Annotated in this window: 43 protein-coding genes (1 of these 43 running past the window's edge); 14 read left to right on the forward strand and 29 right to left on the reverse strand. The window is 58.7% G+C overall.

The window, feature by feature from the left end; all coding sequences use genetic code 11:
• Positions 1 to 642 precede the first annotated feature (642 nt).
• A complete protein-coding gene (locus tag JFC13_RS18325) occupies positions 643 to 1,179 on the reverse strand; it encodes a hypothetical protein (protein ID WP_198398470.1) in 537 nt (178 codons plus the stop codon).
• A gap of 439 nt (positions 1,180 to 1,618) precedes the next feature.
• Complete coding sequence (locus tag JFC13_RS18330; RefSeq protein WP_269770077.1) at positions 1,619 to 2,257, reverse strand: phosphotransferase; 639 nt, start codon at positions 2,255 to 2,257, stop codon at positions 1,619 to 1,621.
• On the opposite strand from JFC13_RS18330, the gene JFC13_RS18335 reads away from it, so the two are divergent.
• Positions 2,225 to 3,577: an aspartate aminotransferase family protein gene (locus tag JFC13_RS18335; protein ID WP_232488791.1), complete on the forward strand. Its 1,353-nt coding sequence runs from the start codon at positions 2,225 to 2,227 to the stop codon at positions 3,575 to 3,577. The two genes, JFC13_RS18330 and JFC13_RS18335, sit on opposite strands and share 33 nt — an antisense overlap.
• Before the next feature lie 190 nt (positions 3,578 to 3,767).
• Here the strand turns inward: JFC13_RS18335 and JFC13_RS18340 are convergent, their stop codons facing one another.
• Positions 3,768 to 4,280, reverse strand: coding sequence for an Lrp/AsnC family transcriptional regulator (locus JFC13_RS18340; RefSeq protein WP_198398472.1), 513 nt, complete (start codon positions 4,278 to 4,280; stop codon positions 3,768 to 3,770).
• A gap of 66 nt (positions 4,281 to 4,346) precedes the next feature.
• Here JFC13_RS18340 and JFC13_RS18345 point away from each other — a divergent pair, with 66 nt between their 5' ends.
• The 5 genes from JFC13_RS18345 to JFC13_RS18360 all read left to right on the forward strand — a co-directional run bounded on the left by JFC13_RS18345 (position 4,347) and on the right by JFC13_RS18360 (position 7,581).
• Positions 4,347 to 4,985 carry a LysE family translocator gene (locus JFC13_RS18345; protein ID WP_198398473.1) on the forward strand — a complete coding sequence of 213 codons (639 nt, stop codon included), beginning with the start codon at positions 4,347 to 4,349 and terminating at the stop codon, positions 4,983 to 4,985.
• Between the two features lie 63 nt (positions 4,986 to 5,048).
• On the forward strand, positions 5,049 to 5,456 hold the full coding sequence (locus JFC13_RS19965) for a ketopantoate reductase family protein (RefSeq protein WP_332839463.1): 408 nt from the start codon (positions 5,049 to 5,051) through the stop codon (positions 5,454 to 5,456).
• Positions 5,357 to 6,028, forward strand: a complete 672-nt coding sequence (locus tag JFC13_RS19555; RefSeq protein ID WP_332839464.1) for a ketopantoate reductase family protein — start codon at positions 5,357 to 5,359, stop codon at positions 6,026 to 6,028. Before JFC13_RS19965 ends, JFC13_RS19555 begins: the two co-directional genes overlap by 100 nt.
• On the forward strand, positions 6,025 to 6,984 hold the full coding sequence (locus JFC13_RS18355; RefSeq protein WP_198398474.1) for a PLP-dependent cysteine synthase family protein: 960 nt from the start codon (positions 6,025 to 6,027) through the stop codon (positions 6,982 to 6,984). Before JFC13_RS19555 ends, JFC13_RS18355 begins: the two co-directional genes overlap by 4 nt.
• Positions 6,985 to 7,050: 66 nt before the next feature.
• On the forward strand, positions 7,051 to 7,581 hold the full coding sequence (locus tag JFC13_RS18360; protein ID WP_198398475.1) for a GNAT family N-acetyltransferase: 531 nt from the start codon (positions 7,051 to 7,053) through the stop codon (positions 7,579 to 7,581).
• 295 nt (positions 7,582 to 7,876) lie between these two features.
• Here the strand turns inward: JFC13_RS18360 and JFC13_RS18365 are convergent, their stop codons facing one another.
• Positions 7,877 to 8,614 (reverse strand): Lrp/AsnC ligand binding domain-containing protein, encoded by a 738-nt coding sequence (locus tag JFC13_RS18365; RefSeq protein WP_198398476.1) that lies wholly within the window; start codon positions 8,612 to 8,614, stop codon positions 7,877 to 7,879.
• Between the two features lie 385 nt (positions 8,615 to 8,999).
• On the opposite strand from JFC13_RS18365, the gene JFC13_RS18370 reads away from it, so the two are divergent.
• From JFC13_RS18370 to speB, 3 genes are all read left to right on the forward strand, one after another.
• On the forward strand, positions 9,000 to 10,298 hold the full coding sequence (locus JFC13_RS18370; protein WP_198398477.1) for an MFS transporter: 1,299 nt from the start codon (positions 9,000 to 9,002) through the stop codon (positions 10,296 to 10,298).
• A 94-nt stretch (positions 10,299 to 10,392) separates the two neighbouring features.
• The gene (locus JFC13_RS18375; RefSeq protein ID WP_198398478.1) at positions 10,393 to 11,997 is read left to right on the forward strand and encodes a thiamine pyrophosphate-binding protein; all 1,605 of its coding nucleotides are present in this window, start codon (positions 10,393 to 10,395) and stop codon (positions 11,995 to 11,997) included.
• Between the two features lie 11 nt (positions 11,998 to 12,008).
• Complete coding sequence (gene speB / locus JFC13_RS18380; protein ID WP_198398479.1) at positions 12,009 to 12,992, forward strand: agmatinase; 984 nt, start codon at positions 12,009 to 12,011, stop codon at positions 12,990 to 12,992.
• A 1,015-nt stretch (positions 12,993 to 14,007) separates the two neighbouring features.
• Here the strand turns inward: speB and JFC13_RS18385 are convergent.
• The 6 genes from JFC13_RS18385 to JFC13_RS18410 form a co-directional block, all read right to left on the reverse strand.
• Complete coding sequence (locus tag JFC13_RS18385) at positions 14,008 to 14,946, reverse strand: carbon-nitrogen hydrolase family protein (protein WP_269770078.1); 939 nt, start codon at positions 14,944 to 14,946, stop codon at positions 14,008 to 14,010.
• Positions 14,947 to 15,157: 211 nt separating this feature from the next.
• A complete protein-coding gene (locus JFC13_RS18390) occupies positions 15,158 to 15,928 on the reverse strand; it encodes an amino acid ABC transporter ATP-binding protein (RefSeq protein ID WP_198398480.1) in 771 nt (256 codons plus the stop codon).
• Complete coding sequence (locus JFC13_RS18395) at positions 15,925 to 16,866, reverse strand: amino acid ABC transporter permease (protein ID WP_198398481.1); 942 nt, start codon at positions 16,864 to 16,866, stop codon at positions 15,925 to 15,927. Before JFC13_RS18395 ends, JFC13_RS18390 begins: the two co-directional genes overlap by 4 nt.
• Before the next feature lie 43 nt (positions 16,867 to 16,909).
• Entirely contained in the window at positions 16,910 to 17,860 is a 951-nt protein-coding gene (locus JFC13_RS18400) for an ABC transporter substrate-binding protein (protein WP_198398482.1), read from the reverse strand.
• Between the two features lie 36 nt (positions 17,861 to 17,896).
• The gene (locus JFC13_RS18405) at positions 17,897 to 18,685 is read right to left on the reverse strand and encodes a carbon-nitrogen hydrolase family protein (RefSeq protein ID WP_198398483.1); all 789 of its coding nucleotides are present in this window, start codon (positions 18,683 to 18,685) and stop codon (positions 17,897 to 17,899) included.
• Between the two features lie 18 nt (positions 18,686 to 18,703).
• Entirely contained in the window at positions 18,704 to 19,669 is a 966-nt protein-coding gene (locus JFC13_RS18410; RefSeq protein WP_198398484.1) for a type 2 periplasmic-binding domain-containing protein, read from the reverse strand.
• Positions 19,670 to 19,776: 107 nt separating this feature from the next.
• On the opposite strand from JFC13_RS18410, the gene JFC13_RS18415 reads away from it, so the two are divergent.
• Positions 19,777 to 21,117 (forward strand): aminotransferase-like domain-containing protein, encoded by a 1,341-nt coding sequence (locus JFC13_RS18415; protein ID WP_198398485.1) that lies wholly within the window; start codon positions 19,777 to 19,779, stop codon positions 21,115 to 21,117.
• Between the two features lie 1,166 nt (positions 21,118 to 22,283).
• Here the strand turns inward: JFC13_RS18415 and JFC13_RS18420 are convergent.
• From JFC13_RS18420 to JFC13_RS18475, 13 genes are all read right to left on the reverse strand, one after another.
• Entirely contained in the window at positions 22,284 to 22,928 is a 645-nt protein-coding gene (locus tag JFC13_RS18420) for a hypothetical protein (RefSeq protein ID WP_198398486.1), read from the reverse strand.
• Positions 22,929 to 23,339: 411 nt separating this feature from the next.
• Positions 23,340 to 23,831 (reverse strand): hypothetical protein, encoded by a 492-nt coding sequence (locus tag JFC13_RS18425; RefSeq protein ID WP_198398487.1) that lies wholly within the window; start codon positions 23,829 to 23,831, stop codon positions 23,340 to 23,342.
• A 37-nt stretch (positions 23,832 to 23,868) separates the two neighbouring features.
• The gene (locus tag JFC13_RS18430; RefSeq protein ID WP_198398488.1) at positions 23,869 to 26,205 is read right to left on the reverse strand and encodes a hypothetical protein; all 2,337 of its coding nucleotides are present in this window, start codon (positions 26,203 to 26,205) and stop codon (positions 23,869 to 23,871) included.
• Positions 26,202 to 27,941 (reverse strand): cell division protein FtsK, encoded by a 1,740-nt coding sequence (locus JFC13_RS18435; RefSeq protein ID WP_198398489.1) that lies wholly within the window; start codon positions 27,939 to 27,941, stop codon positions 26,202 to 26,204. The genes JFC13_RS18430 and JFC13_RS18435 overlap by 4 nt, the downstream gene beginning before the upstream one ends.
• Positions 27,942 to 27,976: 35 nt before the next feature.
• A complete protein-coding gene (locus tag JFC13_RS18440; protein ID WP_198398490.1) occupies positions 27,977 to 29,035 on the reverse strand; it encodes a hypothetical protein in 1,059 nt (352 codons plus the stop codon).
• 345 nt (positions 29,036 to 29,380) lie between these two features.
• Positions 29,381 to 34,516 (reverse strand): LAGLIDADG family homing endonuclease, encoded by a 5,136-nt coding sequence (locus JFC13_RS18445; protein ID WP_198398491.1) that lies wholly within the window; start codon positions 34,514 to 34,516, stop codon positions 29,381 to 29,383.
• Between the two features lie 26 nt (positions 34,517 to 34,542).
• Positions 34,543 to 35,685 (reverse strand): hypothetical protein, encoded by a 1,143-nt coding sequence (locus tag JFC13_RS18450; protein ID WP_198398492.1) that lies wholly within the window; start codon positions 35,683 to 35,685, stop codon positions 34,543 to 34,545.
• 3 nt (positions 35,686 to 35,688) lie between these two features.
• A complete protein-coding gene (locus JFC13_RS19730; protein ID WP_269770079.1) occupies positions 35,689 to 35,817 on the reverse strand; it encodes a hypothetical protein in 129 nt (42 codons plus the stop codon).
• Positions 35,818 to 35,994: 177 nt separating this feature from the next.
• Positions 35,995 to 36,627 carry a hypothetical protein gene (locus tag JFC13_RS18455; RefSeq protein ID WP_198398493.1) on the reverse strand — a complete coding sequence of 211 codons (633 nt, stop codon included), beginning with the start codon at positions 36,625 to 36,627 and terminating at the stop codon, positions 35,995 to 35,997.
• Positions 36,628 to 36,743: 116 nt separating this feature from the next.
• Positions 36,744 to 37,259 carry a hypothetical protein gene (locus JFC13_RS18460; protein WP_198398494.1) on the reverse strand — a complete coding sequence of 172 codons (516 nt, stop codon included), beginning with the start codon at positions 37,257 to 37,259 and terminating at the stop codon, positions 36,744 to 36,746.
• 50 nt (positions 37,260 to 37,309) lie between these two features.
• Entirely contained in the window at positions 37,310 to 38,983 is a 1,674-nt protein-coding gene (locus JFC13_RS18465) for a PD-(D/E)XK nuclease family protein (protein ID WP_198398495.1), read from the reverse strand.
• Positions 38,984 to 39,139: 156 nt separating this feature from the next.
• Positions 39,140 to 43,405 (reverse strand): Hint domain-containing protein, encoded by a 4,266-nt coding sequence (locus JFC13_RS18470; RefSeq protein ID WP_198398496.1) that lies wholly within the window; start codon positions 43,403 to 43,405, stop codon positions 39,140 to 39,142.
• Positions 43,406 to 43,443: 38 nt separating this feature from the next.
• The gene (locus JFC13_RS18475) at positions 43,444 to 43,950 is read right to left on the reverse strand and encodes a hypothetical protein (RefSeq protein ID WP_198398497.1); all 507 of its coding nucleotides are present in this window, start codon (positions 43,948 to 43,950) and stop codon (positions 43,444 to 43,446) included.
• Positions 43,951 to 45,682: 1,732 nt separating this feature from the next.
• Between JFC13_RS18475 and JFC13_RS18480 the strand changes: the two genes are divergently transcribed.
• The 4 genes from JFC13_RS18480 to JFC13_RS18495 are packed head-to-tail and all read left to right on the forward strand — an operon-like array spanning position 45,683 to position 49,216.
• Complete coding sequence (locus tag JFC13_RS18480; RefSeq protein WP_198398498.1) at positions 45,683 to 46,783, forward strand: AAA family ATPase; 1,101 nt, start codon at positions 45,683 to 45,685, stop codon at positions 46,781 to 46,783.
• The gene (locus JFC13_RS18485; protein WP_198398499.1) at positions 46,776 to 47,867 is read left to right on the forward strand and encodes a hypothetical protein; all 1,092 of its coding nucleotides are present in this window, start codon (positions 46,776 to 46,778) and stop codon (positions 47,865 to 47,867) included. Before JFC13_RS18480 ends, JFC13_RS18485 begins: the two co-directional genes overlap by 8 nt.
• A gap of 28 nt (positions 47,868 to 47,895) precedes the next feature.
• On the forward strand, positions 47,896 to 48,366 hold the full coding sequence (locus JFC13_RS18490; RefSeq protein ID WP_198398500.1) for a hypothetical protein: 471 nt from the start codon (positions 47,896 to 47,898) through the stop codon (positions 48,364 to 48,366).
• Positions 48,359 to 49,216, forward strand: coding sequence for a hypothetical protein (locus JFC13_RS18495; protein ID WP_198398501.1), 858 nt, complete (start codon positions 48,359 to 48,361; stop codon positions 49,214 to 49,216). Before JFC13_RS18490 ends, JFC13_RS18495 begins: the two co-directional genes overlap by 8 nt.
• Before the next feature lie 216 nt (positions 49,217 to 49,432).
• Here the strand turns inward: JFC13_RS18495 and JFC13_RS18500 are convergent, their stop codons facing one another.
• The 6 genes in view from JFC13_RS18500 to JFC13_RS18525 are tightly spaced (at most 39 nt apart) and all read right to left on the reverse strand, a layout consistent with a single transcriptional unit that may run on beyond the window.
• Positions 49,433 to 50,167, reverse strand: coding sequence for a hypothetical protein (locus JFC13_RS18500; RefSeq protein ID WP_198398502.1), 735 nt, complete (start codon positions 50,165 to 50,167; stop codon positions 49,433 to 49,435).
• Positions 50,168 to 50,201: 34 nt separating this feature from the next.
• Positions 50,202 to 51,032 carry a metal-dependent hydrolase gene (locus JFC13_RS18505; RefSeq protein WP_198398503.1) on the reverse strand — a complete coding sequence of 277 codons (831 nt, stop codon included), beginning with the start codon at positions 51,030 to 51,032 and terminating at the stop codon, positions 50,202 to 50,204.
• Between the two features lie 23 nt (positions 51,033 to 51,055).
• A complete protein-coding gene (locus JFC13_RS18510) occupies positions 51,056 to 55,795 on the reverse strand; it encodes an FtsK/SpoIIIE domain-containing protein (protein WP_198398504.1) in 4,740 nt (1,579 codons plus the stop codon).
• Positions 55,792 to 56,544, reverse strand: coding sequence for a nuclease-related domain-containing protein (locus JFC13_RS18515; protein ID WP_198398505.1), 753 nt, complete (start codon positions 56,542 to 56,544; stop codon positions 55,792 to 55,794). The genes JFC13_RS18510 and JFC13_RS18515 overlap by 4 nt, the downstream gene beginning before the upstream one ends.
• Positions 56,545 to 56,554: 10 nt before the next feature.
• Complete coding sequence (locus JFC13_RS18520; RefSeq protein ID WP_198398506.1) at positions 56,555 to 56,725, reverse strand: hypothetical protein; 171 nt, start codon at positions 56,723 to 56,725, stop codon at positions 56,555 to 56,557.
• A gap of 39 nt (positions 56,726 to 56,764) precedes the next feature.
• Positions 56,765 to 57,671, reverse strand: the 3' portion of a protein-coding gene (locus JFC13_RS18525) for a hypothetical protein (RefSeq protein WP_198398507.1). Its footprint extends 494 nt past the window's final position; only the last 907 of its 1,401 coding nucleotides appear in the window; its start codon lies beyond the right edge, outside the window; it ends in the stop codon at positions 56,765 to 56,767.

Below are 57,671 nucleotides of genomic sequence, written 5' to 3' on the forward strand. Positions count from 1 at the left end.
TCCCGTCGTCTCGGAGCAGCAGCACGAAAAGGTCGTCGAAGCGATCAAGAAGGGCGAGGCACAGACTCAAGACGATATACGTCGAGTGATCAAAGAGACCGAAGCCGGAGTTGGCTCCGGATCGCCAGCCCAGAGATCGGCTGAATGAGCCGCTGCCTGACAACTACTCCACCGGGAGCTCTTGCTTTGTCAGCTGCCCGATAGTGATTCGTGCTTCCCTGCCCTGCAGTTCAAATGCATGGAGCCCATGGATTCTTCCAGTTCCAACTTAGTCATCGTCGTCGGTGACGGCTCTAACACCTCAATTGCTGCTCTACGCGAAGTTGTATCGCTGGCGGATTCGACGGACCGATGGTGTGGTCGGTCACTGCGTGGTCGGCCTCCGCCCCGACCACGCACGCTTCGAAAGCGCAGCTGGTCGGTGCGTAGACGGAACAATCACGGCGACTTTCAGCTCCTCGGTGTCCCTGTCTTCTGGCCGACGCGCCTCGGCTGCCCCATGCATGCCGGAGGACCAGCGATTTGAGTGTGCGCGGAACACCACCGTGAACCAAAGCTGCGGTGCGGACTGGCCCTCGATCATGGTGAGATGAATTCCACGTCATCTGCGACGGGGAGCCGCTCGTTTCATCAGCGTCGCTCTCAGTCTTGCCACTTTGTGCAAGTCATCGAGCCAGACAACACGGCGGACCCCACCTCGGTCCCATCGAATGACACGCTGTTCTCTCCATAGTGGATGCCGTTCGGTCCTTTCGACTTGTAGGGGCGGCCGTGGCCGGTCTTAACCATCACAAACTCCGTCTTTTCAACTTTGATCAGAGGGACCTCATTGTTTGTCTTGCCGATGATATGGCGAATGCTACCGGGTTCCCCGGAACAGTACACATCTGTGGGTTCGATGGCCACTTTTTCCGAATCAGTGCTGAGCGTTACCTTTGACCCCTTAGCTGCATCCGAGGGCTTGGAATCCGACGCCGATTCGGTCGGAACTTCTGTCCGCTCCGCCTCGGAGGAGTCGGAGTTCCCGCCAGCCTCCCCAGTCGGGGCCGGACTCTGAGCCTGTGTGCTCTCGGCTTCGGAGGTGGCCTTCTCGGCGGCCCGGTTGTTAGCGGAATCAGCGCATCCACTCATAGACAGAAGGCCAATGACTGCAAGTGTTGAGATCGATTTGAAATGCATACTGCAATTATCGTGCTGCCGCTCCTGGGCGAAGACCAAAAGGGGCCTCAACGGACGTGGCGTTGCGCACACGCCATGGGCTGCCGTCGCTGAGCCAGTGTGATGTCGTCGGCACCATCTAATCCGGATGCTCCGCCCTCAGAAGCTTGCCTCATTCAAATCTCTGTCAACAGTCTTGATCGAGTCGCAGAAGGGCTGAGCGCCGCGCCGACAATGTAAGACTGGCGGCAAACCGCACAATGTCAGCAGTTGCTGCGGAGGCCAAACGTCGAGCAAAGTGCCAAGACTGAGAGCTGCCTGATTCTGGCCGCCAACATTGCAATGCGCCCACAGGCCCAAATTCAACGTTATCTTGACTGCTCGTATGGCCGACTCGGTCACCTATCCCTGTCATGGCACAACGGCCAAGGCCTCACGCAACTGCGGGGAAGACTGTGACTTAGTGGCCTAGAATTCGCCTCAGTTCTCGGCGCAGCGCATCGGCGTCTACACAAAGAAATTCACGCAGGACCCGTTCCGTCCCTTTGGACCGCGACAGCGCATAGCCGCCGCGTTCACTCTGCCCACGCGCAGTCCATACGGCAAGGTTGACAGCCAGCCGACCGATTGCGGCTTCGAGCAGCAGGTCGATCTCCTCGGCCTGCAAGTCAATTGAGCTGCCCCAGCCTTCAGCAACCTGAATAAACGCCTCGACTGGTTGAGCTGCCCCCCTGCTTGCGTAGGCTGCCGGCACCGCCAGCTCGGCGATTCGTGGGCCCCAGACCATGTCTCCGAAGTCGAGGACTCCGGTCACTGCTTCTTCGCTAGCATCGACGAGGAGATTCGCGTCATGCAGATCGTGGTGGACGACACCATGAGGAAGTTCATCCATTCGACCGTCACAGGCGCAGAGAAAACGCGTCCTCGACTCGTCAAGTATTGACCACAACTGTGGGTCTTCAACGCGGCTCATTGCATTGCTGAGAGTATCGACGGTGCGCCTGAGTTCCCAGACATGAGACACAGCAATGGGCGGTTGCGGCCATACGAGTAAGGAGAAATGAGAATGAGCGATACACAACGCCCCGCTTCGGTTCATATGGCGAATGGCTTCGACCCAGCGAGTTCTGTCGATTTGGATCCTGATACTGCCTCATTGCTGCACCGTCGAGATCGCGTCCTCGGACCCTCTTACCGTCTCTTCTATCGCGAACCGGTCGCAATTGAGAGCGCAGAGGGTGTCTGGCTTCGTGGAATCGATGGACGCGAGTATCTCGACGCGTACAATAATGTTCCCGTTATCGGACACAGTCATCCTGCGGTGACCGCTGCCGTGTCTAAACAGCTAGCGACGCTCAACACCCATACCCGCTATCTCACCGAGCCGATCATCGACTATTCCGAGAGATTGTTGGCGAAATTCCCCGAGGAACTCGACCGTGTGACCTATGCCTGCACCGGTAGCGAAGCAATTGATTTGGCGATTCGTACCGCTCGTTATCAGACCGGCAATCAGGGACTGATCATTTCGGAACATGCTTATCACGGGACTACCGTCGCGGCAGCTGGGATCTCACCGTCGTTGGGCCCCAACAACCCTCTCGGAGAGCACGTCGTCACAATTCCATCAATCGATGCCGCTCGTACTCCGGAAGCCGAGATAGCCACCAAGTTTGCCGCTTCGGTTGAGTCAGCGATCGCCGAGCTCAATGGGCGCGGCGTGGGTGTTGCAGCAATCATCATGGACTCCATTTTATCGAGTGATGGAGTACAGCCTGACCCGCAAGGATTCCTGTCACCTGTCCTCGATATCGTCCACACAGCCGGAGGGATGTATATTGCGGATGAGGTGCAACCGAGCTTCGGCCGAACTGGTACCTGGTGGGGCTTTGAGAGGCACACCATCGTGCCGGATCTGGTCGTGCTTGGTAAACCAATGGGCAACGGCGTTCCGATTTCTGCACTCGTCGGCAACTCCACGACGCAGGAAAAATTCGGATCATCGGTCCGCTATTTCAACACGTTTGGAGGCAATCCCGTGAGCATCTCGGCAGCAGCCGCGGTCCTTGAGGTGATCGAACAGCAACAGCTCGTCTCTCACGCCGCACATATGGGAGAGGTCATGCTGTCAGGATTAGCTGAGATTGCTAAGCAGCATGATCGAGTGATCAGCGCCCGTGGCGCTGGGCTCTTCCTCGCGCTGGAGTTCGGTGCCGATGGCAGCGAGCGCACACCCGATGCCGATCTCGCGTCACGGGTTGTCAACAGTATGCGCGACAGAGGAATACTGATCAGTGCTTCCGGTCCGAGCGCGTCCGCACTCAAAATCCGGCCACCTCTGCCGTTCGACGCGAAAAACGCGGAATATCTCCTCGAAAATCTCGAAGGCGTACTCGCGTACGAGGTGAAGCAGTATTGAATCCACTGGGATGGGCAGCGAGTGCACTCGTGACTGGCTTGTATTGACTCGTGTGGTCAGTGACGTGGTTGGCCGGCTGGCGAATGCCCCTTGAGCGAATAGCCCACGAGGATTGCCTCACCCGTGGGGCGACGGGCCCTCATGCCAAGCTGCACATAGCCTCCTCAGGTATGCGTCCTGTGTCTGTGTCTCAGACGTCTGCGTTCACTTCGGGGTGGTGGCGCAACGGGGCAACCCAAGGTTCGCCGAAAATCAGCTGGGTACGGCAATGGGCGACCTGGGGCAGTGCGAGGAGCTTGTCGATGACGAGGGTCTGCAATTCGGAGCTGTTTGCCACGGCGACGTGAACGAGATAGTCCTCGCTGCCGCTGACGTTGTACAACGCGAGCGTTTCGGGCAGCGCGAGAGACTTCTGCACGAAGTCATTCGCGGTGTCGCGGGAATGCGGCCGAATCTGGATGCCGAGGAATGCCTGCTCTCCCTTGCCAAGCAGGCTGGGAAGGACGTGGGCCCGGGTTCCGACGATGGTGCCGTTGCGGCGCATCCGCCTGATTCTCTCCAGACATGTGCTCGCGGCTACGCCGACCTGAGCAGCTATGTTCTTGTTCGGCATAGTGGCATCGACCTGCAGTAATTCAAGAATAGCCCAGTCTACCGAATCCAGTTCGGGCAAATTGGAAGATTTTGTCAATGATGTGCTCATGACCACATTCTAACGAATCCAGAACATACTCTGGATCTAAAGCACAGTAGCGGATCGGAGGCACGAGTGGGAGCTGAGTCATGGGCGATGTTCGTCCTCGCGTTGTTGGTGGCGCTGGCGGTACCTGGCCCAGACCTGGTCCTGGTGGTGCACTCAGCCACCCGCGGCGTGCGGGAAGGCACCACGACGGCGGCAGGCATTGTGAGCGGGCTGCTGCTGCACGCGCTGCTCGCCGTAGCGGGAGCCACTGCACTGCTGGTCTCCGCTCCGGGCGCGCTCGTCGTGGTCCAGGTGATCGGAGCCTGCATCCTCCTGTGGTTGGGCGCGAACATGCTGTGGTCCGCCCGCAGCACCGATACTGACGCCACGCAGAGCACTGGCCATCGAACTCGGAGCGGATACATGCGCGGGTTCGTCACGAACGCGACCAATCCGAAGGCTCTGCTGTTCTTTGCCGCGATCCTGCCGCAGTTCATCGGACACGGCGACGACGCCAAGGCGTGGACGCTGATACTGTGCGCGACCGTCGTCGTCGGTGCCGGGGTGTGGTGGGCCGCTGCGATCGCCATAGTCAGGCTGTTCGGCTTCCACCGCTCTCAGACCGCAGACCGGATCATCACCCTCCTCGGTGGTACCGCGTTGATGCTCATCGGTGCTGGACTCTTGGTCGCCACCGTGTATGTGCGCACTGTTCCTGGTGCATGACCTAACTGTTTCCCCGCTTGTCAACGAGGCACCGGTACGGTGCCTACGAAAGGAAGAAAATAGATGACGAGTATCCTCATCGTCGGAGCCGGAGCAACTGGCGGAGCCCTCGGGGCACGGCTGACAGCCACGGGGCAGGAAGTGACATTCCTCGTCCGCGAGCGTCGTGCCGCTCAGCTCACCTCAGAGGGCCTTCGATTCCGAGCCCCCGACGCCGAAGCTGTGCACACGGTACGAGTAGTGACAAGCCTGGAGGGGACAGACCCGTTCGACCTCGTGGTCATCACCGTCAAGGCACCAGCCCTGGCAGCCATCATCCCACCGTCAAGGCACCAGCCCTGGCAGCCATCATCCCGACGCTCACGCCTGCGATCGGGCCGGCTACGCGTCTCCTACCGCTGCTCAACGGCATGGCCCACATCGACGCGCTGGAACAAGCGTTCCCCAGGCAGGTGCTCGGCGGGATCGTGAAGATCGTCGCGACTCTCGACGACGATGCGACCGTGGTGCAGATGACGCCGTTGTGCAGCCTCACCGTCGGAGGGATGCACAGCGGCGCGGTGCCTGAAGAGATCGCCCGGGCTCTCGATGTAGACGGCATTGCACTAGAGGTCACCGATAGCATCCCCTCACGCCTATGGGAGAAGTGGGCGTTCATCGCCGCTGCCGGTGTCATCACCTGCCTGTTTCGCGGCACCATCGGTGACATTCTCGCCGCCGGAGGTGAGGCGACGATCGTTGAGGCTATCGACGAATGTGAACGCATCGCGGCCGCCGCGGGCCACACGGTCACCGAGGCCGGGCACGCTCAGTCGCTGGCGCTACTGACCGAGGCAGGCTCGGCCTTCACCTCATCGCTCTACCGCGACCTCCACCACGGTGATCCTGTGGAGGCAGAACACATCATCGGCGACCTCGCCGCCAGAGCGGCAGACCTCCAGGTACCTACACCGCTGCTGGATGCTGCTCTGCTTCAGCTGCGCACTCACCACCAGGCGCGGCTCCGAACCCAGGAAGCATCCGAAGGAAAGGCCACCGCATGAGCGAGGGAATCCTCGACTCATCGCTGTCGACCATCGGCGACACACCTCTCCTGCGGCTGCGGCACGCAGTGCCGGAAGGGTCGGCGCAGGTGCTCGTGAAAATGGAGGCAGGCAATCCCACCGGCAGTTATAAGGACCGGATGGCATTGGCCATCATCGAAGAGGCCGAGCGCAGCGGAGCTCTCCGCCCAGGCCAACGCGTCGTGGAGTACTCCGGGGGAAGCACGGGCTCGTTTCTGGCCTATGTGTGCGCGGTCAAGGGATATCCGTGCACCATCGTCAGCTCGGACACCTTCTCCGAGGAGAAACTGGCGACTATGCGGGCATTCGGTGCTGAGGTTGTCATCGTACCGAGTGAAAATGGGCTGATCACGCCGGGCCTGTTTGACGAGATGCGCAAGGCGCTGCACAGAATCATGAGCGACCATGACGCTTACTGGACCGATCAGTTCCACAATGCTGATGCACTCATCGGATACGACGTCCTCGGCCGGGAGCTGCTTCGCCAAACTCAGCACGACAACGTCGAGATCGATGCCTTCTGCGCCGCCGTCGGAACCGCCGGCATGCTCGCAGGAGTGTCCCGAACCCTGAAAGAGCACCTCCCCGGCATCGATGTCACGGCCTTGGAACCGACGACGTCACCCATGCTCAGCACCGGCCGTGCCGGCCCGCACCACGTCGAGGGAATCGCCACGGGAATCGTCCCACCGCTGCTGCTTGCGGATCTGTACGACCGGGCGTTGACCGTCGATGAAGTCATCGCCAGAGAACTGGCCATCACCTTGGCCCGCACGGAGGGGATCTTCGCGGGGACGTCCAGCGCCGTCAACATCACGGGCGCGCTCGACCTGGCGAAGGAGCTCGGACCAGGTCATACAGTGGCAACCGTTGTTTGCGACACTGGATTGAAATATCTGACAGGTGACTTGTACGGGTTCGGTTCCGATCATTAGTCAAAGTGCACCGACCCGGGCACGCACTCCTCAACATTCCGACTGACCAACAGAAGGATATCCAGCATGGGCATGAGCTTCCGACGAGCCGAGCCACGCGACACTGCAGCGGCGCAGGCGGCCTACCGGAGAATCGTCGACCATCTCGCCGAGACCGTGGATTTTCCCCACTGGCATACCGAGGGCCATCCCACGCCGGCGGAAGTCACCGGGTGGGTTGAGGCTGGTGACCTGTACCTGGCGGTTGATCCCGACGGGACTATCGCCGGGGTCGTTGTGCTCAATCATGACGTTGTGGACGCGTATCAAGAGGCGGGCTGGGCGATCGTGGCGGAGCCGAATGAGGTGCTCGTCGTCCACGCGCTCGGTGTCACACCTGGTTATCTCGGGCGGGGCGTAGCCCGGTTCCTCGTCGACGCGTCAATTCAGGTAGCACGAGAACAGAACTGCCGTGCCGTGCGTCTGGACACCTACGTTGAGAACGTCCCCGCCCGAAAGCTCTACGAGCGCTGCGGATTTACCGATCTAGGCTGCCACGCGGTTTGCTACGAGGGCACCGACCTGAACGAGTTCCACCTGTTCGAGTACGTTCTTTAGGGCCCGTCTCCTTTGTTGACGATTCGATCCCAGACAGGCTGAATCGGTGACTACAGACGAAAGACTCGTTCTCACCGATGCTCGGTGGTCTCGTATCGTACCGCTGCTGCCGCGTCCGACTCGGTGTTGGTGGGTACACTGAGGTTTTTGTCGACCACGGCACGGGCCGGATTTGCCAGCACCACGTGTTCCTTGGCCTGGACGGACTTCCTGCGGTCGAAAGTTGCGTTTTTCCCTTTTCACAGAGGCATCGTATCGGTGGATTGATGCCACAAGAGGCACAGGGCAATTCAAGTCAGATCAGTCGTGAAAAGTCTTCCTTGACGGTATCGAGGTGGATCCAAGAATCGACCTGGCGGACATCGGACCGGGCACGCAGTTCTTCGACCAGGTCAAGCAGCCGACTTGGAGAATCGGCGACCAAAGTCGCGATGATGTCGAAACGACCGATGGTCTCGACTGCGAAGTCGACGTTCGGGCTTGATGCAAATAATGACATGACGGAGTCCGCCGAGGAACTCATCCGCAGTCCGACCCCCATAGCGAGTTGTCTTTCTGACGATCCACGGCTCTCGACCGTACCGAATCGAATGATGTTGGCGTCTGTGAGACGCCGAACCCGCGCCCGGACAGCTGACGGCGACAACAGCACCTCCTCGGCAATGGCTTGAAAAGGCAATCTGCCATCGTCGATCAGGAGCCGAATGATCTCCCGGTCGAGGTCGTCGATGGGTTTTGCGCCGGCAGCGCCGAGTGGGCCCCACGCGTGGTGCAGATAGATCGCAGAGTCGATTGAGAGGACATCGGGTCGTGCGCGCAGTTCGACGAGGCGAGATTGCAGGGCTCTGGTGCTCGATTCGCGGAGTTCTGCGACGAGATCGTATTCTCCGGCGACCAGTGAGGCAAAGACGACGTCAGGTAGCTGGCACAGCCATCTCGCTGTCCGCCTCGCGGGACCGCTGACTCGCAGCGAGACATTGCCAATGATCTCGTGACCCAGCAGGGACGGGTTCATCGCGGTGCTGACTCGCACGGATCGAGAATCCAACAGCTCGTGCAGCCGGTGCGACACCATTGACCTCGGCGTGTCAATCTCTTCAGCGATCGCCGAGATGCTGGCGCGGGGCCGACTCTTCAGAATCGAGATGATCATTCTGCCCAGATCAGGTGAGGATGACGAGAGAAAAACAGAATTCGGCATTCGACCCTTCCGATGAACAATTTCGCACCGATATTGATGCTACGGGAGTAGGAATCTACTGATTTGATCCAAACTGATCCCAGATAGTTCGGATTGAGCCACTATATCCTACGGAACTGTATTGCCCAGCTGTTGCGATCGCCCTAGCCTGAAATCACTCGGCAGAGTCGCCGAGGTCCGGCCGACGGCGGTCGTTTCTGCCAAGGAGAGGTCAGTCATGACAATCAGTCAGGGCACTGTTGAGTTCAGCCATCGACGAGCACTGCGCGCGGGGGTGGCGTCATTTGCGGGTACGACGATCGAGTTCTACGACTTCTATGTCTTCGCAACTGCTGCGGCGCTCGTGTTCGGGCCGCTCTTCTTCCCCGAATCCGATCCGATCATCGGAGTGATGTTCTCGTTCGCCACCTATGCCACCGGGTTCTTCGTGCGCCCCTTGGGCGGGATCATCTTCGGACACATCGGCGATCGCTACGGCCGTCGTCGATCCCTGATCATCACTCTGCTTCTCATGGGTGTGGGCACCGTATTGGTCGGATTGCTGCCCACCCATGAGCAGATCGGGATTCTGGCTCCGATCCTGCTGATCGTGCTACGCATTGCACAGGGGCTGGCCATCGGTGGTGAATGGGGAGGAGCCGTTCTCATGTCGGTTGAGAACGCTCCTGAGAAATTCAAATCTTTCTATGGGGCGTTTCCGCAGCTGGGCAATCCGATGGGGGCGCTGCTGTCGTCTGGAATATTCGCGTTGATCTCGGCTGTTCCTGATGATTTTATGATGAACGGCGGATGGCGGATCCCGTTCCTGCTCTCCGCGGTCCTCATCGCGGTCGGATTCTGGATACGCGCCAAAGTCGAAGAGACGCCCGTCTTCGAACAGACTTCCGCAAAGGACGTGACGATCGAACTGCCTCTCCTCTCTGCGATTCGGCACGGTCGCATAGCCATGCTCGTCGGCATCGGGCTCATCCCCGTATCCACCGGCGGCTACTACATCCTCACCACATTCGCCACGGCTTATGGCGTCTCGTCCGACGTGAGCCTCGACGAGACGCTAATCCTCAATGTTCTGACTTTTGCAGCGTTCACCGATTTGGTGGTCACGCTCCTCGTCGGTTGGGGTTCAGACCGCATGGGCAGGAAACGGATGTTCGCTCTCTCGCTTGTTTCGACAGCGGTTCTCGTTGCGCCTATGTTTCTGCTCATGGGCCGCACACCGGATTGGGTGCTGTTCCCTCTGTTCGCTCTCGTGCGTTTGACGCTGATGGGCACGTGGGCACCCCTGTCGACACTGATGGCTCAAATGTTCGAGCCTTCCTATCGGCAGACAAGTCTCTCACTGTCCTATGGGATCGGAAATGCAATCTGGGCCGGTCTGTCGCCCGTCGTGGCTACGGGTCTCTATGCGGCGACGAACTCCATCTGGAGCGTGATCGCCCTCTTTGGTTTCATGACCGTGGTCAGTCTCATCAGCCTGTACTTCGCTCGCCAGATCAAGGACACGGCAATTGGCTGAGGTGGCCGACACGGCCGAATCCTCAGCCACTGAAAATCGACTCGCATCACTGACAGTAAGAAGACTGTCTCTGCCAAACGAGTAAGGAGCAACAATGAAATTCGGGGAAGCAGTCACAGCACTGCTGGGTCACTTCGACACTCGCTGCGTATTCGGTATTCCCGGAGTCCATACGATCGAGCTCTATCGTGGCCTGGACGATTACGGCATACGACTTTTCACGCCTCGGCATGAACAGGGAGCCGGATTCATGGCCGATGCCTACGCCCGTGCCACGGGGCGTCCAGGCACCTGCCTTCTGGTCACAGGACCAGGAGTCCTCAACGCGCTGACCCCGATCGCTCAAGCCTGGCACGACTCGGTGCCTGTGCTCGTCATCGCCTCAACAGCCGGGGACGCGGAAGGAAGACGGAGCCCGGGCGGGCTTCACGACACTCCGGACATCGCGAGAACGCTTGAACCATACACAATGTTCAGCCGTACAGTGACTTCGATCGATGAATTCGCCGATTTCCTCATGGAGGCCCACTCTCGGTGGAACTCCGAACGCCCACGTCCAGTCTTCATCGGAATCCCCTACCAGCTGCTCTCCACCGAGGTCGATTTACCGGAGGCACGAGACTTGCCTGATGAGCCGGAGCCCACAACTTCTACCGAAGTGGTCTCTGAGTTCCTGGACATGGTGAGTCGATCGGAGACGCCTTTACTCATCGCCGGCGGTGGATGCAACGGGCACGCGGACAGGCTGATCGCATTCGCTGAGAGGCTCGATGCCCCGATCGTGCTGACAGGCAATGCCAAACATCTCGTCGCCGCGGATCATCCCCTCAACCTCGGCGTTTCACTGCCTTTCGCCCCCACCCGCGAGCTCGTGACGGCCGCCGACCTGACCGTGGCCATCGGTACCGAACTGTCCGAGGTCGAGTACCTCTTCTCCGGTGCCGATCCGGTGCTGAGTCGAAGCAATGTCCGAATCGACATTGAAAGGAAGCCCTCGGCACGAAGTGATCTGTCGATCATCGCCGATGCCGGCGAATTCCTTAAAGCAGTCGTCGACAACACCGACGCTGAAACAGCTGGGGATCGGTCTAGCTCCGGTCGGAAACGTGCCGCTGCTGTGCGATCGAACCTATTCGCGGAACGGATGGACGATGCCTATGCGCCCTGGGTGGGGGCGATCGAATCGGCACTTCCTGCGGGCGTGATGATTGCCGCAGACTCGGCGCAGTTGGCCTATCAGTCGCAACATTACCTCTCACTCCCCCACAATTCACTGTGGATGGCCCCCTACGGCCTCGGAACACTCGGAGTCAGCGTTCCCATGGCGAACGGCGCCGCGGTTGCAGCACCTGAGAGACCGGTCCTCGCACTGACAGGCGACGGAAGCTCGCTCTTCACCATCGCAGAGCTGGCCACAGCGGCGGACCTGGAAAGACAGATGACTGTGGTGATCTGGAACAACCTGGGATACAAAGAGATCGAACAAGCCTTCATCGCCCACAGCGTCAGCCCAACGGGTGTGAGCACATCCGCGCGCGATTACTGCCAGATCGCGAAAGGCCTGGGTGGCGAAGCCGAATCAGTGCATACTCCCGAAGCATTGTCGGATGCACTGCGAAGGGCTTTCGCATCCTCGACTCTACGAGTCATCGTCGTCGAAGCTCCTACCACCCTGACTGTTAACAGCACCACGAGATGAAAGGCCGCACTATGTCACCGATTCAGAGTCACCCCACCACAGAGAACAACGACGGACAACCCATCATGCAACAGTTCGACTTTGCTGCGAACCCGCGCTACTCCACTCCACCGACTTTCGCAGGTCTGTCCACTCTCAACGATGTCGGAGACTATGACGTGGGCGTCATCGGCATTCCGTTTGACACAGGCGTGACCTTCCGCCCAGGTGCCCGCTTCGGCCCGGAAGCGATCAGGGCAGCCAGCCGACTGATCCGCCCCTACCACGTCGAAATGGACTCGTTCCCTTTCGCACACCACCAAGTCGCCGATCTGGGCAACATTCCAGTCACTCCGTTCGACATCTCAACTGCAGTCACACAGATGCGACGAGGATTGGACGAAGCCTCAGAACGAAGCCAACGCCTCGTCGTGCTCGGGGGCGATCACACGATCGCCTACCCATCACTGCAGTCTCTGTACCGGCTCCACGGCCCCCTGTCGGTTATTCACTTCGACGCACATCTTGATACGTGGGGCCCTTATTTCGGCGCCGATATCCATCACGGAACTCCCTTCCGGAAGGCTTTCCAGGACGGTCTGCTTGATCCAGAAGGATGTCTCCACATTGGAACTCGGGGATCGGTCTACGGACCTGGAGATCAGACTGATGATGACTCGTGCGGGTTCGAACGAATCAGGGCCAGCGATTTCATCGGAAACGGCTTGAACTCCATCGTCGAACAAGTCAGGTCGAGAGCCGCCGAGCGCCCGATCTACATATCGATCGATATTGATGTGCTCGACCCTGCTTTCGCACCAGGCACAGGGACACCGGAACCAGGCGGGCTCGCCAGTCGCGAACTATTCCACCTACTGAGAGGAATCAACGATCTCAACATCGTCGGCGCAGACATCGTCGAAGTGGCTCCAGCGTATGACCATGCCGACGTCACGGCCCTTGCGGCAGCGCATCTCACCTACGAAATACTCAGCATCTGGGGAACCAGACACTGAAGCAATCCGTCGACGTCATAAGCCGCTATGTCAGGCGTATCGATACCGTGCGCTCTCCAAGCCAGGACCTAATCGGTCGGCTCAAAGCAGCAACACTGGACGCCGACGGTCTCCCGTCACTGCAGCCACACTTCTTCCAAGATGCGCTTTGGTCCTTGTTCTCCGGAATCGACGCAGTGATCGCGCGAGTGTATTGCCTGTGGACACCTTGCTGCGGACGACGCGGAATGAGTCGACACGGGCACATCTCGAACAACTTCATTTCTTGAGGCGCCCTGCCGAAATTGCCACCCTAGAGCTTGACGCAAGATAGGAGCACCACCCTCCAACTTCGACTCAACGGGTGTCGTGGCCGAGATCGCTGCTACAGGGCCCGGCGCACTCATCCGGGGTGGTTCGAGAATACGACTGCCAGTCTTGGCTCGCCATCACGATGGGTCATGCACCGGCAGAGCTGAGTCTGTCACCGTCCATGTCATAGTCGCCGTCACGATCTCGACCTCGGCTGCTCAGGGCCGCAAGCATCATCACAACTGCTCACGACGCTGATGGATGTCTCTGACGGTATCCCGACCATCTGCTTGCGGCCCTGAAGAATCAGCGGCGAAGATCGACACTGCCTTCCTGGAGCTGAACTCGTCCAAGCTGGCCGGTCGGGTTCTGCGAGCACAGACGGCAAACGATTTTACCCAAGAGAGCTGCGTTTGCTGCTGGTTTAGCAGTTCCACGATCAACGATACTGCCGACAATCAGGGACTCGATTCCGAGGGTGAGAGTTTCAAGAGCGCGTGGGAAGCGACGAAAGACCAAGTCTTGCCTTCTACAGACGCGATCAAGGACACCACAACCGAGTTCGTTGCAGTCATCGACACCAGTGCCTTCGCCGTCACCCTCCCGCCATGGCAGCTGCGAGTCTGCCCACGATTCGTCTAACTCGCAATCTGAAAGTACCAGGCCTGCGGCCCGGCGAGTTTCCGTGACATCAGAGAACAATGCCAATCTCACGGTCTTTGAGTTAGCTGTTGAACACTGTTCCGTTGTTCGGGCGGGTGTTGACTCGTAGCTCGAAGATATCCGGGCGGCTGTAGTGTCCGTTGACGTCAAGGTCGAAATGGCTTCGGGTGCGGTCTTCTAAGTCGATGTCGGCGTAAAGAATGGTCTCCTTTTCGTAGACCGGGCCAGCAAGGATGTTGCCGAGCGGGTCTATGATGACGCTGCCGCCGCGGATGAGCCAATCATTATTGCCAACCTGAGACGGAAACTCGGTTCCCTCGGGGTAGGCCGACTTCGGCAACGCCTGGCAGGCCGAGAGTACGAAGTTTCGACCCTCGAGTGCGATGTGGGTCATGGAAGATTGCCAGACGGAACGATCATCGACTGTAGGGGCGCAGTAGAGATCGACGCCCTGGGCGTACATCGCCTGACGAAGCAGCGGCATGTAGTTCTCCCAGCAAATGGCAGTGCCGACTCGGCCAGCTGCGGTGTCAGCGACATCGAGCGTGGACCCATCACCGAAGCCCCAGATGAGCCGCTCGCTTGCGGTGGGCATGAGTTTTCGGTGGTTACCGACTATCCCGTTATCCGGATCAATGAGCACTGCGGTGCAGTAGAGGGTGTTACCGAGCCGCTCAATCATGCCGATGACGACAAAGACACCTGCGTCAGAGGCAGCGATCTCGAGCGTCTCGACCTCCGGTCCGTCGAGGCTGATCGCGGCTTCAAAGTATTCACGAAATTCTTCTCGACCCACATCGGTACGGGCGCCAACGACTGTGTCGAAGGACCGTCCTTTGGGATATCCGCCGATGAAGGCTTCGGGGAAGACAGCGACCTTCGCACCGCTCGCGCCAGCCTGCCGGATTAGCTTCTCGGCCTTAGTGATCGTTGCGGGGGTGTCTGCGATCACCGGACAGGTCTGTACGACAGCGACCTTACTCATATTGTGTTTCTCCATGTTCTTCTCGGTGACGTTCCCGGACCGTCTGCAGCCGGGTTTCTGCGGTGGCGACAGTGAGCGATATGTGTTCCAACAGCTGCGCTGACTCGTGTTCGGCTTGCCGTTGTTGGAATAGAAGTACGGCGTGGATTCGCAAGGACACGGGTTTTCCGGAAGTCCGTGTCCTTGGTCAAGGCAACTGCTCCCATAGTGCCATAGCGAGACTGGATCAAACTGGTAGGAACCGTTTAAGGAACTCGCGGGTGCGCTCGTGTTTCGGACTCTCGAGCACATTCTCGGGGGCTCCTTGCTCGATGATATGTCCGCCGTCCATGAATATGACGGTATCAGCGGCTTGCCGAGCAAAACTGATCTCGTGGGTCACCACGATCATGGTGTGTCCTGCGTCGGCCAGGCCGCGCATGGTTGCGAGGACTTCGCCGACCAGTTCCGGGTCGAGAGCGCTAGTGGGCTCGTCGAAGAGCAACAGGTCAGGGTTGATAGCAAGGGCTCGGGCGATGGCGACGCGTTGCTGTTGGCCGCCGGAGAGTTGTCGCGGGTAGCTCGTTTCCCTGTCATCCAGGCCGACCTGGCGGAGCAGGTCACGTGCGCGGGTGACCGCTTTGTCGCGGGGCACCCGGTGTAGTCGCACTGGTACCTCGATGAGGTTTTCCATCACAGTCATGTGCTGGAACAGGTTGAATTGCTGAAAGACCATGCCAACTTTGCGCCGTTGTCTGGCGATGGTTGCGTCTTTGGCGCGGTAGAGGTCGCCCTTTTTGGTCTCGAATCCGATTTGGACGCCATTGACGGCGATGGATCCGGTCTCCATGTCTTCGAGGTGGTTGATACAGCGCAGCAACGTGGACTTCCCAGACCCGGATGGTCCAAGGATGACGACGACTTCGCCCTTGTGCACATCGAAGCTGACGCCTTTGAGAACCTCGAGGTCGCCGAAGTTCTTGTGAACGTTGCTCGCGGTGACGACGGTGTCACTCATTTCTCCGGTCCTTTCGTACGTGCTTGCGAATGGTCAGCAGCCTGGGCTCCGCCCGGTTTGCGGCGATGCTTGCTGGTAAGTTTGCGCAGAAGCGCGGGAAGGCCCTGTTCGCTATTGTGTCCTCGTGCGTAGTGGTCCTCGATGAAGGACTGGGCAACATTAAGGATCGAGGTCACTATCAGGTACCAGATCACTGCAACCAGGAGCAGCGGGATGGTCTCGAATGTGCGGTTGTAGACCGACTGCACGGTATAAAGCAGGTCGGACATCGCGATCACGGATACTTGTGAGGTGGCCTTTACGATGTTGATGAGCTGGTTGCCTGTCGGGGGGATGATCGATCGCATCGCTTGGGGTAGCACGACCCGGATGAGGGACTGCCCCGAGGACATGCCGTAGGCGCGGGCGGCTTCGCGCTGTCCGGGATCGACCGAGAGCAGGCCGCCACGAATCACCTCAGCCATGTAAGCCGCCTCGTTGAGCGCGAGCCCGAGTAGCGCCGCAGTCAGAGGAGTGATGAGATCGTTGGTCGACCAGATAATCAGCTGGGGCCCGCCGAAGGGGATGCCGATGCTGATCTGGGGCAGCAGGGCGGCCATGTTGAACCAGAAGATGAGTTGAACTAGCAGCGGGGTACCGCGGAAGAACCAGATGTACACGCCCGCGGCGGCGTTCAACAGCCCGTTGTGGGACATACGGGCGACAGCTAGGACCACGCCGAGTACAGTGCCCAAGACCATCGAGACGAACGCCAGCCAAAGGGTCGTCCAGAGTGCCTTGATGATGGACGGCGCGTTGAACCAGGCCCAGACGGTGCCCCACTCGAAGTTGGGATTGGTGAAGAGGAACTGGGCTAGCCATACAATGACCAGGAACACGATGATGCGTGCGACCCATTGGCCCCACCGGATGTGCGTACGTGCGTCGGCGACGTCCATATGAAGTCGTGGGGTGAAAGATGCTTGGGTGTCCGATCTCATGTCAGCTCACCGCCATGTTCATGTCGGGAGCCTCGATCATGTTGTCCTTCAGATTCCACTTGGCCATGATTGCTTCGTAGGTGCCATTTTCGAAAAGCACTTGCAGGCTGTCCCGGAGCAGAGGCGCAAGCTCGGAGTCCTTTTCGACCACAGCACCCTGGTAAAGGGTGTCGAAGCCGTTGGCTTGACCGGTTCCTGCGAGCTCGAGCTTGCCGTTCGCCTCCTCAACGAAGTACGTCAGTGGTGCCTGCGAACTGAAGAAGCCGTCGGCACGACCGGATTGAACGGCGAGGATCGCCTGGGGTTGATCCTTGAATGTCATTACCTCGACGGCCGGATTTCCGGAATCCATGCAGGTCGTGGACTGCTCTTTGATCACCCTTTCGGCCGAACCGCCGGCCATTACCGAGATCTTCGTCCCGCAAGTGCTCTCCAAGTCGGTGATGTTCTTCGGGTTGCCAGCGGGCACGGCGAAGACCACGAACTCCTGCACGAAGTCGACGAAGTCGTTCTCCGTCTGCCGCTCCTTGAAATCGCCGATCGGCCCGAACCCCATGTGATACCGGCCAGCGGATATGCCGGTGAGGATTGATGGTAGGCCGTCGACGGTCCGGTGGTCGATTTCGACTCCCCACAGCTGACCGAGGGCGGTGAGCAGATCAGCGCTGGCACCGCTATGGGAACCATCCGATCCGATGATCTCGTAGGGCGGAAACGATCCAGAGTTTGCTGCTATCAGTGAGCCGGATTCCAGCACTTCTTGGGGCAGGCGTTCATGCAACTCCTCGTTCTGCTCCATTGTGGGGACCTCGGCCACTGGCCCGGTCTCGTCGGTCTGTGGGACTTGATCAGGGTCGTGGGCGGCGCAGCCGGTGAGTGCTATCAGCGTAGTGAGTGTGGCCGCCGATATCTTCGTATATCGGCCGGAACAGCGTCTCTGAGCAATGTGCATTGTGATCTCCTTCGATCTTGTTGAGGTTGCTCCGCATCAGGCGATAAGCACCGGGTCGGCAAAGCGACGGTTGGCAAGGACTGGAAGAGAGGTCCTGACCCGTTGGATCCGTTCCAAGTCCACTTCGGCAAGGATTGACTGTTCGCACTCAGCAGCCGAGGCCTCCACGACACCGAGGGGATCGACGGCCATGCTTAGTCCGCAGTTTCGGGGGCCGCATTCTCCGGAGGCAAGAATATAGACCGTGTTCTCGAGCGCCCGAGCCGTGATCATTGTGCGCCAGTGGTGTTCTTTTAGCGGTCCGCGCACCCATGCGGCGGGTAACAGGATCACGTCGGCACCCGCAACGGCCAGAGCTCGCGAGGCTTCGGGGAATCTGATGTCGTAGCAGGTCAGCATCCCGAAGGTAATGCCGTCGAGGTCGAAGACACCAGGCATCTGATGTCCAGGTGCGATTCGATCGGACTCTTTTAGGCTGAATGCGTCGTATAGATGGAGCTTGTCGTAGGAATGGATGAGCTGTCCGCGATCGCAGACGATGCCCAGATTCGATGTGCGTCGGTCTCCGGCCTGCACGTGCACGGTGGCTGCGATCGCGACACCACGCTCGGACAGTTCGCGCACCCGTGTGATGAAGGGACCATCGACCGGTTGCGCACCGGCCACAGTGATATCCGGGTCGTCCGGGTCGCGGGAGATCACACCCTCCGGCAGCAGCAGGAGCCGCGCCCCCTGTGCGACGGCTTGGTCTACAGCTGCTTCGATGGTGCGCAGATTGGTTTCGGGATCGCGCTCGACTGTGAATTGATGGATGAGGATCTTCATGGTGTTTCTGTACTTTCTCTAGGCGGCGTTTGGGATATCGAGAGGAAACAGCGTGTCGATAGGGACCACCGCGTCGAGGAGTCCCTGGATGACGGACTCGCGCACGAACTCAGCCAGCATATTTCGCTGCGATGCCAGGCCGGGGCGGTCCCATCCTTCGGGAAGGGTCTGTGCCTCGTCCCAGAAGTCGACGGCGGTCCACGCTGTAGTCTCCGCGTACTTGTGTCGCTTCTGCGTCCATTGGCGTTTGGACTCGTTGAGGATCCGGGATACGGCGAGCTGCGCTTCGGCCGGCACAAACTTTTTAAACGCGAGAATATGGTGTCCCGGTACGAATCCACGCGCAGCAGCCCATTTCTGCTCCGCGACGCGGACGTCCCGGTAGAGCGGGCGGAACCGAGAAGATTTCGTATAGAAGCCCGGTGGCATGAAGGGCGTGAGCACCGCATCGAGCTCACCGTCACTCAAACGGTCGATCATCGGTTTACCTGTGATCGCCTCAATTCGTCCGGGAACACCGTGCTCGCCGAGTCGGTCAGTCTCAGGGTGATCGGCGGTGAGCCTACCTGCGCACCAGCGTGCGCTAGTGATGTTCAGTCCGGCGTCGGCGAGTGCCGCCCGTGTCCAAACGTTGCCAGAATCGGGCCAACCTGTGATGCCGATCTTGCCGCCGACGAGTTGGCTCGGTGATTCGATGTTGGAATCGGTGGCGACGATGATGCACCGATGCCGGAATCCCTGCATCAGCAGATGAGGCAACGCGACCATCGCATCGTTGCCGTTGGCGACGGCCTGAACGTATTTGCTCAGCGACGCTTCTGCCCCGACGTATGTGTCCGAGTGGGGCAGGTCGACGACAGTATTCAGTGGATCGATTCGTAGGGAGTATCCGAGCGCTGCCAATTCCGAAGCGCCGATCTCGCCGTTCGCCCACGGTGTGAGCCAGTCCCAATCACGGAGAGCGACTCGTATCTCTTCAGCCATATGTGCTCCTAGTTGTCAGGCCCTCCGACGGGCCTGGTGATACAAACAACTCTATGTTCAGCATCATCGGGCCACAATAGGTCTATTGTGACTGTACAATGATGGACATGAGTCCGAGCTTCTCTGCGACCGCCCTGGCTGCGCTTCTGCCCGACCCACCCGGGATCTCAGCGCATTCGATCGCTTCTGATCTAACGCTCTTGATCAGGCGTGGCGAGATCCCCATCGGTGCGAAGCTTCCACCTGTACGAGCACTCGCCCAGGAACTCTGGGTGAGTCCCGGCACGGTCTCTTCTGCGTGGAAGACGCTCAAAGGCCGTGGTGTGCTCGAGGGGCAAGGGCGAGCGGGTGTGACGGTGGTGAAGCTGCCAGATACTCCGCGCCCAGAGCGATACGAGGCGAACCGCCCATACGCGCCGGAAGTTCGGCTGGACCTCGGAGCATCGAGTCCAGACCCGGCCCTCCTGCCGAGTCTGAAAAGTGCACTTTCTCACCTTCCCGAGTACAAACTGAACTCCTATGAACGAGATCGGATCGTTCCGAATCTGCAGGCAGCGGCTACGGATGATTGGCCATACTCGCCTCGATCGATGATGGCCGTGAACGGAGGATACGACGGACTCCGTTTGATCCTGCAGACCTTCGTGAGCACAGGCGACTGGGTGCTCGTGGAGAATCCCACCCCGCCCCGGGTCCTCGATCTCGTCCACGCAGCTGGTGCGCGCATGCAATTCCTGCCGCGCGACGCGGAAGGGGTGATTCCAGAGGCCCTAGAGGCAGCACTCGATCTCCAACCTGCTGCCATCATCCTGCAACCAGGCATTCACAACCCGATCGGGACAGTGATGTCTAAGAGGCGCAGTGAAGAGCTGGTCGTGGTGCTCAATCGCTCTTCCGTGCTTGTCATTGAAGACGACGGAGCGGGGGCACTCTTCGCCGGGGCGGTCAACCCGCTAGCGAGCAGACTCTCATGTCCTCACCTCTACGTCCGGTCGTATTCCAAGTCTCACGGGCCCGATCTTCGGTTAGCCGTGATCGAAGGTCCTGACGAGACCGTCACGAAAGTACATGCCTTCTTCGGCTACGGCGCAGGCTGGGTCAGCAGGGCGCTGCAGGAAGCTCTGGCGTGGCTACTTCGAGACGATGATACCCGCGCTCTCATCCGACAGGCACGGGACATCTACGATCATCGACGCGCAGCGCTTTCCGACGCCCTGTGTGCCGCGGGGGTGAGTTTCACCCCGGGGTATGGCTTGGACCTCCTCATCCCGGTACGCGACGAGGGGTATGCTCAGGGAGTGCTTGCTGCTCACGGTATTTTGATTTCCCGAGGCTCCAACTTCACACCTGACCGGCATCACGCAGCCTGGATCCGCGTCGCGACCTCCGTCCTCTCGGTCGACAGCGCCGAAGAAATCGCGCGGCTGATCACGCAGGCTGCGCATTGACTGGTTGACCTCTGATGGAGGACGGCTAGCATGTCCAGCTCCAGCTTGCCTGCTGTACAAGCTCGCTTCTTGAAGCTCGGTCCGCGGGCTGCTCGATACCGCAAAACTGATGTCGAAGGGCGGCTTAACGATCGAACGAAGGTCCGAATCGCATGATCGAACGTTCATCACGCGGGTGAGATTACAGGCACACATAAATTGAACTCGCGACCGGATTGAAGTATCTCAGCAGCATAGGGGTCTCGGTTGCTCTCTGTCTTCGAGAAGGACACAAACGTGACTCACATTTCACCTTACGAAACTACGAATAGCAAAAAGTACCGTGTCCGTCCTGACTTGCACAGGTGACTAGTGATTTCAGGGTGGTGCTGAATGTTTATGCTGGTAAGCGGTCTGCGGTTCCTGTTTTTGGGTAACTAAATTCGACACTAAAATGGGGTCATGAGCCCATTCGTGCGTAAAGTGCCCACCGCCTCGGGCGCCACTGCCGTGCAGATCGCGGACAAAACAGACGGACGCTACCGCATCGCATTCGGACCTTTTCGACGACGATTTGGACCAGGCTTCAGAGGCCTTGGATGCTCATAGATCAGAACAGTTAAGAATGAAATGTGGGCGAATGAGCCAATTAGGTCGGTTCGATTCGAGACTCTGAGATTCTCACCAGGCAACTTATCAAACGTTCAAATGTGGGCCCAGAGGGACTTGAATTCTTTCTACGTCCCAGGTGACGGGGTTGAGCCTTGAATTCTAGGGTCACAGTCATCACATTAGCACCGCTTTAAACAGGTGGTTTTGAAGGAATTGTGGGCAAATTGTGGGCAGATCGACCCACTACCGTGGAGTGCCTTTCAGAACGAACACAACCTGCCCAGTTGGACCACAATCGTCGACCAATATAGAGAGCATTCTCGCAGACTCAGATCGAGGCAAAAATCACTCACGCGGTGGAGGATGAAGGAGCGTATCGACGAACGCAAAGCTGAGCTCGCCGGGCAGGATTGGCTAGGTACAGCAAGGGATCTTCACGGCGTAGTGAACCAATGGGAAAGCCCTTTCTCGATCCGTCAGCTGGTGTCTACTTGCACAGACTGGAGGTCACTTTTGCATCAGTCCCACTTCTTCGACCTATGGGTTTGTTTGCTACCGGCCTAAGCATCGGGTGCCTAGGTGGGGATCAACTGACGGTGCCAAAGCGTTTCTAGCAGTTCGAAAGCAATTTGGCGGACATAGGGCAAAATGGGATCCTGCTCGACAGGGCGCTCACCGAATTGATCGCCTACGCTGAACCCGATGCTTTTGCTTCGAGACAAAGCTTCCAACTTTGGTTTCGTTTGCGGATCCACGTGCGCACCTCCAACTGAGTTCGCAAGAAATAGGACCAGATCTTTTCGGCTGTACTTGGTGTGAGTAGAATCCCGCAAGACCATCATTTTCCACCAGGCCTCAAACTTCAGCGCCCTCAGCCCTGACTTCGGCCGTGGACCGTCGTAGAAAACGGGCTGGTAAGTGAACTCCGCAGCGCCACTTTTCAGCGTCATCAGACGATAAGAAACCAGAGGAGTTAGGGGCATCAAGTTACGTTCGTTGACCGGGCCAGCAGTATCCAGGAAGAGGACTCGATCCTTAAGATCCAACTGGCTGAGAAGGGAGCGCGACATCGTCGTGTCATGGAGAAGCACGCGTATCGAAACGGCTAGGCGTTTGGCCTCGTGCAACCGTCCGCTATCGTATCGCTGCGCAGAGTCCTTGAGCCATTCAATCTGCTCTTCAAGCAGAGATTGAAGCTGTGCGACCGTTTTCTGTGGCATGTACTGATTATGCCTCGGTAGCAACTGAAAAACTCCAAAGCAGCACCGCAGGCCAGGAGTCGAAATCAACTACTTCGACAACGAGTCGCCCGGACCGCGCCCACATCACCTGCGGATACGATCGCGAAGCGATCCCGAGCCAGCTGGCAGGGAATGGATGACGTACCCAGCAATGGCCTTCACGCCGACTTAAACCGATGTGAAGACTCTTTGCTGTTGGACGAGTCACATCTATCGGCCCATGTTCAATCGATCTTCGATCACAAGTTCAAGGCGCTTGATCCAGCATAGGTTCAATGGAGATGCATTTGGCGGTCAGTGCTCCGTGTGTTGATACGAAAGAGTCCCTACCCCTATCTATGCGCCGATTTTCGGTGCAGTTGACAAGGGTAGGGACTGGTCCGGTGTTCCTCAGCCGTTATTCTCCATCACGTTGAGGATCTTCTTGCTGGCCAGAGCGCGGATGACCTCCAGCTCATTGTCGGCTTCGATGATCTCAACGTTGCCCGTAGGTCGTGGAGTATCGGTGTTTGGCGAGAACTGAGTGCTGGCGACGATGAGCGGGATCTCCTCGTGCTTCCAGTCGATGATTCCGAAGTCATCCTTGAAACGGGAGAGCAGAATCTCTTCGTCGCGCTGTTCCAGATGCTTCTGACCGTTCTCGGCAAGGTAGCCGCCGTAGATGAGTTCGGTGACGACCGGAATGACCGAGTCCTCGATCAGGGAGATGCGAGCTTTGAGAGCCTCGGTGTCATCGAGGTTGGAATAGCCGTCGATGACGAAGTCGAGGACCTCGGAGGCAGTATCGCACCCGTGGTACTCGTTCTCATTGGTTTCCTTGTCGCGGGTGATGACGACGAAGGGAAGTGCGGTCAGGTCGGTGTCGTTGTCAATGATCGTCATGGTGTGTCCTTCTGAGTTGAGATTGCGTTCACTAGGTCTATGCCCCATCACCCGATGTTTGTCCGCTGCTCTTGGCACTCCCCTGACTCGAGCTGCTTGGCTTCGACGACTTCGCCGCTGCTGGAGCCTTGGGAGCGGCGGTGGACTGACCGGATTTCGCCTTTGGTGCGGGCGAGTTCTCGGCAGTCGAGCCACTGCCTGATTTCGCCGAAGCGGATGGAACTGATGACGGGGAGTGAAGCGACTTCGGGTTCGAGGCGCGTTTCGTCGTCACGTTACTCGACTTCTTCGGAGTATTGGCAGCTGGTGATTTCGCTACCGGTGTCTTCGGTGTGGCGGGAGAACTCGCCGGCCTCTTCACCGCTTTCGTCGGAGTCTTGGCGACAGCCTTCTTTGGAGCCTCAGCCGTCGGCGCCGGTGCAACCTTCTTCTTATCGGGCTGCGTGTCGACAGATTTCGGTGCAGGTTCAGACTTCGACTTCTTGGCTGGCTGAGTCTCGGCGACCTTCGGCGCGACCGACTTCTTCTTCGACGAGCTGCCATCCTTGGAATCGTCCTTCTTCGGCTCCGTGTTCTTCTTCGCTGGCTGAGTGTCGGCAGTCTTCGGGGCTCCGTATTCTTCGGTCGGAGCAGTGGCCATGCCGTTGGGCGCCTCATCACTACTGTCATCAGGCTTCTGCGACTCACCTTCATCAGTCGATTCAGGATCCTCGATAGTCCCGTGGGCCATATCGTCAGATACCTTCTCTGACTCCTTGTCAGCATCGTCATCCGAGGTCTTGTCGTCGGTCGTGGATTCGTCCGATTCATCTTCGTCGACCGGCGCGATCGCCATATCGTCCGAGACCTTCACTATGGAATCGGGTCCCGATTTTTCGTCCTCGTCTGTAGCGTCTGGTTCCTTGGAATCATCAGCTTCGTCAGAATCGGTCTCGTCATCTGGTTTCGCATCCGCGAGCTCGGCGTTCTTGCCCTTGTCAGATGGGTCGCTGGCGTGCGCTTTGCCGTCCTCACCGATGGTGATGGTGACCTTTCCTTCAGCCTCGTCGTTCTGGCCCGAGCGGTTTTTGTCCTCGTCCTGGGTGTGGCGGACCTTGTAGGTGAACGTCACTTCTTCGCCTGGCTCATATTCTGAGGCGTCGAAGGTGATCTCACCGGAATTGGCATCCCAGGTCAGGCCCTTGACATCATCGCCGGTGACTTCGGTTACTTCACCGTCGAGTACCCTGTCGTTTTTCGTCAGGTCATCAAACTTCAGCTTCACCGACGATCCCGCGTCGACGCTGTAGTGGTCATCGTCTGCCTCTGGTGGCTTGAGGCGGTACTCGGTGATCGTCATGGTCGACTTCTCACCATCGCCGACACCGTAGAGAGTCAGATCGTCGGCATTCGGGTAGTTCTTGAGGAACTCACGCTTCTGCGCGAAGTCCATCTCCGACCACACTCCAACTGGTGTGCCATCGGCATCGGTGACCACAATGTCTTTGGACTCGTGCTTCTCATACAAGTCAGCATCGGGGTCCTCGGTTGAGAACTTGTCCGGTGTCGTGAATGGTGAGTCGTCACGCTTGTCATTGATGAAATCAACGAGGTCCGCGACGTCGACGGGCCCATGCCCGTCATCACCGCCACCGTCGTCTCCTTCATCACCGTCTCCTGGATTGTCCGATCCGTCGCCATCGTCGCCTCCCCCGTCATTTCCTCCGCCGTCGCCGGGGCCAGGATCTTCGCCGTCAGAGCCGTCTCCGCCTCCTGGATTATCCGACCCATCGCCGGGTTCGTCGTTTCCGTTGCCGGGTTCATCGTCAGATCCGCCATCGCCGGGAGTGTCGTCACCAGCGTCTGAGTCGGATCCATCATTGTCGCCGGGGGCGGCTGAATCGTTGTCGTCACCGGGCAGCTGTGAGACGTCGTCGGGATCTTCGGTCGACTCGCTCTTATCGTCAGCTGAGTTCTTTCCCTCATGCTCTGACTTATCGTCCTCGCCCTCATCGGATTTCGGCCCGACTGGATCTGGAAGCTCCGGCAAACCTGCGTCGGTGTCCGGCAAGGCATAGTTCTGCTGACCAGGCTCGTCATCACCGTGTTCGGGTCCGTACTGGCCATAGTCACCGTCGTCACGGTCAGGCAGCCCCGATGTGTCGCTGGGATCGTGTGGAGCCGCCTCATGGTCTTCGTCATCGTTCGATGGGCTGTCAGAAGGTTCGTCGTCGGCGTTGATCGTGTATTTCGGCTTGTAATCGCCCTTATCCGAGTGCGCCTGATCATCGTTGACTTGCTCGCTGATGGCGTATCCACCGGCGAGCACGACAGCCAGACTGGCAGCAGCAGCTGCACCCAGAACGGCTTTGCGTTTCCTGTTGTTCTCTTTCACTGGTTTTCTCCGCTCATTTCGTCAGCGTCGCTTTTGCGCACTGACAGCCTCTTCTGCTTGTTCGCGTATTCGAAAGGTGACATCTTCTCCCCTGTCTCAGGGTCGATCATGGCCTCGGCCTCTATCTTTTTGCGGCGCTTGGCAGTCTCGTCCCCGTCGTCGGCCGGACCCGAGGTGGGGACAAACTGTTCCATCGTGGCCCGTGTCGGTCTCTGCCCCTCGAATACAGGCACCCGACATTTCTTGAGAAAGTCCTCGAGCTCTTGCGTTGAGGCATAGTAGGGCTTGAACACACACGCCTCGTCCCCCTCGTTGGCAGCCGTTCCCACACCCTTGCCCACCTTGGCGTTGGACCGGATGTGCTCGGGCACCCTCGGCACCGCGGCGGGGTCGGGAAAGACCAGCTTTCGGTTCCCCTCGGTGGGATTGACACCGAGGAGGATCTTGTTCTGGTGGTTGGTCCTCAGTGCCGTACCGATTCCGGTATCGGTCGACGCAACCTGGGAAGACAGGACGAGCTTGATGCCGACGAACCTCATCTCGGCAGCCGTCTTCGAGTATTTGAGCTTCAGGATTTCCTTGGCCGTATTCGTGTCTTGAGCCTCAATCCGCATCGGATGCTCCTTGTCGAGACCCTTTGGCACCGTCTCCAAAGCCCACAATCCGGTGACCTCATCCATGATGAGGAAAATCGGACGCATTTTGGCAGCCTCTGGCGCATCAGCAGGAAGCTGGGTCCAGTTCTGCACTCCGTACCGTTTGAGCACCTTCGCCCTCGTGTCGCCCTCGGCGTAGATCTTCGACATGACGGCGGCGGCCTCGTGGATCGATTCGCACCCCCACCCTTCGGGACGGACATACTGTTTGCACCACTCGAAGTCGACGGCTTTAGCCGGAGTATCGATGATGGCCAGCTCTGCTCCTCTAGCGAGGACTCCGGTGACGATGTCATTGAGGAAGACCGATTTGCCACTGTTCGACGTGCCGCCAACCTGAGAATTCATCCCCGACTCAAAATCGATGATGAAGGTTTCCCCGTGCTTCTCCCCCGGTGCTGGCAGGCGCTCTCCCAGCGGGATCTTCGCCCACTCTTTCGACCCTGGCACGAATGCAGTGACCTTGGCATCAGTGGGATACGGGATGAGCTGGGAGAACGTGGGTGGATCCGAGGGGATGATCGAGGCCTCGAGACTTCGCGGATCTATGCGAGTGAACCAGCCGGGCCCGCCGACGATGTCCGTGGCAACTTCTTCAAGCTTCTCGTCGTGCTTGGAAGGTGTATACGAGTCTGGCAGCTCCAGGTCGTATCCGCCATCAGATCGGGTGGTGATGACGATGGACCAGGGCTGGACGCCAAGGGCGTTGGCGACAGCGCCTCGGGCTCGCTTGGTGGCCTTGTCGAACTTCTGCATGGTGGCTCGACCGGGCTTGAGGAATGGTTCGAACTTCGTCAGGTAGTAGCCGGGCTTCATCTTTTCGAATCGAGCAGCGATGGCAGGGGCATCAGACATCTTTGTGCCATTGGCCAATTCGAGGACGACTGTCTCGCCCTCATCGTTCATCGACGTCATAGAGGTGTGGCGGACGGCCACGAGGCGCCATCGTTGCTTGTCGATGTGACTGATCGACCAATCGCTGCCGAGCTCTTCTTTGACCTTGCGTTCCATGATGGCCGCGTGCTTGGCCGGGTCGAACTTAGCGGGGAGCTTGAGTTCCTTCGTGTTGGGGTTGCTCACTGGCCTACCTTCAGAGTTGTTGTTCCTTTATGTATCTATGCGCAAAGTTGCGTCTCAGTTGGCCCTTCTTCTTCTCCAATGACCTCGGCGAAGGTTTTCGAGAGGTTGTCACGGTGGTAAGCCTCTTCCCAGATGTCGATGAGGACTCCGGTGACGTCCTCGACGCTCTCGCCCAGTGGCTGCGATGCGAAGCCGATCGCCTGCTGGCACAGCCCTTTGAATTCCCCGGCCTGAATCTGGCGTTTCGCGCGGATGTCTTCGTCATCATTGATCGAGTTCCACAGCGGCGAATGCCTGGAGGCGGGTTCGCACTCTTTGGCCAAGAATGAAGAGAACAGGTCATTCGACAGCTTCTTCCACTCTTTCGAGTGGCCGCCTTGGACCATGGCAGCGAGGTTGGACTGCATCGTCTTCACTGCCGCTTTGGCCGGGATGAGCAACTGCATGACTGCTGCCTCGGCAACAACGGCAATATGTTTGACGCCGGCCGATGTCAGCAAACGCTTAACATCTGTGAAACTCAGGTCGTCCCACAGCGCCAACAGATCGTCTCCGATGTCGTCGGGTATTTCGCGGCCCTGGATAAGGTCGTAGAAGGCCAGCAGTGACCGGTGTGCCAGTTTCGGCTCTTCACGAAGTCGAGTCAGGATCGACAAACGCTCGGTTGCATCCGTGGGTCGAACCAACGGTGGAAGGTGGAGTTTGCGGTGAAGGAACTGGGCGCAAACGTAGATGCGCTCTTCACGCGAGCGGTAGCGCTTGAGGAAACGTTCGCTCTGATCGGCGAATTCTTCGAATACATCGGCCTCGGGTTCGAGACTCTTCATCGCCTCCACTTCAACTTTGGGGGTTGAAGTGAACATCGGTTCCGGCTCCTGGTTGTCCGCGAAGTACTCTCCGACAGACTCGACCGGGCAGTTGCGATCCTGGGCAATTCGGTGCTTCTTCTCCAACGCGGGCTTGGCAGAGAGCATCATGCCAAATACCCAGCTAGAGAATTTGCGGCCGTCGGCCTTGTTGAAGTCGTAGAAGACAGCGTCGTTGAGCAGCTTGTCGAGCACCAAGTCTCGACCGGAGTCAGCGAGGTCAACCATGTCTTGGGTCGACCGAGCGCGGAAGTGGTAGCTGATTTGAGCACCAAGGTCGGAGCTCACGAAGATTTCAGCAACCTGCCGGCGACCTGCGTCTTCGGAAAGATTGCCCGAAAGCACGGCCTGTCCAATGGCGGAGATTTCCGCGTCCGCCTGAGTGCGGCTGAGCTTTCGTCCGGGAGGCTGCGTAGCTGTCTTTGTCGTCATACTCTTTATAGAGTCCGCTGACAATCGTGGCTACTCAGACCCCAACGACCCTGCATATCAGCAGGTCAAAGACCTATATCTCCCCTGCCAGTGCGGATTCGGCCATCCGCAGGATCGTCGTAGCGGATGGCCGAATCTCGCTCAGACAGCCATCTTGGACACGTCTCGCTGATGGAGCCGTTCGTTGCGACGTGCAATATCGAGGGGGTTAGTCGAGATCAGATCGAAGAACTCGGAAGGAATGGTGACCTCCGTCGGTACTGCACGCTCACCGGACAAGTCGGCGTAGAGGGCCACAGCACCACGGATGACTTCACCTGCTTCATCTTCCCCACCCTCGCGCAGGGCCTTGAGCGAATTGAAGTTCGGGATGAGCTGACCGCCATTGCTGATGTGGTCTTCGGCAGTGATCCGTCCGATCCTCTCCTCAGTGGGCTCGAGGTTGAATAGCTGACAGGCCAGTCGCGCCTCTGACACGTCCTTGATGTGCATGATGAGTCCGCGCGAGATGTAGCCGCTTAGCCCCGCATCGACGGCATCCTTGACACGCTGGGAGTAGAGGATTGGCAGGACCTCCTGGCTTCGGGCTAGGCGCCCCAATCGCTCGACTTCGGAGGCCGAAGATTGTAGGAATGTCCACGCTTCATCGAGGTGAAGTACTCCTCCACGCCCAGTCAGTGCCATAGCGGATCCGTAGACCATCATCCGCACCAACGCCATTGCTGCTCGTTGCTGCATACTCTGTGCCGGGTGGCCCGGTTGAGGCAGGTCAAGGTGGGAGTCGCCTACCTTGAGCAATGTCGTGCCCTCAGCAACACCGAGCGGCGCCGTGGTCGGATCCATCCCAATGACCGAGCGAATGGAAGGTGAGTGCGTCGCCTGGCGGATGCGGGAGATGATTTGGATATAGTCTTCGCGGTCACGTTGCGTGTGGGCGATCTCCCCCAGGTTGTCTTCCACGATTTTCAGAGCCTGGCCGGTGCATTGAGCTCCGTTTTCGACGCCAAAGAGCAAGCCTCTGTTGAGGAGGACTTCGTAGTCGTCGACCACGGAGCCAAATGGATTGATCTGCAAGATCACGGATGCAGCGAGGTCGGCAGCCGATTGGACCGATCCGGCCTCGCCCTTGTCGGTACTCTGCTTCATCATGAAGCGAATCGGATCAAAGACACCGTCTGACTGCTCGATGGTGTCCAAACTTGCCACCTGACCACCGGATGCCAGCACCGCTTGAGAGTGGTCCGAGCCTGTGTTGTGCGTGATGAGGAAGCCGCCTGTGAGATACGAGTGGTCTGGGGAATCGACCGAAATGCACTGGACCGGCTCGTACTCGGCTTCGGAGATCGAGACAACTGGCATCGCCCGCTCGGCTTCTGGAACGGACTCGGGGAGGTTCGAACCGTCGTCGGCGCGTATGCCCAGCATTGAGTCCGCGACGAATGTAATCGCCTCGTCGGTGGTGAAGACTCGGTATCCGAAGCTACGGATGAAGTCGACGAGGTCGTCTCTACGCACGCTGGCCGCCATGTCAATCAGCACTCGACCGCTGGATTCCACTGTTCCGAGGACGGAAATGACCGCAGCAATCACAGCCTGGCGCTGAGGAATGCTGGCACGGTGATAAATGGCAGGGATCATCCGGGACTCCGGACTGCGTACTGCCATCTCAGGCCAGACGTCTGCGACCTCACCAGTGGCATCACGGCCGGCCATCCACGCGCCGAGCACGCCGGGAGCGACCGGCAGATCAGTCTCGCGCCCCACGAGCGGAGCGGGCATAGGCAGACAGATATCCCCAGTGGCAAACGGATTCTCGCCGTAGTCAGCAATAATCTCGGATGTCGTCATCACGCGGCGGTCGCTGCCATCGACAATGATCCACCTGTGCTGACCATCGGCAATCGTGGCCTGCCCGTCACCAGTGTGGAGTCGGTAGATGGTGGTCTCGTCTTCGTTGAATACCTTCGATTTTGACGTCACATGATGGACTCCACCGGTGGAATCGATGATCTCGTCGCCGGGCTCGAGCTCTGCGATTGTCTTGGTCCCGTCAGGGGTGACGATCGGGGTGTTCACTGCCAGTGCTTTGGGGTCGATGATGATGTTTGGCCGCTTCATCTTCGAGAACTGATGCGACAACCACAGGAGTAAGAGTGTGTTCGAGGTCGGCACGAAACCATCCACGAGGTAGGTCGCGTCAGGGTCTTCGACCGTGAGGCAGCGTCCTGGCTGAGTCGGAATTGGCTCGATCGATTTGATGTAGAGCCAGTCTTGCGTATCTCGAACTGCTATTGGCAGACGGGAGACTTTGCGGTCGAGCTGGAAGACCTTCTGGACGGTAGTGAACGAGATAGTCGTTGAGTCCTTGCACTGTACTCGTCTCATCTCTCCGGTCTGCTCGTCACGCTTCGTGTAGTAGGCCGGGTGAATCGAGGCGGACGCTTTGATGCCCAGTGAACGAACGAGCTCAAGAACGTCTTCGGCCAGGCCAGGCTCGGACAGAGATATCGCACAGCAGCCTGTCTTGTCGATGGTTCCATCGGTGTCCATGAGGCCTTGGAGCAATGAGAGACGTTGCTCGATGGACGCCCTCAGATAGATTTGTGGGATGTGTTTGGTTGGGACGTTACGATTTCCAGCCCTCACCGTGGTCTTCAACCCTAGTGAAGACAGGCCGGCCTTCATCGCATCACCGAAGTGATGGGTGAACGTAGTCTCATTGTGCTGGTCGTTATGGGTCTTGCGAACCGGGTCATAGCCTTCGGCGACAATCTCGTCGATGATGCCACGGCCATCAGAGATGATGGCGGCCTGGCCGGAATATCCGTCGCCTAACCACGCCCCGAACGTGTACGGCGCGATAGCCAACTCGGCTTCGGGCAGGTCGATTGCATCCGGTACGTGGATGGCGAACCGCTGAGCGCTGCCTTCGGAGGCGGCTATCATTTCGCCGACAGTCATCCGGCGTTCAGCATAATCTGCAGACGGTTGGTTCGCGTACTGCTGTTCAAGACGCAGTGCCAGCCGCGCCAGTGTGTCAGCAAGAGGATAAATCAGTACATCTCGAGTCATTTCGGTGGTCTCGGGCAGGCCAATTGTGACCGAAGCCGTTCCCCAGTAGGTGGAGACGCCAGCGTTGCGAATGGTGTTCAACAGACTCGAACGGTCGCCCCGTTGGATATGAGCCCCCTCGTCAGCCAAGAGCATCGCCAGTCCCCCGGCGTTGACTGGTCGTGAGCCGTTCAGAGATTCCAACACAGTGCGGGCAGCTCCCAAGTTCTTGGCGCGCTCGTCCTTCCATCGAGCTGCGTTTCTGGGGTCCATTGTTTCCCACCGGTGCACACAGGCTTCCAATCCAGCCTTGAGATCGAACAGACGCGACGGATCAGTCTTGGTGATCGACTTGACGTCGTAGTTGCGACTACCAGTGCGCTTGGCATACCGGTGTGGTGCTTCGACCATACGAAGTGCACTGTAGAGAGACAGGGCCGAGCTCCAGCGGTGTTCGTTCAAGTTAAGCGAATTCACGTGAGCATAGAGCTCATCGAGAGTCGCTTCTGCATCGCCGGGAGCCGCGACTGCTGCGGCCTTAAGGCGGGAGACGTCCTCGAGAGCTCGGGCGAAGTTCTCCAGCGCTCGACGCCGTCCATCGCTTTTGAAACGATTGCGATCCATGTGGCTGGATACAACGAACTGGTGATCGAAGTCGGCGTCGAGCTGTTGCCCGTCGGATAGCGTCATCCGATAGAGATCGGGCGTCTCATTGATCGGAGACAGGTAAGAGACGCGGGTGGGCATCCCGCTTCGTCCCAGAACGTCGTCACCGACCTCGAGTTTGCCAATGGTCGTCCATCCAATAGGAGTTGGCACTGGGGTTGAAAGCGTCAACAGCTTGCCACTCCCAGTTGCGCCCGGAACCATGCAAATGGGCAGAGAATCCTTATTCGACGCGGCAGTGGGCGATAGGTATGCCATGCGCGAGTCGCGTTCGGTCAGTCCCACGCTGGCACCGGACTTGTCGCCAACTCGTGAGAGGTCGTTGATTCCCGAGGCAGCGATCGTAGTCATCGGCAGCTCTTGAGCGTAAGGGTTGGCACGGACTGATGAGCCAAGCCACGTCTCTGCCATGGCCTGCGGCTGGCGATTGATCATCGGGTTGAGCTCGACGATGGAATCGTTGCCCATCAGCGAGAAGTCCTTTTTGCCCGAGAACCCGACCACGATTGAGCAGTCGACGATCGTCGCCGGTGCCCCGCGTCCGGCATACGCGCCCTCCATCGATTGGAGCATCCCGTGGTGCTCGTCCTCGTCGGCCTGGCTCATTGCGCCTTGTTCCTGACGTTCTTTGATGTCCTCCATGTACTTCTTGCGGTTGCGGCGTAGCTCAGATCTGGTCTGTTTTGCCGGCTCGATCCGACCTGAGATCGAGACAACCAAGGCACCGGACTGGGTCAGTTGTGATACCCACGAAGCTTCCGGGCTGACTGCGGTGAAATTGTCCGTGGGCTCAATGTCGATTGACGAGACGGCCGCAAAGCTGACCGAGAACTGGCCAGGCATTTTGGGCCACTTCGAGCAGTCATCGAGGCCCGCACGGTCGGCAATTGCCATCGAGTCGGTGTCAGAGAAGACATGAAGATGATCAGAGTGGGGCATGAATGGGGTGTCTGAGTGAGAGCCGTGATTCCACCAGGCATCGAGGATGCGCATTTCGCCTTCGTCTGGAGCAACCAAACCTGCCCGATGAAGGGCATTGGAGACGATGGCCGCGTCACGGTCGAAGTCTTCCAAGGGGATGCCACCGGTGACAAAGGACTGCCATGCTGAATCCATTGCGCCTTTGATATCGCGGCCTGCACCAAGGGAGTCGATGAGCTTGACGGCCATGACGCAGATCTTCTCGCGCACGACTTTGTCACCAAACCACTCGTTGAGCTTTGACCGAATGGGGTGGTCTTTCGGCGCTCGATAGAGGACCGGGGTGTTGATCGACAGGAACTTCACGACCCGGTAGCCGGACTTGTTCAAGGCACGGTTCTTTCCGAACGTGGAGGTGATGTGAGCCAGCTCCTGCGTGGCATTCATGATCGGTACACCCGCGGCGTAGCGCTCATCGTCTGATTTCGCATCGGTCATGGGCATCAGTGGGATCTTGCGCACCAGCCACACGCCGTCATTGATCGTGCGAATGCGGCCATCTCTGTACCGAGACTTGATCGCGGTCGGCCACAGTGGGGACTGGGCCAGTTCCAGGGCGTTCATCTTCTTCTTTGCCATGAGTCTCTCCTCGTCGTCGCGTCTAGTTACTGATCGCCGTCAGCGGCGGCATCGGAGGCAGAATCCTCACCGTCTGGCAGTGGCGCCACATCTTCGCCCGGCTGGTCACTGGTTGAGTCGCCCCCGGTTGTGTCATCGGAGCCATCGGCCTCATCTCCGCGCACAATCTGGTCGTCCATTCCTGTGACCGCGTTGGCGTACTTCTTCAATTCCTGGCCTTCGCCGGGTCCGCCCCACGCCACGACTTTCGGTGAGCCCGACTGAGCATCGGTAATGAGCAGGTCGTAGGTCAGAACCGGCATCTGGGCAGTCTGGTCGGTGGCGCTCGTGCCTGTACTGGCCCAAGTGGGAGTGATCTCGACTCGAGCCAGCATCGTCGGGCCGGCAACTTCTTCACCGTCTTCGTTCTTCTTGAACAACGCCGAATTGGTGACTTCAGTCTCGGCGGACTCAATGCCTGAAAGTGGAAGATAGACATGCGATTCGTTCTGGTCTCCGACAATCTGGCGCAGCTCGTCACTGTTGCCTGAGACGAACGCCTTCTGCCAGGACACGATCGCGGTATTAACTGAATCGGGGACATTGCCTGAGTCCGTCATTCCAGGCCACGGGGAGTCTGGCTGGAAGTCTGTTTCGCTAGCTGGTCTCGGCATAAGGGAAGGATCGCCGATGATGTGCGGGCCGGTCGTCTTGTCGATTGCTACCTGCACGTCGACTCGGAACAGAGCATTGTCGGCACCTTCGACGCTGAAGTGGTGGCGCTCAACGGTGTACGTCGGGGGTTCGTAGCTGGACTTCTTCTTCTCTTCGTCGCTGACTTCGGGGAATGGGACATCAGTGAAACCGTCCCAGCCCAGAAACTTGCCCTGCGGAAGGGGTGAGGGCTTCTCAGCCAACCAGCTTTGAACTTCGGAGACGGCGACGGCCTTGCCCTCGGTGGTCAATGTCGGATCAATGGGCTCTGGCTGTTCGGGGATGAGCGCCAGGCTGCCGAAAGCGGCACAGGCGGCGACGATGGCGGCGACAGGTGACCACTGAGCAGCTACGCGCAGACGGCGGTATTTCTTGGACTGTTGGACAAGGTCTTCGTCTCCTCGCGGCAGGCTTGTTGCCTCCTCGGCCATGTCGAGGAACGGGTCGTGATCGTCCTGTTTCTTGAAAAGTCGCATTTTCTACAGTCCTTGCTGTCGTCGCATGTAGGTGCGCTCGGCGGCTTTGGCGACGCCGGGGTCGTGGTCAGTCATCAGGAAGTCGATGGTGCTGTCAGGTGTGTCAGCGTCGGCGGCCAGAGCGGTGCGCACGAGTCCGAAAGGGTGTTGAGTCAGGCGCTCAAGGCAGGTGTCACAGTAGGCAGCACCGTCGTCAGTCTTGCGGAAACACGGTTTCCAACATTTGCGGCATTCGCCGGGCAAGTGGTGGGCGTGTTGATCCGGTACGACTTCGAACGGTCGCCAGCTGTGACACCTGGACATCAGCTCTTACGCCTTCTTCATGAGATCTGCGACGGCGGCGAGAGTGAGCATGTCCTCGTCGGAGACCTCCTTGGAGATGATCTTTGAGATCTGGATGGCAGCAGGAGCGATGCCGGCAGGCAGGGCCCCTTCGGCCTTGCCCAGATCACCGAGTAGCGACCACAGAGCTTTGAGACGGTCTTTACCCAGGGCGGTGGCGTTGGCCGACATTTCAATAGCGTCGGCTTCCATCAGGTCTTCGAGGTCAGACATCGGCTGATTGGTCTTTCGAGCGTCGCCGGTCAGAATTGTGACGACGAGACCTTCAACATCTGCTTCTTCTTTGCCCAGCAATGATGCGGCGACGTGGAGAACGTCGCCCTCAGCGCCCTGGACTTCCACCATCTTGCGCACGGTGCGTCGGATGAGGGTCTTGTCTCGGCCCTTCGACTGTGCCTGTGTCTTGGCTTTGTTCTTGGCTGAGTCCTCGTCCTCGGCTGTCTCGTTGAGGTCGAGGCTGTCATCGTCGGCTGTCTGCTCTGGTTCTGTGGCTTCAGCTTCGTCGACGGCCTCCTCGTTTTCAGTCGTTTCGATCTCAGCGTTCTCGACGCTGTCGTCAGTGCTGGTGGCCTCGTCTGCCATCCACGCGGTGTCGGTCACTGCCGTCTCCTCTTCGTTGTTGGGCGCTCAATGCGCTGCTACTTGTATCTATGCGCAAAGACCGCCGATGAGTCGCAAGGTGGGCCCATCGGCGGTCTTTGATCGAACATGGCGGTCTATTCGTCGAATTCGCGTGCCTCGCCGAGGTCCTTGATATCGACAAGAATTCGGAAGTCTCGGCCTGAGCCGTCGGTGGCAGATTCCATGTACTTGAACACGAGCACCCGGCGACCGATGAGCGATCGGGCCTTCGACGCCATGGGGCGTCCGCCGTCATCGAATCGGTCAGTGCGCACGGTCTCCTTGCCTTCAGGGTTCTTCTTCGACGGTTTCGTCTCCAAGGTCACAAGAGCTCGGTTGGACGACTTCTCCTTCTTTACCTCGACGACATTGGCCACATACTTCACTGCCTCGGACAGGCGTCCCACAGCTTTGACGACCGGTGACTGGTCATCGTTGATCAGCGAATAGATGAGACGGGCGTTCTCGCTGACGCGACCGACCCAGTTCTCTTCGGTCTCTTCGACGAGTGTGACCTCATCTCCGTCTTCAACCTCGTCGACCTTTCGGGGGCCGGTGGCATTGATTGCGGCAATGACGAGGGGCTGGATATCTGCGGTAGCTTCACTCATGATTTGGTCCTTCGTGTGTCGTGGTTATCTGATCTGTCCGGGTCAGACATTCAGTCATCGAACATGGCCGATTCATCAAAGGCCTCGTCGTCGATGTCGTCGAAAGGCACATCGGTGTCGATCGCCTCGTCTTCTTCGTCTGTCTTGTCTGCACCCCTGTCCTCATTCTTGGCCGCGTCTTCTGCCTCTTCGTCGACCTCTTCTGAGTCATCTGTGTCAGCTTCGGCAGCAGCTTCTGTTGCAGGCTCGGCACTCTCGCCGTTGTCGGAGGTGAACAGCACCCACCCGCCAGGCTTGATCGCGTCGTCATAGATGGCTTCGGTGGTAGCGATGATGCCGATGCTGGCATTGACCACACGGTTCTCCCATGTCTGCCAATCAGCGGAGCTGACACCGAACGGGATGGGCATCTCGTGATCGAGGAGTCGCCACATTGTTAGACGCACCAGGCTGTTGACACCCGAGCCCCAGTCGGCAGAGTCGCCACCAGCAAGCCCGGATTCAATCCTCGAGATAAGGCTGGTCAAGGTCGATGACAGTGCGCGAATGTGCTTCTTGTTCACTGCATATCCGGCTGCGTTAAGATGCTTGATCGAGTTGGTGACAACTCCGGCGATGCCACCGGCAGCCCACGAATTGGGATTCAGGCGCCCCTTGACTTCGGGTTCCCACGGTTTGTCTTCTGGCCAGCGTGTCATTGTGCTCTCTCCTGTCTCGTGAATGTCTTCACCTACAACAGAGTCCGCCTCAGCAGCTGGCTCACTTACACTCTCTTCAGCCTCGGATTCGTCGGTTTCTGCGGGTGCTTCGTCCGCCTTCGGATAGACGGCGACGGCATCGGGCTCGACCTGCGGTACGCCGACTGCACCGCCTTCGGCCACCTTCGACTCCGGACAAATGCGAGCAAGAGGGCAGTAGGCGCACAACCCCGAAGGCGTGGTCTCAAACGTTGCATCGTCGGAGCATTCGCCCAGTTCCTCCCAGGTATCGACGAACAATCGCTCAGTCTTCTTCAACTTCGGCGAACTCATTGCCACACGCTGAGCCTTGGAATGCTTGGTATAGAGGACGAGAGCATTCTCGATCTCCCGGTCAAGTAGTTTCGCGCCAGCTAAGGCATAGATACGCAGCTGGTCGCCATGAGGGTCGCCGAACATTGACGACGCCTTCTTCTGCTTGCCGGTCTTGTAGTCATTGACAACGAGCTTGCCGTCGACCTCATCAACACGGTCGATGAAACCCACGACCGGGACGCCGCTGAGTTCGATGCCGCTGAGCTTGGCCTCGGTGGAGTAGACGTTGACGGCCTCTGGATCTTCAATATTGAAGATCCCTCGATACGCTGTGTGAACCTCACCTTGGATGGTGGCCCGGACTGCCGCACGCTCTGCCTCAATAGCTTTGTCATAGTCGAATCCGTCGAGACTGATTGATGACAGATCGATTCCCCCGACGTGTGTGGCCGCGAGTTCGGCAGCTTTGAACATCGTGCGCTCATTGCCGGGAAGACCATAGAGATCTTCGAGGACTGAGTGCGCGGTAGTTCCGATTGCCGAGGCAGTCATGGCTGACTCGTCACGGGGCACGATCTTTTCGATGGCGAAGCGTGCCTGGCACCCGTTGCCGGCCAGAGCGTTCATCGTTGATGGAGACATAGCCTTGCGTCGTACTTTGTCTTCGACGAGTTCCTTGTCGATTTCCAGTCGGTCGCCGACGAATGCCATGCGCCCTTTCGGGACAGTCGCTATTTGGTCGTTCTGTTGATTGCTCACACTTTGTATATGCCCCAACCCACCCGATGTGTCGGAGCATCAAGTTGGGGCCAGACTGCCCCATTTACAGTGACAATCTGACCCCGTTGAGCCGCTGAAGAACCCAAGTCAGTCCAGGGAGTTCAGCGTTTCCAGCGGTATCGGCACAGTGGAGAAGCGCCGACCGTTCATCATGACTTGGACAGACCAGCGCTTTGTTCCTGACTCGGTAGCCAGCCGCTTGGGAATGCCTGAGGATCCCTCGATGGCCAACCCGTCATCCCACGTCGATTGCCAAGCGGTTCTGGTCCCTGACCCTGGCGGCACGAGCTCTGGTGATTCCTTTTGGGCGAGCTTGAACGCCGTCGCGGGATCGAGCAACAGGACAGCAGTGTCTTCGCCCTTCGGACCTCGGTACAGTACGCCGATCTCTTTGCCGACCGGACGCGCGCCTTGCCCCTCCACGAAAGCCCAGCCCAGCGAAGAATTGATTGCCTTCGCCTCACCATCGTCAGCGTTGTCGGACACAAGCATGGGCGGCATCTGAGGATCGCTGGCATTGGCGATGTGGGCGGATTTGGTATTCAGCAGACGCTTGACTGCTCTGAGGAGGGCATGGCCAGGGCCGCCCGTGCGCGACTCTGCAAAGCTCTCGACAACCAGCGACGTGACCTTCTCCCCCAGCGAGCCCTCAGTGTGGATAGCCAGCCGGTCGATGTACCTCTGATCGACGCCATAAGCTATGGCCATTTCGCGCAGCGGTTCGACGATGAGCATGAGATCAGAAAGCAGTTTCGCTTGGCGCTCGAACTCTGAATCGTCGAAACCGTGTTGGGATTTCACGACGTACTTGAGGTCGCCGGTAAGCATGTCGAACTGGTCCTCGATGACCTGCTTCAGCGGTGCCCGCTTGTCAGCATCGTCGAGGTGGCGCTTATTGGCAATGAAGTCGATGAGCGCGGCCGTCACCATCGGCGCCTCGCCCGTGCCACGCAGTGCCCGCATCTTCTCCATGGCAGCCGTGTTGAGCGAATTCTGCGACATCCTCACAGAGATGATGCGCGAGACAACCGAGTGGATATCGATGTCATTCTCCGCAGTGGCGATGAGCATCGCCTGAGGGCGTTTCACATCCTGCTGGGCGCCAGTGCCGGAGGAACGGCGCTTACCCGTGTTGTTGTGAATAGCACGCAGCAGCGCCTCAATTCCTTCGCGTTCCTTCTCTGCCTTGCGCGGATCTGAGGACGGGGCCAAGTCGTCAACAACCCAGATGGGTGCCAGCGACACGGCGTTCTCCGTTGCGGCTTTCGTATCGGAGGCAGAGCCCGGCAGAGTGTCTTCCGTCCAGTTCTTGCCCTTGTCCCAGAAGCTCATTGCTGTTGCCGCAGTCCAAGAGTTGTGTGTGAGGACGAAATTGTCAGCGGCGAATTGCCCGTCGAAGCGGTCGACAGTGATGCACTGGCAAACCTCCTTGCCCGCTGGGACCACCGCGGTGACGTGAACTCGCTCACTGCTGGGGCGGTAGAGGATAGTCCCATCAGCTGCCGCCATCGGTGACCAGCCCACTGAACGCATGAGCGTGACGATGTCGGCCCGCAGACCACGGTCGCTGACCTTGATTGCTTCATCCTCAGCACTGGGCAGCTTCAAATCAGGCAGGCCGGCAATGCGTAGTGAGCAGGCGACGAAGCCACGCAGGAACGCCAGCCGGTCATGGATGGGTCCGTAGACGAGTTCATCAGCAAGAGTCTCACCTGTTGTCGCTTTGCCGGCCACCGACTCCGCCGTACGGACTCCGGCAGTGAACCACGAGGAGTTCGCCGACCACGCTTTGACATCGGGTGTGATTGCCGCCAACGTCATTCCAGGCTGGAGCTCGGCTGTCGTGACCGATTGGGTGACGACTTCGCCATCGTTGATCAGCGCTTCGGCATAGGCGCTCAGCGCCTCCCCAATTGGGTAGATCGTGTCGATACGAGACCCCGTTGCCCTGATCGTCGTCTCTCCCAGGTCTGCCTCAGCCTCAGGGCAGACGGTCACCAGGTCATCGCGTGTAATCGTCTCAGAGGCAAATGCGATCGGCGAGACCGCCACACGATCGAGGACAGACTGGATTTCAGCTGTTCGGTATCCGGGTCCGAAGTCGGCTGACTCATCGTCACTGACCAGTGGCATAGATGGAATGCGTGCCTGGCTGATGACGTCGGCGACGAGAGCATCGGGCAACTGATACCGCTCTGCGATGTCGGAAATCCTGCCTGCCTGGCCTGAGGACAATGCCTCAGCTTTAGTGGCGAGCTCGAATGCCTCGGACCCAATCTCGGCCGTCTTTGGTGTCCGGGCTTGGCCGGGAGCAATAGTGAAGAAGACGTGGCGATCGGAGGCTCGGAGCGTACGACCATCAGAGAGATAGATATCGAAGACATCAGCTGTGTGGCGAGCAGATTTTGATCGGATTCCCGTCGCCTGGCCATTAGACCCGAAGACCGTGTCACCGGGGGCGAGATCCGCGACCCGAGCCAGACCAGTCTTCGACGTCGAGTGAGGGACTGGAATGTAGCTGTCGACTGGCAACGCCTTGCCTGACCGCGCAGCACCCACGAGGTACAGCGGCACGTGAGGACGCTTGGGCATACACGGGCGCAGAGCTGATGCAAGCATGAGTGCACCGATGCGGCTGTCCTTCCACGGTGTATTGACGAGGAAGAGTTCCAAGACCTTTTCCATGCTGTCGCGGACGTAGTCTCTGTATTCTTCATCGGTGAGGTTGGGGTCTCGCAGTCGCACTCCCAGGGCTGAAACATTGGGAAGCTCATCTTCAGTCACACCTGGCAGGGCCCCGGACTCCACATTGTCAGGTTCGATGACCTGATCACCGATGACGAAGGTCGGCCAGTTTGGGGTCGCTGAAGGCACCCAACCCATGCGCGACCAGCGCTCGTAATGCTGAACCTCATCACGCCGGGCCGCTTTCATCTCCCGCAGCCACTTCTCGCCTTCTTTTCGCGGTGGCCACTCGGCCAAGGTGAGGATGTCTGAGGGCACGGAGGCACCCTGCCTCCCCCAGTCTTGTGGCAGTGACTCGAGGATCGACATCGGGGCAGTCATCTGGGCGTGATTATGCCCAGCGGTGGACTCATTCGCGTCGAGCTCACCTGATTCTGTTCCGTCGAGGTATCCGAGTTCGACGACTACCTCACGACGGTCAGCCTCAACATTGGACGCCCCGGCGATCGACCACGAGTCCTCTTCGTCCACGGTCGGCTGTCGGTAGACCGAGGTGCGCATGAGTCGAGCCCCAATGCCGACAAGATTGACCCACCGGGCAGGAGACATCTCATCAGCGGGATAGCACTTCTGCAATGCTGTCGTTGACTCGTTCATGCGGTGCTGGCCGACGAAAGCGTCGATCTCCTTCTGCGGCGCGTCTGGAACCGTGTCGGTGAGCATGGCGGGCAGATCATCGAAGGTGCCGTGTTCGGCGAAGAAATCATCCAGGCCAACCTTGTCCTCATCATTGGCAACTGGCACCGAAGCGAGGTCAACGAGTAGGACCTTGTCATCGGGCATCCGACGGGAGCGTTTGAGGAAGTCCATGAGCTTGGTCGTTTGTTCCCACACGTCACGGTTGACAGCCAAGTCGCCATCGAAGGCCAACCATGCTGTTGAGTCTTTGAGCCGTAGGATCGCCCACTCAGGGTTCGACTTCCAGTTGTAGACACCAGCGATTGAGACGATAAGGAGCCGGTCGTCGGCGGGTACTGTCTCCAGCATGTCGTGGATAGCTTGGTCCGGATTGGCCGAATTGCCGGCCACGCGCAGGTCGTCAGCACTGAAGCCATTCGATCTCAGGAAAGCACTGAGAGTGGAGTCGCCCTTGATGATGCCTTCGGTGAAGAGCACATTGGCAGGATTCTTTAGATACGAGTTCGGGGTCGACGGATGAACATCGAGGACGGTCTGCGTGCCCGAGTCGAAGACGTATTTGAGTCGCTTGCCCTGATCATTCTTCTTGGGGTTTGACGGACGGTACTGGTGGGCGATGCCGCTGGGCCGGTGCGAGGGGTCGAATGCTCGGCGTTCGGCAACAGAATCGAGCGCGAAGTTGGGCAAGTAGAGCAGATCTGAGTTGTTCGCGTGCCCACGCACGGCATTCTTCGCCTTCGAAGTGCCGCTGCCATAGGTCGAGGTGAGGAAGTCATTGAAATCATTCGACGCCGAGACCATTGACTTGTAGCCACGAGCAGCAGCGACAAGTGGGGCAACCCGAGACTTGTGCAGCTTTGCCGTTGCGGGAAAGAGCGGGTCACCAATGGCGGTGTATTCCGATATATCCCACGACTCAAGAGGCTGGTGGTATTTGACGGTCGATGGCTGAGAAGTATTGGCACGCATACCTCATCTATGCGCCGTCTCAGGTGATGTGTCGCAACCTAGAACTCGTCGTCGAGGGGGACGTAGGCCATGTTCGAGAACTTCTCCCGATGGACTAGGTTGTCCAAGGCCTCAGAAGGTTCATGGCTGCCTTTGATGATGGACGTCGCATTAGCCGCGGATTGGATGATCGCTGTCACCGGGAATGTGTCACCGTGTCCGGAGTATTGTCGACGTCGACCGATTGCCCACCGCAGGGCACCATCTCCGACAGAGTAGAGATACTCCCCATCAGGGGCAGAGCACTCGGCCAGGACGGAAGCTGTCGTCTTCCATCCGCGGGGCCCAGCCACCAGTACCTTGGCGGAGTCATCGCTGAGAGCGTCGGAGAAGAATGCCAAATCCATATCCACTTCGATGTCTTCGCGCATCGGTGGGGTGATATCGACGACGTCGCGCCAAGATCCGAAGCGAGGCGTTGAAGAGTTACGTGCCTGCGAGCTCAGAGGCGGAGTCACCAATGGATGCCGAGTCGACCACGGGTCATTGTCGGGAAGGGTGCGCATCGTGGCGGAAATAGCACCGGCAAACCAAAACAGAGCCCAGGCAGGATATTGGATTGCCCATTGTTTCGATTGGGAGTCAATCTCCATGCGCTGAGACATGGAAAACAACGGCTCGACCATCGAGATCCCGTACCGCGATGCAAGGGTGATCTCGGGCGGGTGCAATACATGCGGATAGAACCGCTTGATTAGCTCACGTGGTTCGACCACTGTGTGCCTCCCCCGGTCGACGAAATTAGCTTGCCAGAATCACTGACCATCCCGAAAGCACTCTCCCATGTTGTAGTTGTTCGACACACCCAATCCCTTGACGCATAGAGAGGGTGTGAGTAAAACAACGCGAATCGGTATTGCTAACCTGCCCGGCCTCGAAGATGTTCTTGCCGAAGCAGGCTACCACGTGATCTCTGGACAGAGATTCCGCGATGCTGCCTTGAACATCAAGAAGGCCATGTCGAGCCAAGCCCCTCCTAGCGTCGTCCTCGTTGGCGACTTCAACCAGGTCGGGCTCAAGGCTTGGGCGGAAAAACTCTCGAAGGAAACAACCCTCCGCGCGATCTCCACCGCTACGGGTGGTGCCTTTGCCAATCACCCAACCGTGGACACGATTTCCGCGCCCACTGATGTGTGGGACGTTCTCGACTCATTGGGAATCGAGACTCCCAACTCGCCGTCGCCTGTGATTGATTCTAACGGCATCGCCCAGGTAGTCGAAGTAGGCACGTCGACATCAATGCAGCCGATGAACGGGGCATCTGCACTTGGTGGCAATCCTCTCCATATGTCACACGGAGGTGTGTCGGATGAGGAGCCGCCCCAGAACGAATCGGCATCCTCCACGGACAAAGCCTCACCACAAGATTCAGGTCTTCAGTCCGTCGTCGACCCGTGGTCCAACCCATCGGCCTCCACGACTCAGGCTGAGGACCGACAGCGTCCCACACCTGAACCGGCATCCGCAGTTCATGCCGGACCAGACCCATGGGGACGTAACGAGCCGATGGCCCACGACTCTCCAGAATCTTCGCCTTCATCAGTCCAGCAATCCAGTTCTGAACCACCCATGGTTCAGCCGTCCTCCCAGCTCAGACAGGGCGGACCACTCGATTCGGGACAGCACGTAGACCGGTCGGCGGCCCAGTCCGGGCCGCCTTGGGACGCTCCTGAATCACACGTCGACCCAACGCCGCCGCAGGCGCAGGCTGGTCAGCCGGCCCAGAGTCAGACCACACCAAGTCCTGCCATGGACCAGTACCCGTCCCAGCAGAACCGTCCCGAGCCGACTCAGCCATCCGGACAGGAACCGCCATCGAGGAGTAACCCCGTGAGGTACGACGACTACCAGGCACCACCTCCCCCGCAGCAGCCACCTCAAGTGACGAATAGCTACGATCACAACCCACCAACCCAGCCGATGCCACAGATGCCAGGGGGCCAACACGGCCACCCTCGCAACGAACATCCACCGGTTGAAGCCCAGCCACAGCCGGTGGCTTACCAACAGGCACCAGCTCAGCACTATCAGCAGCCGAGCCCTCCGGCCCCACCTCAGCAGGCATATGAGCCTGCCATGCCTCATGCGGGTGGCCAGTGGTGGCCGGGTACAGCTCAGCAGACATCCCCAGTTCAGCCGACGGGCCAATGGGCGACACCGGCACCCCCGGTCGAGGCGCCCACTCCGACACAACAGCCCTCGTGGGCAGCACAGCCGTCGGCCCCAAGCTCATCCCGGATGCCCAATCAGTGGTCGAGCAACGAGGCCTATCAGGCACATGCTCAAGGTTTCGATCAGTTCGGCGATGTCTTCGACCAGGCGATCGCTGACTACGCACCCGACTATTCCCCCAGCAGAACGCCGTTCTCTGACGCCTTCGCCTCAGTGCTCGTCATCGGTGCAGGCAAAGGCGGTGTCGGTAAGACCTCAATTTCTATCGCTACCGCCCAGCGTGCGGCTCTGGCTGGGTACAGGGTCATCCTCATTGATTCGAATCGTGGTCAGCCCGGAACAGGCATCCGCCTCCGATTGAAAAAGTCGAGTCTGCCCACCATCGCCGACGCCGCTCTCTCAGGAAACATGGCCGATGCACTCGTCACGCCGAAACAGATCAATCAGGTGCGAAGCGGAGCCAATCTCGAAGAGATCAAGTTCGGTGTTATCCAAGCCCCGCCTCCATCTCAGGCGTCGAAGCGTTTGGTCACGAACGAGCTCTACGCCAAAGCCATTGCATTCGCCAAGCAGAAGGCAGATCTAGTCATCATCGACACTCAGATCGCTGAGGCGATGGCCGCCGCCGAAGACACTGTCTATCGAGAGGTGCTCGTGCCCACGCTCAGGGCCAATGATCCCAACTCACCGACAGCGATGCTCATGCTCACCGAACACGGCAGGGAGTCCTACAACCATCTTGGCGATCGAGTTCTCGAACTCAATAAGGCCGGTGTTCAGCGCAACCGAGTCATGATGCTCCTCAACGCTGCTCCACCTGAACAGCCGGTGACGAATCTCAAACAGGTGGGATTTGATGACTACGGAGAATGGGTCGGCGTCATTGACTATGACCCGCGCCTCAAGCAGACCTTCAACTCCGGCCGTACTGGCGCCGAGCTCGACGGCCTGTCCTCCGTAATCGACCACCTCCTCTTCCGAGTCACAAACGATAATGAGGCCTTCCCGTCGACTCCCGCTGGTGGCTTGGGCGCCAAACACGTGGCCGCGGCGCAAACGAGACGCGGCAACCGTGAGCGCGAAGCACAGAAGAAGAGGTCGAGCCAAAAAGGATTCTTCCCCCAGCTCTTCGCCCGACTGTTCTCACGAGGCCGCACCAATGACTGATCCCGCGATCTCGGCGACCCACGACGACTTTGCCACTGAGGGCGGTGAACGAGCCCACCGATGGATCCGCCGTATCACCAGCTACATCGAGGCAATTGTTCACTCCAAAGATGCCCGGATGATCCCCCTTGAGACGCTGGAATCCGAGGTCGCCCTCGTCACCTTGCCAGTTTGGCTCTGGGCCGAGGCCGACCCGAAGATCGTTGGCCGCAAAGCCACCTTCATGTCCGGTGAGACCACCCGGCCGTTACTGCCCGTCCGCGTGCAGTGGGAGGGCGGCAGTGTTCAGGCACTGAGCGAAGGATGCCACCATCTGGGATGGACTGTTACCGGAATGGGCAAACGTCAAAGCGGAAATACGGCCGTAACTGTTGATTCTAATCAATTTCAACAACATGTTCCGTACGGAGATGAACCCGGAGCGGAATCAAGGTTAATTACACAGTTGCCATTTACAATTAAACAATCACTAATAACTCCGGGAGCCAGCCTTCAAGCTTTGCAGACGATCGAGAAAATGGCCCAACAGTCATGGTGGAATTTTCTCAGCGCAATCGAGCGGACTTTGCGTGAGTGCCTTGAAAGGCAGCACGTCTCACTCATGCGCGACATCGATAAGACGGTGACGAAGCTCGGGCCGCAAGACTTCGGCCAACCGTTACTCGACTCCGAAACCCTCGACTCCATGGCCACCGAGATGACCCTGGGGGCAGAGGGCGATCCTGACCAATCGTATCTGTCTGAGCTCATCGACAAGTGCTGCAAGCCGGAGAGGTTCGCCAAGGTTGACCCCCAGAGGTATCTCTACGTTGAGATCTCACGAACAGCTGGCGCCGCCGTCCAGAAGCGAGTCGGCGATCCCGCGATCGGACGCAAGATCCGAAAGGTCTACGCCGAAAGCGGTGAGGTCGATCCCGAGAAGGTCATCGCGCTCTACCGCAAGGAGTACCCGAAAGACGGGCTGTCCTATAAGCGTCTGACCGACGCCCTCAATGTCATTCGAGACCCGATGGCTGAGGCGGTCCGAGTCGATTTCCAATCGTTGGACATCGACTACAACGGTCAATCCTGGTATTTGGTGTAGACGACAAGCGAAGGGGGCGAATTAACAAATGGAACCGTCATCAAATAGTATTCCCATTAATGCGTTGAATAATGCCTCACCCGGCAATCTCATTGCACCACAAACAGCAACGGAGCTTTCACGTTCAGCGCGACAAAATCGAGCGGAATGGTTGGTGTCCGTTGCCGAAGGCCTTTTGGGCGTCAATGACGTTCTCACCAGCGTTGGTGGAAACGGTGAAGGGAGGATGCTCGGAGCTATCTCGCTGAGGCAGCTCCTACTCGCGTCTGACGAGCACCGGTCACAGGCACGAGTGAACAGATTGATCGAACGGCTGAAGGAAATCTCAGACTCCAGCGATACCCCCACGCGCAAGATCACGTTGGCGTGGTTGTTCGACCCTCGCAGTCAAGGTAAGAGACTCATGGCCTACTGCGATGCCCTTCGCGAGAACCGTCAGGAATCCCCCTGGCCGGGCTTCCCCTTTTCTGAGAATACGGCAGGAGATTCACATGAGTGACGAAGACGATCCGATCAAAGGGGTGATCTCGTCCATCGTCTCACTCGATGACGACGCACGAACCGTCGCCATCGAGGACTACTCTCGTTCCGCACGAGAGACCTACCGGCAGATCGCATTCCATCTGTGCCGGACGAACAATTTGCCACCGAACCGACACTTGGATGACCTCATCCAAATCGTGGCCACCAGAGACTACGAACTCATCCTCAAGGCAGTTGAGGACCCAACGATTTTCGACCGCATCAACCGGTGGACCGGGTATCTGCGCAACGAGTCGCGCAACGCTGTGAAGACCTACAAAGACACGACAGCCGGCGAAGCTCCCATGTCAGGGATGACCACACTCAATCGTCGTCGCAGGCTCTTGGCTTCCATGCGGCAATCACTGGCTACTGACGGCTTTGAGAATGCCACCGACATTGAGGTCGTTGACGCGACGAACGAGCATCTTCGCAAGACACAGAAGAACCCCGAGAAGAGCGGCCTGATCTGCTCTGTCGATGACTTCTATCTCACCGTCTCACCGCTCGAAGTCGTACCTGATGTCTCAACTTCGGGAGATCTAGATTCGGTCATACACTCCACCGAGGGCGCATTCATCGTGGCCAAGGCCATCGAGGAGGCCACCACGGAGTCGGAGACCTTCGGCGTTGTCCTCGACTGCTACTTCGGTGAGCTCTTCGGCGACGGCGCAACCGGCCAGATCCCCCAAACAGCCGATGTGGCCGAGATGACTGGATTGACGAGTCGAGATTGCTCCCGACTCAAACGCAACGGGCTGACCATGATGCAACGTCTCATGCGCGACCATTACGGCATCACCAGCGAAGACTGGATCGCCTCATGAGTCCCAACGAGCGGTCCGCCTACTTGTCTAGCGCCGAGCGCAAACTCGAGAAGTGCCGCGACCTCGCCAGCCGACCAGGAGACGGCAGCCCCTGGACCGGAGACGAGGAGCGGGAGAAGGTGCGACAACAGCGGATCATGCACGCCACGGAAGGCCTACTATGCGCGACTCTGGCACTGGCTAGTCAGTGCGACGACTAACCGGAACCGATCGTGCCTATCGCCGTGGATCGTAACGGTCCTCGTCAGACCACAGACAATCAGACTCGTTGTATGCCAAGACGGAAAAACTCACTGGCCGGCCGAACGTGTGGCAATACGGTTCGGCGTATTTTTCGGCTACATCATCGAGTGCGTCTGCAACGGATCTAGCTGTGAGGCGAGACCGATATTTCAGATCCACAATGAGCCGAGCTTGCCGGCCTCCACGCTTGATCAGTAGGTCCGGGCGAATGAGAGTATTACTTCTACCTTCTCTTGCGACCATGTCGTCCATGAACCACCCCGCAGCATCGGCTGCCTCCGCCCATACAAACTCCCAGTCGTCGTCCGCCGCACGCGCCATCAGTGCTGTGGCAACGGACAGCGTCATCGATTCGATGTCTTTGATGGCATTCTTCTGAGAAGTGGTCGACAGTTCGTAGAAACTGTCGAAGTTCTTTGACCAATGGGGCCCGCCTGAGTCGATGAGAGAGCGTAACAGGAAGTCAAGGATGCGCCCTCCCGAGTCTGGGTCTGAGTCCTCGTTGTCGACGAGCTCAAGACAGCGCCCCAGCCCCTTTCTCAGCACGCGTGCCGTCGTCACGGCATCATCGATGAATCTTTGTCTTTGATGGCGGTCACTGTGCGCCTTGGAATTTTTTCTCAACGCATACCGCTTGGTCGCAGATACCGTTGCTGCCCTGCCAACGAGAATGCCAATCATCGACCTTGAATCGAGTGAGGTTGTCATACCTCAATCGTAAGTTCGCCCCCTGACGTGAGGCTCATCCCAGTGGATCGCTCAGACCAGTCTTGATCTCATCGAAGTGCGGCAGCGTTGCCCACGCACCAGGATCGAACATGCCTGCCTCCGTCGTTACGGCGAGAACCACGTAGCCAGTGAGTCCGAGACAGAGTATCCACTCCCTCATCGAGCCTGCATTGCCGAGGATGGGGAAACCGAAGCTGCCCTTGTCGTTCCAGCACGATCCGAGAACAGGAATATGCTCGAGCCCCTGTGGAGCCTTCGGCGTCAGAGGGTAGAGAATCGGACACATGTCGGTCGTGGCCATGTCGCCGATGATGTGGATGGCACACCCCAGGCCGACGGCCAATGGCAACATGAACGGATCGGTGTCGAATTCCTTCATGACAAACCCCGCTACGGCCAGCGATAGGCCCCAAGGCAGGACGGAGAATGGCCCACTGAGCTTCAATGCCTTCAGCGCGAAAGAAGTGAGGACGAATCCCATAATCGCCGCCCCGATAGCCAGCCCGTCATAGCGCAGCTGTCCTAGCAATATCGCCAGAACGACGAAGGCCGCGATCCCGATGATGCTGTGAGTCCCATGCCGGTGCCCGCCAGAAACCTTGCCGACCATTCGACATATGATCTCCGATGGGGAAGGCAAAGGCCCGAGCTTCGGCAGAGAGTGAGCGATCGTGGCATTGTGGTGATCGGCGTCTGGCAAAAGTGCGGCACCCGTGACCACAGCGGCGAACGAGGCCAACGACATGCCGCTGCCGGCATCGATGACTCCGAGGCTCACGCCTGTGGTTCCAGCCAAAGCCATGGCTCCAGCGGTGCCGGAGATCGCGTGGTGTCCTCCCATCATGGGCGATCACAAATCCTTTCGTCTTAAAATTCGTCGTCGCTGGGCAAGCGAGATGCCGCAGCTGCTCGGCGCGGCCTCTTGGCGGGGCGGGCTGCGCGCCGAATCTTCTCCGGTCTGGCTGCCGACGGTTCCGGCTCAGCCTCATCAGTGTCATCACTGCCACCGGCCAGAAAAGCGTTGATCTCGGCGACATGGTCACGCGTCAAGCCCTTCGCCGAGTCCGGCTGGATGATGAGGTGGTCATAGCCTGCCTCGGCCAATACGGAGCCGAGCTCGGCGACTGGCTCGTCATCGTCAATGACGACGATTCGAGCGGCAAATGGGACTTCATCGAGGAATGCCACGATGGCGTTAGTTTTGAACCATTCGTGAGGGCCGGGACCGTTTGTAGCGGTGTCAACGGCAGGAAGTTCCGGCCACCCGATGTGCTCGGCCAACACATCAGCGTCCTCGACCTCACGAGCACTCGACCAGACAATCGGGGCATCAATGGTGGCTACTGCTTTCATGATTCGTGGATCCACGACCATCGAGTCTCCGTAGCTACCTTCGGCTGGCTCGATGGTCATCTGGCCGCGGCGGGCCGACCCTCCGAATGGTGCCAGGCATCCGTCGATGTCCAGGAACACAAGGGTCTCTGCGTCTTCGACCGAGACGGGGTCGCGGCCGCTGGCTTGCTGGTCGGTGGCGCCTTCGGCAGGAGCGCCCTCATCGGCCTCGGGCTCGTCTGCTATTTCAGTATCTTCACCGTCGGCGTCTGAAAAGAAGGAATCCCAGTCGATGTCGGCATCATCCTCTTCAGAACCAGCTGCCTCTTGAGTCTCATTGGTCGAGGTAGCTTCGGAGTCTGACAGCCCACGATCGGCGACGTCGTCGAGATCCAAGGTGGGAGTGTCATCATCGTGGTCAAGGGGCACCTCGGCTTCGCCAGTCTCGCCAGTCTCGGCGGTGAAATCCTTAGCCCAATCAGGGATATCGCCCTCACTGACGTCGTCGATCTCGGCGAGTTCAAGGTCGAGGAGAAGATCATCGTCCACCTCGGTGGGCTCGGCTTCGTCAGCAACCAGTACTCGACCTTCGATGACGTCTGATGAGTTATCAGGCAGGTGTTCGGTGAAGTCGATGCACTCGATGGTGGCAGGGTCGCCCATAAACGAGGCCAGGCTCTGACCGTATTCGTCGGTGGGTGAGAAATACCCTTGCAAGGCGATCGCCGGTGCCGTCACTGACTCCCACACGAGGCGACCCCGAGGAACAATTTCGCCGAGGCTGGGTGCTGAGTCCGGGTCCCGCAGCGCAGACATTTTGTCGCCATAGGACATTTTGCCCAGCGCCACACGCCCCAAGTTCGTCTTGAGGTCGGAGAGATCATCGGGCAGCGACTTCGCCGTCATCTTCTGCGTCATCAACGACAGATTGATTCCGGCAGAACGGGCCTCGGCAGCCACCCGGCCAACAAGGAAGGCCAGACGACGCTTGCTCATATATGACCGTTCGGCAGCCAGGCGGGCCTCTTCGGCTTTCGGATCAGATTCTGGCTTCGATGGTGGCCGGGATCCAGTTGAGACCAGGCCCAGGAACTCGTCGATGAAGACGATCATTCGCTTCGGACGTACGGTTTCAGGCAGCTCGTCGAAGGAGCTGACACCGTAGTGGCCGTTGAGTGCAGCACGTCGTTCCACCTCGGCGTAGATGGATTCCATGACAGCTCGAGCCTCATCGACAGTCGTGCAGAAGGCGGACGAGTATTTGCGGGCGAATTGGAAGTCGGCACCGTGCTTCTGCGCATCGATGAGGACGACAGAATGACCGGCAGAGAAGGCGCCGTACATCACCGACTGGGCGAAGACGCTCTTGCCACTGCCCGAACCTCCGACAATGAGCAAGTGAGGCGTGCTCGACCAGTCGACACCATTGGGACGACCATCGATGCCGACGCCGAAGACCTGATCCTTGCCTGCGATAGGTGACTGGAAAGGGAAGCCGACGTTGTCGGGCATCGGATCGGTTCTCGACGACAGAAGGATGAACTGCTGTGGCGACGTCGGGTCAGGACTGACTTGGAGGAAGGCGTTGCCCGTCGCCGAGGTGAGCTTGCCGATCGCGGCGCGAGGCTTGGCAAGATCCATGCCGGGCAGAGTAAACGTCGTCGAGCGGACCTTGTCGTTGTATTCCAAAGTGTGGGTGCTCACCAGTGCTGGGACTTCCCCGGTCGAGGCAGAGACAACATTGGCCTCAGCGAAGGCCTTCTGCCATTCGAGGTCGACCAAGAGCGGCCGGTCACGCTTCTCATTGCCCAGACTCACGTGCTCGGGATGGGCGCCCATAACGAGGCTGACTCCAGTGGTGTTAGTCCCGGAAGTGTCTTTGAAAACAGTGGCCCACGGGATTGACAGGCGTTCCTTCATGCGCGGCAGATGCTTGCGAATGACATCGGTCGTCACTCCCCCGAGCAATGTCATATTGACCCGCCACAGGTGCGATCCGTCATCAGCGTTCGGCGATGACAGTGGTGCGGTAGATGTCACGCCGGGTCGAGTCAGCTTCGCAGCATCGAATGCCTGGTTGATCATCAGCTTGAGCAACCAGTCCTCAGCTGAGACTTTTGAGCTTCGGACCTGCGGTCTCAGGTAGGCCGGGGACTTTGGTACAGGCTTGGAGCGATCTGCCCACTGAACAACGATGACCTGGTTGTGCTGGTTAAAGTCATTGCCCGAACGCTCCATGTAGCCGGTGACGCCGGCCAATGCAGAGGACAGGGCTACCGACAGCGGCTCTTCGATCTTCGGGCTCAAGTAGTCCGAGACGCGCTCATTGTTGAGAATCGAGAAAAAGCGACGGTGCAGGGTAGCTCCATCGACGAGAGTCGCATCTTGCTGAGGTGTGTCAGGAATCGGAAACGGTGCGTTGATCTTTGAGTCCAACGCTGTCATCCACTTGCCGTTCCACCAGTCTTCTTCACGGACGCCAGCGACTTCAGGCAGCATTTGGCGGCCCGAGTCATTCGGTGAAAGCTTGTCATCGTCGAAGGCTCCGACGTAGAGGGCCAGGCCACCCATGCGCTCTGGATTGTCGTTGAGTGCCGCGACGCAACCGAGCTTGGCCGCGAACTGCGATTGCAAACCGCCCTTGAGTCGCATGTGGCGGACGATGCCCGGATCAATTGACAGTCCAACGTACCAAGCAGCGACCGGCGAAGACTCGTCGTGGAGTGCAACGATGGTGGCAATGTCGGGGCGGGCGTACTGAGCGTCGTTGCAAACAGTGGCGATGGCAGACTCCAACGCGATTGAGAGCTCTTCGTCTCCCATCGAGGGGTCGGTAATCGACAAAGCCTGTTCTGTCTTCGAGGCAACAACACGGAACTGGGTTGGGTGCACACCGTTCTGGTCGGCGATCGACAAGATGGCACCAGAGACACCAGCTCCCAGCGTGGGAGTGACCTTAGCGGCATGAGTGGTCATGAACTCAGTGGCGGAGCGTCCCTGCGGGGCATCGAAGGTGTCCACGGCGAAGGCCCCGACAATCTCGCGCGAGATCAGCCGCGGTGCTGGCTTGAACTTCAAAGACGCCCATCTCGGCTTCCACGCCAAGATTGCGGACAGATGGGTAATCTCAGCGTCAGCCTCGGCGTCGAAGGCATCAGGCACAGAATCGGCCGGGATCTGGACAACACGGAACTCATTCGGATGGATGGAACCTTCGACCTTTTGACCGAGAGCATCCACCTGCGGTGACTCGATGACAGCGGCTGACTGCCCGGCTCCCAGTGCCGGGATGATGTCAGCCTCTTTGTCGATGAACGTCATCGCACCCTTGCCCGCCGGCGCCTGGAACGTGTCGATCAGTCCGGCACTGAGTTGGCGGCGATCGATCAAAGCTGGAGCCGGGTCGAATTTCAGATCTGCCCACCGCGGCTTCCACTCAGCACGCGCGGCCTCGCGCAACCGCCAACCACCGATGACTCGTGGGCGCACCACAGAAGCGATGACCATAAGCATCAGGCCGATTCCGCCGCAGGCAGCGAATGCCAGAGTTGGCAGACCATAGGTGGTCAACGAATGGCCGACGAACGATTCCCAGATGGCCGCGACGATTCGCAGACCGAAACCTACGGCGATTGTGGCAACGAATCCGACGCCGACATAGATTGCCACGACAATGACTTGGAGCCCGTGAGCAGCAATGATCTTGACGAAGTCCGGTACCTCGGCGGTGATCTTCAGCGTCTTCGGCAGTGCTGACCGAAGATCCTTCACTCCCACAGCTGGCCGAGGTTCATCATCGGAGGCGAATCGGCGCGAGGCGTCATCGTAGGCGGTGATGGTGATGAAAACTGCGATCGCGTTGATGAGCCCGAAGATATGATCGGCGATCTCGTAATCGCTGAATATCCCGAAGTGATCGAATCCGACTGGGATCATACCCACAATGATCGAGAAGGAAAGGAAGACGAACCACGACAGTCGCACCTCAGCGCCTGGCCACCACGCTTCAGGATTGAAAAACGTCGACTTCAGCGACTGCCGCGAACGGTATTTGCGCAGCTTCGCAGTCTCGTGGTCATCCGCTGGAATCGGGCGGCCGTTCTTCTTGTCAGTCAGTTCAGGCGGAGAAGCCATGAACGCGGCAATCGTGACACCAATGGGTAAGAGCACAAACCCTGGGTAGCCGAAGTAGATGGCGACAAGTGCAAAGATAGCCGCACCGGCCAGGATCAACGGGGAGTCATCACCCTTACGCTGCTGGACCTTTCTACTCATGCTCGCCCTTCGTCACTGTGATTTGTCTCGTCTTCGGCAATGCCACCGGCGACAAACGTCACGTTGCTGGTGATTTTCGAGGCAGGGGTGACCGAGGTATGGGTGGTCGGAGCCTGATCACCGGTGGGCACCGAACGAGATGGTGCGGAATAGGCAGAGGAGTCTTTGAGCAGAGTCGAGATCGCATCGACGATCGCTTGGTCAGCAGGACCGTGATCCCGGATCAGGCGGCGAACTCGAACCGCCAAGCCCTTCTTCGAAACCACCTCAGCTCGCGGGAACCTGAGGAAGTGCGTCGACATGAAGCCGGGACCCGTTGCGACCACGGCGACCAATGGTGTTGAGATCGTGGCGTGAAGCTGCCGTTTGGACATCATTGTCTGGATTGAATCGGCGGCGTGGCCCATTCCGTTCTTCTGAGCGTGCTTGAAATGGGAGAACAAGCCTCGGTATGCCGTGGATCCCAGAGTGTAATAGGTACTGGGCTTCCAGCGTTTTGCGTCGATGATGATGATTGTCGATCCAGTGATGACGATGTGGTCGATGTTTGCCTTCGACCAATGGGCGGGCATGGACAGGTCGTGTAGAACGACTGCGCCGTTGCTTGTGACAACAAGGTCGGTGAGCATATTGCCCACGATCTGCTCACCAATGCGGCCTACCTCGGCGACAGCTTTGTTCGCCGCCCAGGATGTGTCTTCGTTCTCGCCGAGTGATCCACCGGGAGTCCCGTAGCTTGCGCCTGACATGAGCGCCCCTTCAGATGAATGCGCGAACGATGGCGCCAGCAACAACCAGTGACAAGAAGATAATTGCTACCACCACACCGGTCGTCGACTGCCAGAACGAGTTAACCTCGCTGCGCTTGTTCGAACGGACATCCTCGAGCCACTTGGAAAAACGGCCCTTGTCCTCGTCGTCATCTGCCATGTCGTCGTCCTTTGCTGATTGGAACTGTCTTCACTGTGTCTATGCCCCTTCGCCTCCGATGAGTCGGCGGTGGGTAGCCCACTGTTTCGACGATGTCGCCCGCGGTGGCAGATTGTGTGTAATGGTGCGCAAGCGCGGTGGCGGCAGTGTCTTTCCGAAACGAGTCTCTCGACGTTCCGGACTCATCACCGGGTGGTCATCGAGGCCAGCCGCCGCAACTTCGGAGTCAACAATTTGGACTGGTTGTTTTCCTGCACGCAGCCAGGGCGGCGTCTGACGCAGTCCGGCAGCGTTGTCGATAACGGCCAATGGCGCAAACGTGGGCTTACGTAATGCCAGAGACTCGTCGAGAAGCATCGAGCATTCTTCATCTAGGCCATGTGCCTCTGTCGATGGGCGGTAGGCAATCATGTCGAGGAAGTCAGTCGACACTTCGCCAAGTGAGGGGAACCAATCCTGCCAGTCGGTGAAGAACATACGGTGTCGGGAACGAACCCGGCCGGAACCTGGATTCTGCGCCGTAGCCTTGCGCAATGCTCGTTTGACGGAGCTTCGAGAAACCTTCGAATGTGAGGACATGTCCTGGGTCGGATTGGCGATGACAAAGCACACGACGACCCCGTTGGATTCATATGGATAGGCGTCAAAGTACTCGGCCCAGCGCCCTACTTTCGTCTCGAAAGAGTCGGGAGACATCGAAGCGGTCACCTCCATGACCACTCGCACACCATCGGGGCGAATGACGACCCCGTCACCACGACGACCAGACTCGATTGGCTCTCGTCCGACTCCGGAGCCGAAGAGTAGGTCAAAGGTCGAGAACTTCTCCCCCAGCATGGTGGCAATGTCGGTGTATTCGGCCAAGCGCAACATGAGCTCTGTTGAAAGGGTGTTGTGGCGGTCATAGAGGCCACCGGAAGTCCAGGACTGACCACCGGTGACCGAC

Source organism: Brevibacterium antiquum (genome assembly GCF_016107655.1).
Lineage (GTDB): Bacteria > Actinomycetota > Actinomycetes > Actinomycetales > Brevibacteriaceae > Brevibacterium > Brevibacterium antiquum.

Excerpts from the sequence above, each read along its gene's own strand:
- JFC13_RS18400 (WP_198398482.1), bottom strand. The coding sequence starts at position 17,860 with ATGCACATTGCTCAGAGACGCTGTTCCGGCCGATATACGAAGATATCG.
- JFC13_RS18395 (WP_198398481.1), bottom strand. The coding sequence starts at position 16,866 with ATGGACGTCGCCGACGCACGTACGCACATCCGGTGGGGCCAATGGGTC.
- JFC13_RS18480 (WP_198398498.1), top strand. The coding sequence starts at position 45,683 with ATGCCCAATCAGTGGTCGAGCAACGAGGCCTATCAGGCACATGCTCAA.
- JFC13_RS18375 (WP_198398478.1), top strand. The coding sequence starts at position 10,393 with ATGAAATTCGGGGAAGCAGTCACAGCACTGCTGGGTCACTTCGACACT.
- JFC13_RS18385 (WP_269770078.1), bottom strand. The coding sequence starts at position 14,946 with ATGGAGAAACACAATATGAGTAAGGTCGCTGTCGTACAGACCTGTCCG.
- JFC13_RS18450 (WP_198398492.1), bottom strand. The coding sequence starts at position 35,685 with ATGCGACTTTTCAAGAAACAGGACGATCACGACCCGTTCCTCGACATG.
- JFC13_RS18500 (WP_198398502.1), bottom strand. The coding sequence starts at position 50,167 with ATGACAACCTCACTCGATTCAAGGTCGATGATTGGCATTCTCGTTGGC.
- JFC13_RS18335 (WP_232488791.1), top strand. The coding sequence starts at position 2,225 with ATGAGCGATACACAACGCCCCGCTTCGGTTCATATGGCGAATGGCTTC.
- JFC13_RS18355 (WP_198398474.1), top strand. The coding sequence starts at position 6,025 with ATGAGCGAGGGAATCCTCGACTCATCGCTGTCGACCATCGGCGACACA.
- JFC13_RS18405 (WP_198398483.1), bottom strand. The coding sequence starts at position 18,685 with ATGAAGATCCTCATCCATCAATTCACAGTCGAGCGCGATCCCGAAACC.
- JFC13_RS19965 (WP_332839463.1), top strand. The coding sequence starts at position 5,049 with ATGACGAGTATCCTCATCGTCGGAGCCGGAGCAACTGGCGGAGCCCTC.
- JFC13_RS18465 (WP_198398495.1), bottom strand. The coding sequence starts at position 38,983 with ATGGCATTCGTCGGCGACCGACTGGAAATCGACAAGGAACTCGTCGAA.
- JFC13_RS18390 (WP_198398480.1), bottom strand. The coding sequence starts at position 15,928 with ATGAGTGACACCGTCGTCACCGCGAGCAACGTTCACAAGAACTTCGGC.
- JFC13_RS18460 (WP_198398494.1), bottom strand. The coding sequence starts at position 37,259 with ATGAGTGAAGCTACCGCAGATATCCAGCCCCTCGTCATTGCCGCAATC.
- JFC13_RS18505 (WP_198398503.1), bottom strand. The coding sequence starts at position 51,032 with ATGATGGGAGGACACCACGCGATCTCCGGCACCGCTGGAGCCATGGCT.
- JFC13_RS18330 (WP_269770077.1), bottom strand. The coding sequence starts at position 2,257 with ATGAACCGAAGCGGGGCGTTGTGTATCGCTCATTCTCATTTCTCCTTA.
- JFC13_RS18515 (WP_198398505.1), bottom strand. The coding sequence starts at position 56,544 with ATGTCAGGCGCAAGCTACGGGACTCCCGGTGGATCACTCGGCGAGAAC.
- JFC13_RS18485 (WP_198398499.1), top strand. The coding sequence starts at position 46,776 with ATGACTGATCCCGCGATCTCGGCGACCCACGACGACTTTGCCACTGAG.
- JFC13_RS18490 (WP_198398500.1), top strand. The coding sequence starts at position 47,896 with ATGGAACCGTCATCAAATAGTATTCCCATTAATGCGTTGAATAATGCC.
- JFC13_RS18340 (WP_198398472.1), bottom strand. The coding sequence starts at position 4,280 with ATGAGCACATCATTGACAAAATCTTCCAATTTGCCCGAACTGGATTCG.
- JFC13_RS18445 (WP_198398491.1), bottom strand. The coding sequence starts at position 34,516 with ATGGCAAAGAAGAAGATGAACGCCCTGGAACTGGCCCAGTCCCCACTG.
- JFC13_RS18410 (WP_198398484.1), bottom strand. The coding sequence starts at position 19,669 with ATGGCTGAAGAGATACGAGTCGCTCTCCGTGATTGGGACTGGCTCACA.
- JFC13_RS18325 (WP_198398470.1), bottom strand. The coding sequence starts at position 1,179 with ATGCATTTCAAATCGATCTCAACACTTGCAGTCATTGGCCTTCTGTCT.
- JFC13_RS18425 (WP_198398487.1), bottom strand. The coding sequence starts at position 23,831 with ATGACGATCATTGACAACGACACCGACCTGACCGCACTTCCCTTCGTC.
- JFC13_RS18420 (WP_198398486.1), bottom strand. The coding sequence starts at position 22,928 with ATGCCACAGAAAACGGTCGCACAGCTTCAATCTCTGCTTGAAGAGCAG.
- JFC13_RS18495 (WP_198398501.1), top strand. The coding sequence starts at position 48,359 with ATGAGTGACGAAGACGATCCGATCAAAGGGGTGATCTCGTCCATCGTC.
- speB (WP_198398479.1), top strand. The coding sequence starts at position 12,009 with ATGTCACCGATTCAGAGTCACCCCACCACAGAGAACAACGACGGACAA.
- JFC13_RS18415 (WP_198398485.1), top strand. The coding sequence starts at position 19,777 with ATGAGTCCGAGCTTCTCTGCGACCGCCCTGGCTGCGCTTCTGCCCGAC.
- JFC13_RS18440 (WP_198398490.1), bottom strand. The coding sequence starts at position 29,035 with ATGGTTGACCTCGCTGACTCCGGTCGAGACTTGGTGCTCGACAAGCTG.
- JFC13_RS18475 (WP_198398497.1), bottom strand. The coding sequence starts at position 43,950 with ATGCGCACCCTTCCCGACAATGACCCGTGGTCGACTCGGCATCCATTG.
- JFC13_RS18370 (WP_198398477.1), top strand. The coding sequence starts at position 9,000 with ATGACAATCAGTCAGGGCACTGTTGAGTTCAGCCATCGACGAGCACTG.
- JFC13_RS18510 (WP_198398504.1), bottom strand. The coding sequence starts at position 55,795 with ATGAGTAGAAAGGTCCAGCAGCGTAAGGGTGATGACTCCCCGTTGATC.
- JFC13_RS18470 (WP_198398496.1), bottom strand. The coding sequence starts at position 43,405 with ATGCGTGCCAATACTTCTCAGCCATCGACCGTCAAATACCACCAGCCT.
- JFC13_RS18520 (WP_198398506.1), bottom strand. The coding sequence starts at position 56,725 with ATGGCAGATGACGACGAGGACAAGGGCCGTTTTTCCAAGTGGCTCGAG.
- JFC13_RS18360 (WP_198398475.1), top strand. The coding sequence starts at position 7,051 with ATGGGCATGAGCTTCCGACGAGCCGAGCCACGCGACACTGCAGCGGCG.